The organism is Ruminococcus sp. AF17-12 (assembly GCF_003479245.1).
GTDB lineage: Bacteria > Bacillota > Clostridia > Lachnospirales > Lachnospiraceae > Blautia_A > Blautia_A fusiformis.
This window is the reverse complement of record NZ_QUGY01000013.1, coordinates 1,793-59,463: the sequence shown is the minus strand read 5'-3', so window position 1 is coordinate 59,463 and position 57,671 is coordinate 1,793. Positions and strand designations below refer to the sequence as shown.

General features: G+C 44.4%; 47 protein-coding genes and 1 riboswitch (1 of these 48 cut by a window edge). Of the genes, 7 read left to right on the top strand and 40 right to left on the bottom strand.

What is annotated here, in order from left to right; translation table 11 throughout:
• Positions 1-527 carry the 5' end (the start) of an aminotransferase class I/II-fold pyridoxal phosphate-dependent enzyme gene (locus tag DWW77_RS13750; RefSeq protein WP_015524426.1) on the bottom strand. 691 nt of this gene lie to the left of the window's left edge, so the window shows 527 of its 1,218 coding nt (coding positions 1-527); its start codon is at positions 525-527; its stop codon lies beyond the left edge, outside the window.
• Positions 528-747: 220 nt separating this feature from the next.
• On the opposite strand from DWW77_RS13750, the gene gdhA reads away from it, so the two are divergent.
• Entirely contained in the window at positions 748-2,082 is a 1,335-nt protein-coding gene (gene gdhA / locus DWW77_RS13745; RefSeq protein ID WP_021650707.1) for an NADP-specific glutamate dehydrogenase, read from the top strand.
• Positions 2,083-2,273: 191 nt separating this feature from the next.
• Here the strand turns inward: gdhA and nrdR are convergent, their stop codons facing one another.
• The gene (nrdR, locus tag DWW77_RS13740; protein ID WP_021976805.1) at positions 2,274-2,723 is read right to left on the bottom strand and encodes a transcriptional regulator NrdR; all 450 of its coding nucleotides are present in this window, start codon (positions 2,721-2,723) and stop codon (positions 2,274-2,276) included.
• Positions 2,724-2,861: 138 nt separating this feature from the next.
• Between nrdR and DWW77_RS13735 the strand changes: the two genes are divergently transcribed.
• Complete coding sequence (locus tag DWW77_RS13735) at positions 2,862-3,116, top strand: YlmC/YmxH family sporulation protein (protein ID WP_015524424.1); 255 nt, start codon at positions 2,862-2,864, stop codon at positions 3,114-3,116.
• Between the two features lie 113 nt (positions 3,117-3,229).
• Positions 3,230-4,009, top strand: coding sequence for an RNA polymerase sporulation sigma factor SigG (sigG, locus tag DWW77_RS13730; RefSeq protein ID WP_015524423.1), 780 nt, complete (start codon positions 3,230-3,232; stop codon positions 4,007-4,009).
• 64 nt (positions 4,010-4,073) lie between these two features.
• On the opposite strand, the gene pap is transcribed toward sigG, so the two are convergent.
• Positions 4,074-5,546 (bottom strand): polyphosphate:AMP phosphotransferase, encoded by a 1,473-nt coding sequence (gene pap / locus DWW77_RS13725; protein WP_044960998.1) that lies wholly within the window; start codon positions 5,544-5,546, stop codon positions 4,074-4,076.
• A 318-nt stretch (positions 5,547-5,864) separates the two neighbouring features.
• Between pap and DWW77_RS13720 the strand changes: the two genes are divergently transcribed.
• On the top strand, positions 5,865-6,242 hold the full coding sequence (locus DWW77_RS13720) for a hypothetical protein (protein ID WP_021650710.1): 378 nt from the start codon (positions 5,865-5,867) through the stop codon (positions 6,240-6,242).
• A gap of 128 nt (positions 6,243-6,370) precedes the next feature.
• On the opposite strand, the gene DWW77_RS13715 is transcribed toward DWW77_RS13720, so the two are convergent.
• The 3 genes from DWW77_RS13715 to DWW77_RS13705 form a co-directional block, all read right to left on the bottom strand.
• On the bottom strand, positions 6,371-7,552 hold the full coding sequence (locus tag DWW77_RS13715; RefSeq protein WP_021650711.1) for a PP-loop family protein: 1,182 nt from the start codon (positions 7,550-7,552) through the stop codon (positions 6,371-6,373).
• A gap of 19 nt (positions 7,553-7,571) precedes the next feature.
• Positions 7,572-8,315, bottom strand: a complete 744-nt coding sequence (locus tag DWW77_RS13710) for an ATP-binding protein (RefSeq protein ID WP_114001748.1) — start codon at positions 8,313-8,315, stop codon at positions 7,572-7,574.
• A gap of 100 nt (positions 8,316-8,415) precedes the next feature.
• A complete protein-coding gene (locus DWW77_RS13705; RefSeq protein ID WP_021650714.1) occupies positions 8,416-9,105 on the bottom strand; it encodes a Crp/Fnr family transcriptional regulator in 690 nt (229 codons plus the stop codon).
• 154 nt (positions 9,106-9,259) lie between these two features.
• Here DWW77_RS13705 and DWW77_RS13700 point away from each other — a divergent pair, with 154 nt between their 5' ends.
• Together DWW77_RS13700 and eutJ are read left to right on the top strand one after the other, a co-directional pair.
• Positions 9,260-11,392 carry a glycogen debranching protein gene (locus DWW77_RS13700; RefSeq protein WP_044960986.1) on the top strand — a complete coding sequence of 711 codons (2,133 nt, stop codon included), beginning with the start codon at positions 9,260-9,262 and terminating at the stop codon, positions 11,390-11,392.
• Between the two features lie 59 nt (positions 11,393-11,451).
• A complete protein-coding gene (gene eutJ, locus DWW77_RS13695) occupies positions 11,452-12,276 on the top strand; it encodes an ethanolamine utilization protein EutJ (protein WP_015524418.1) in 825 nt (274 codons plus the stop codon).
• Here the strand turns inward: eutJ and rlmD are convergent.
• The 19 genes from rlmD to eno all read right to left on the bottom strand — a co-directional run bounded on the left by rlmD (position 12,273) and on the right by eno (position 36,318).
• Entirely contained in the window at positions 12,273-13,445 is a 1,173-nt protein-coding gene (gene rlmD, locus DWW77_RS13690; RefSeq protein ID WP_118608907.1) for a 23S rRNA (uracil(1939)-C(5))-methyltransferase RlmD, read from the bottom strand. The two genes, eutJ and rlmD, sit on opposite strands and share 4 nt — an antisense overlap.
• 102 nt (positions 13,446-13,547) lie before the next feature.
• Entirely contained in the window at positions 13,548-14,393 is an 846-nt protein-coding gene (locus DWW77_RS13685) for a class II fructose-bisphosphate aldolase (protein WP_118608906.1), read from the bottom strand.
• 160 nt (positions 14,394-14,553) lie between these two features.
• Positions 14,554-15,453 carry a myo-inosose-2 dehydratase gene (iolE, locus tag DWW77_RS13680; RefSeq protein WP_015524415.1) on the bottom strand — a complete coding sequence of 300 codons (900 nt, stop codon included), beginning with the start codon at positions 15,451-15,453 and terminating at the stop codon, positions 14,554-14,556.
• Between the two features lie 25 nt (positions 15,454-15,478).
• Entirely contained in the window at positions 15,479-16,492 is a 1,014-nt protein-coding gene (iolG, locus tag DWW77_RS13675) for an inositol 2-dehydrogenase (RefSeq protein WP_015524414.1), read from the bottom strand.
• A gap of 675 nt (positions 16,493-17,167) precedes the next feature.
• Positions 17,168-18,211 (bottom strand): LacI family DNA-binding transcriptional regulator, encoded by a 1,044-nt coding sequence (locus DWW77_RS13670; protein WP_118608905.1) that lies wholly within the window; start codon positions 18,209-18,211, stop codon positions 17,168-17,170.
• A 15-nt stretch (positions 18,212-18,226) separates the two neighbouring features.
• Entirely contained in the window at positions 18,227-19,813 is a 1,587-nt protein-coding gene (locus tag DWW77_RS13665; protein ID WP_118608904.1) for a response regulator transcription factor, read from the bottom strand.
• Complete coding sequence (locus DWW77_RS13660; protein ID WP_118608903.1) at positions 19,813-21,552, bottom strand: cache domain-containing sensor histidine kinase; 1,740 nt, start codon at positions 21,550-21,552, stop codon at positions 19,813-19,815. Before DWW77_RS13660 ends, DWW77_RS13665 begins: the two co-directional genes overlap by 1 nt.
• A gap of 134 nt (positions 21,553-21,686) precedes the next feature.
• Positions 21,687-23,054, bottom strand: coding sequence for an MFS transporter (locus DWW77_RS13655; protein ID WP_015524410.1), 1,368 nt, complete (start codon positions 23,052-23,054; stop codon positions 21,687-21,689).
• A gap of 304 nt (positions 23,055-23,358) precedes the next feature.
• Positions 23,359-24,306 carry a substrate-binding domain-containing protein gene (locus DWW77_RS13650; RefSeq protein ID WP_114001740.1) on the bottom strand — a complete coding sequence of 316 codons (948 nt, stop codon included), beginning with the start codon at positions 24,304-24,306 and terminating at the stop codon, positions 23,359-23,361.
• 119 nt (positions 24,307-24,425) lie between these two features.
• Positions 24,426-25,577: an iron-containing alcohol dehydrogenase gene (locus tag DWW77_RS13645; RefSeq protein WP_114001739.1), complete on the bottom strand. Its 1,152-nt coding sequence runs from the start codon at positions 25,575-25,577 to the stop codon at positions 24,426-24,428.
• A gap of 138 nt (positions 25,578-25,715) precedes the next feature.
• A complete protein-coding gene (locus tag DWW77_RS13640) occupies positions 25,716-26,501 on the bottom strand; it encodes a 5-deoxy-glucuronate isomerase (RefSeq protein ID WP_114001738.1) in 786 nt (261 codons plus the stop codon).
• Between the two features lie 16 nt (positions 26,502-26,517).
• A complete protein-coding gene (iolD, locus tag DWW77_RS13635; RefSeq protein WP_118608902.1) occupies positions 26,518-28,449 on the bottom strand; it encodes a 3D-(3,5/4)-trihydroxycyclohexane-1,2-dione acylhydrolase (decyclizing) in 1,932 nt (643 codons plus the stop codon).
• Positions 28,450-28,467: 18 nt separating this feature from the next.
• On the bottom strand, positions 28,468-29,502 hold the full coding sequence (iolC, locus tag DWW77_RS13630; protein WP_015524405.1) for a 5-dehydro-2-deoxygluconokinase: 1,035 nt from the start codon (positions 29,500-29,502) through the stop codon (positions 28,468-28,470).
• 411 nt (positions 29,503-29,913) lie between these two features.
• Positions 29,914-30,942 carry a LacI family DNA-binding transcriptional regulator gene (locus DWW77_RS13625; RefSeq protein ID WP_022426319.1) on the bottom strand — a complete coding sequence of 343 codons (1,029 nt, stop codon included), beginning with the start codon at positions 30,940-30,942 and terminating at the stop codon, positions 29,914-29,916.
• A 138-nt stretch (positions 30,943-31,080) separates the two neighbouring features.
• Positions 31,081-32,463, bottom strand: coding sequence for a nickel pincer cofactor biosynthesis protein LarC (larC, locus tag DWW77_RS13620; protein ID WP_118608901.1), 1,383 nt, complete (start codon positions 32,461-32,463; stop codon positions 31,081-31,083).
• Positions 32,464-33,207 (bottom strand): nickel pincer cofactor biosynthesis protein LarB, encoded by a 744-nt coding sequence (larB, locus tag DWW77_RS13615; protein ID WP_118608900.1) that lies wholly within the window; start codon positions 33,205-33,207, stop codon positions 32,464-32,466.
• A gap of 149 nt (positions 33,208-33,356) precedes the next feature.
• Positions 33,357-34,094, bottom strand: a complete 738-nt coding sequence (locus tag DWW77_RS13610) for an ABC transporter ATP-binding protein (protein ID WP_021651749.1) — start codon at positions 34,092-34,094, stop codon at positions 33,357-33,359.
• A 12-nt stretch (positions 34,095-34,106) separates the two neighbouring features.
• Positions 34,107-34,883, bottom strand: coding sequence for an ABC transporter permease (locus DWW77_RS13605; protein ID WP_059086856.1), 777 nt, complete (start codon positions 34,881-34,883; stop codon positions 34,107-34,109).
• A 139-nt stretch (positions 34,884-35,022) separates the two neighbouring features.
• Entirely contained in the window at positions 35,023-36,318 is a 1,296-nt protein-coding gene (eno, locus tag DWW77_RS13600; RefSeq protein WP_044961624.1) for a phosphopyruvate hydratase, read from the bottom strand.
• 488 nt (positions 36,319-36,806) lie between these two features.
• On the opposite strand from eno, the gene DWW77_RS13595 reads away from it, so the two are divergent.
• Positions 36,807-37,298, top strand: coding sequence for a DUF2798 domain-containing protein (locus DWW77_RS13595; RefSeq protein WP_110103019.1), 492 nt, complete (start codon positions 36,807-36,809; stop codon positions 37,296-37,298).
• 125 nt (positions 37,299-37,423) lie between these two features.
• Here DWW77_RS13595 and DWW77_RS13590 read toward each other — a convergent pair whose 3' ends face one another.
• The 15 genes from DWW77_RS13590 to DWW77_RS18560 form a co-directional block, all read right to left on the bottom strand.
• On the bottom strand, positions 37,424-38,755 hold the full coding sequence (locus DWW77_RS13590; protein ID WP_110103020.1) for an MATE family efflux transporter: 1,332 nt from the start codon (positions 38,753-38,755) through the stop codon (positions 37,424-37,426).
• A gap of 11 nt (positions 38,756-38,766) precedes the next feature.
• The gene (locus tag DWW77_RS13585; protein ID WP_118608899.1) at positions 38,767-39,756 is read right to left on the bottom strand and encodes a RelA/SpoT-related domain-containing protein; all 990 of its coding nucleotides are present in this window, start codon (positions 39,754-39,756) and stop codon (positions 38,767-38,769) included.
• Between the two features lie 83 nt (positions 39,757-39,839).
• Positions 39,840-40,700 (bottom strand): alpha/beta hydrolase, encoded by an 861-nt coding sequence (locus tag DWW77_RS13580; protein WP_015524395.1) that lies wholly within the window; start codon positions 40,698-40,700, stop codon positions 39,840-39,842.
• Positions 40,701-40,857: 157 nt separating this feature from the next.
• Positions 40,858-41,694 (bottom strand): YitT family protein, encoded by an 837-nt coding sequence (locus DWW77_RS13575; RefSeq protein ID WP_118608898.1) that lies wholly within the window; start codon positions 41,692-41,694, stop codon positions 40,858-40,860.
• A 193-nt stretch (positions 41,695-41,887) separates the two neighbouring features.
• Positions 41,888-44,050, bottom strand: a complete 2,163-nt coding sequence (gene gnpA / locus DWW77_RS13570; RefSeq protein WP_118608897.1) for a 1,3-beta-galactosyl-N-acetylhexosamine phosphorylase — start codon at positions 44,048-44,050, stop codon at positions 41,888-41,890.
• Positions 44,051-44,084: 34 nt separating this feature from the next.
• Positions 44,085-45,200, bottom strand: a complete 1,116-nt coding sequence (locus DWW77_RS13565) for a phosphotransferase enzyme family protein (RefSeq protein ID WP_059085457.1) — start codon at positions 45,198-45,200, stop codon at positions 44,085-44,087.
• 90 nt (positions 45,201-45,290) lie between these two features.
• Complete coding sequence (locus tag DWW77_RS13560) at positions 45,291-47,315, bottom strand: beta-galactosidase (protein ID WP_118608896.1); 2,025 nt, start codon at positions 47,313-47,315, stop codon at positions 45,291-45,293.
• Between the two features lie 172 nt (positions 47,316-47,487).
• Positions 47,488-48,318: a carbohydrate ABC transporter permease gene (locus DWW77_RS13555; protein ID WP_173723223.1), complete on the bottom strand. Its 831-nt coding sequence runs from the start codon at positions 48,316-48,318 to the stop codon at positions 47,488-47,490.
• A complete protein-coding gene (locus DWW77_RS13550; protein ID WP_022426329.1) occupies positions 48,311-49,210 on the bottom strand; it encodes a carbohydrate ABC transporter permease in 900 nt (299 codons plus the stop codon). Before DWW77_RS13550 ends, DWW77_RS13555 begins: the two co-directional genes overlap by 8 nt.
• Before the next feature lie 90 nt (positions 49,211-49,300).
• Positions 49,301-50,590 (bottom strand): ABC transporter substrate-binding protein, encoded by a 1,290-nt coding sequence (locus DWW77_RS13545; RefSeq protein ID WP_118608895.1) that lies wholly within the window; start codon positions 50,588-50,590, stop codon positions 49,301-49,303.
• A gap of 319 nt (positions 50,591-50,909) precedes the next feature.
• Positions 50,910-51,422: a DUF6106 family protein gene (locus DWW77_RS13540; protein ID WP_118608894.1), complete on the bottom strand. Its 513-nt coding sequence runs from the start codon at positions 51,420-51,422 to the stop codon at positions 50,910-50,912.
• A gap of 87 nt (positions 51,423-51,509) precedes the next feature.
• Positions 51,510-52,445 carry a helix-turn-helix domain-containing protein gene (locus DWW77_RS18355; RefSeq protein ID WP_270483508.1) on the bottom strand — a complete coding sequence of 312 codons (936 nt, stop codon included), beginning with the start codon at positions 52,443-52,445 and terminating at the stop codon, positions 51,510-51,512.
• A gap of 157 nt (positions 52,446-52,602) precedes the next feature.
• A complete protein-coding gene (locus tag DWW77_RS13530) occupies positions 52,603-53,703 on the bottom strand; it encodes a glycerol dehydrogenase (protein ID WP_044961632.1) in 1,101 nt (366 codons plus the stop codon).
• Positions 53,704-53,884: 181 nt separating this feature from the next.
• Positions 53,885-55,831, bottom strand: coding sequence for a hybrid sensor histidine kinase/response regulator (locus tag DWW77_RS18565; RefSeq protein ID WP_353616940.1), 1,947 nt, complete (start codon positions 55,829-55,831; stop codon positions 53,885-53,887).
• Positions 55,832-55,846: 15 nt separating this feature from the next.
• On the bottom strand, positions 55,847-57,091 hold the full coding sequence (locus tag DWW77_RS18560; RefSeq protein WP_353616938.1) for a PAS domain-containing protein: 1,245 nt from the start codon (positions 57,089-57,091) through the stop codon (positions 55,847-55,849).
• Positions 57,092-57,323: 232 nt separating this feature from the next.
• Positions 57,324-57,414, bottom strand: a riboswitch (cyclic di-GMP riboswitch).
• Positions 57,415-57,671 lie beyond the last annotated feature (257 nt).

The window sequence follows — 57,671 nt, the reverse complement described above, 5'->3', positions numbered from 1 at the left end:
TTGATGATAACGATCGCCTTGGTCCTTGGTGTGATCTTGCTCTTGATATCCTCAATATCCGGATACCAGTCAGACTGTTCGTCACAGATATAATGAACTACATTTCCGCCTGCCAGTGTTGCAGTAGCTGTCCACAACGGATAATCCGGAGCCGGGATCAGGATCTCATCCCCGTTATCAAGCAGCGCCTGCATACAGAGGTTGATCAGTTCACTGACACCATTTCCCGTATAAATATCATTAATGGTAACTCCCGGGATCCCGCGAAGCTGTGCATACTGCATGATCGCTTTTCTTGCAGAAAAAATGCCCTTGGAATCGGAATATCCCTGGGAAGTACGAACATTACTCAGCATATCCAGGATCACTTCCTGAGGTGCTGAAAACCCAAACGGATACGGATTACCAATATTCAGCTTCAGAATCTCCATTCCATCTTCTTCCATTCTGGCAGCCTCATCCACAACCGGTCCGCGCACATCGTACAGCACGTTGTCAAGCTTTGATGATTTCCCGAATGTTCTCATAAAAACCACTCCTCTTCTAATTTTCACTATTATTTAACCATTTTAATTTCATAGTCAAAAAATATTTATTCTATATCATCTCACATTTAGGCTTTCAACGCAAGAAATAAAAATTTAAAAAAATTAAATTTAGCACTTCCCTTTTTTAGCATGTTAATGTATAATAGCACTCGAATTTAGTTTTCAACGCAATTTAATATGTGATGAGGAGGAAACAACAATGTCTTACACAGAAGAAGTTTATGAAAGAGTTGTAGCACAGAATCCTGGCGAGCCAGAATTCCATCAGGCAGTTAAGGAAGTTCTCGATTCCCTTAAAGTCGTAATTGACAAAAATGAGGAAGAGTATCGTAAACTTTCTATCCTTGAGCGTCTTGTAGAGCCAGAGAGGATCATCTCCTTCAAAGTACCGTGGATCGATGATAACGGAACTGTACAGGTTAACAAGGGATATCGTGTTCAGTTCAACAGCGCCATCGGACCATACAAAGGCGGCTTAAGATTCCATCCTTCTGTAAATCAGGGTATCCTGAAATTCCTTGGTTTTGAGCAGACCTTTAAAAACTCTCTTACAGGTCTTCCGATCGGCGGTGGAAAAGGTGGCTCCAACTTCGATCCTAAGGGTAAATCTGACAGAGAGGTTATGGCATTCTGCCAGAGCTTTATGACAGAGCTTTGCAAATATATCGGCGCAGATACAGATGTTCCGGCTGGTGACATCGGTGTCGGCGGACGTGAGATCGGTTATCTCTTCGGACAGTATAAGAGAATCCGTGGCCTTTATGAGGGTGTCCTTACAGGAAAGGGTCTTTCCTTCGGAGGTTCCCTGATCCGTACAGAGGCTACCGGTTACGGTGTTGTATACATGCTCAACGAGATCGCCAAAGCTCACAATGATTCCGTAGAAGGAAAAACAATCGTTGTAACAGGTTCCGGTAATGTAGCTATTTACGCTGTTGAGAAAGCTACTCAGCTTGGTGCCAAGGTTGTTGCAATGAACGACTCCAACGGATATGTCTACGATCCGAACGGAATCAACCTTGACGTCGTAAAGGATATCAAAGAAGTAAAACGTGGACGTATCAAAGAATATGCAGACCGTGTTGAGGGTGCTACCTACACTGAGGGACTTGGCATCTGGAATATCAAATGTGATATCTACCTTCCATGTGCTACTCAGAACGAGCTTGGTCTTGACGGAGCTAAAACACTGGTTGCAAATGGCTGCAAATACGTCGTTGAAGGTGCAAACATGCCTACTACTCTTGATGCAACAACATACCTTCAGGAGAACGGTGTTCTCTTCATGCCTGGTAAAGCCGCAAACGCTGGCGGTGTTGCCACATCTGCACTTGAGATGAGCCAGAACTCCATGAGACTTTCCTGGACAAGAGAAGAGGTTGATGAGAAACTCCACCACATCATGATCGATATCTTCCACAAAGCTGATGACGCTGCTAAACGTTACGGTATGGAAGACAACTATGTTGTAGGTGCAAACATCGCCGGCTTCGAAAAAGTTGTTGACGCTATGAAAGCTCAGGGTATTGTTTAATTAAGTTTCCTGAATCATTAATATATATTTATAGCAGGGACCGCAGAGGATTTTTCCCAGGCGGTTCCTGTTTTTTTGTATCCACTTTTACGATCTCTGAAAAATCGAACATTCATGTTTCAAAAAAGGCCGGTTGTCTTTTGACAATCGGCCTGAAATCTCCTGCATTTGCAGTCTATTCATTTAATCTCTTAATTGATCAGCTTCTTCAGCTCATCCATAAAGGTACTGACATCTTTAAACTCTCTGTATACAGACGCAAATCGTACATACGCCACCGCATCCAGATCCTTCAGATGCTCCATAACGATCTCTCCGATCTTGGTACTGCTGATCTCACGGTCTTCTGACCGGAAAATATCTCCTTCTATGGAATCGATCATCTCTTCCACTCTCTCAATGGGAATGGGGCGCTTATAGCAAGCACGAAGAACACCATCCTGGATCTTGGAACGTTTATAGCTTTCCCGGTTCTGATCCTTCTTGATCACAGTCAGCGGAATCGTTTCCACCTTCTCATAAGTTGTAAAACGCTTTCCGCAGGCATCACAGAGACGGCGGCGGCGGATGGAATTGGTATCCTCTACAGGTCTGGAATCTACAACTCTTGTATTATCCTGGTTACAGAACGGACATCTCACAGAACTCTCCCCCTTTCCGGATCAGTAAATCATTACTAAATTTGTTTTTATTATAAAATAAATGCACATAATGTGTCAATAATCGGACTTGCATAAATTTTACAGATTTTCCATAAAATCATACCAGGTGATGAATTTATGCGCATCTGTGAGCTGAAACAAAAAGAAGTGATCAATATCCATACCTGCCGCAGTCTTGGCTGCCCTCTTGATGTGGAATTCTGCTGTGAAACCGCACGTCTGAAAGCCCTGATCATGCCGGAACCGGGAAAATTTTGCTGGTGTTTTTCCAAAGAAAATGAATATTCCATTCCATGGGACTGCATCCGCCAGATCGGCGAAGATATCATCCTTGTTGATTTCCGTAATGAAAAACTGCTGTCCGGAGAATAAATACCTCCTTATTGTCAAGGCCCTTTATTTTTTATATTTTCCCTGAAAAAGTATATTTCAACCGCCCTCTGAGAATCATCTTAATGTACTGACAAGACAAGGAGGATTCTAAGATGGCACTGAATAAAGTTGAAATCTGCGGAGTAAATACCTCAACCCTTCCCGTTCTCGATCAGGAAGAAAAGGCGGAGCTCTTTAAAAGAATCAAAGCTGGCGATGAAGAAGCCAGGGAATTGTACATCAAAGGCAATCTGCGGCTTGTTTTAAGCGTGATCCGGCGTTTTCAGAACAGCAGTGAAAATCCGGATGACCTTTTTCAGATCGGCTGCATCGGCCTGATCAAAGCGATCGATAATTTCGACACCACTCTTCAGGTAAAATTTTCCACCTATGCAGTTCCCATGATCATCGGAGAGATCCGAAGATATCTCCGTGATAACAACAGCATACGGGTCAGCCGTTCTCTGCGGGATATCGCTTACAAAACCATCTATACCCGGGAAAACTATATGCGGCAGCATCTCAAAGAGCCTACCATTGCAGAAATCGCTGATGAGATCGGTATCGACAAGGAAATGATCGTCTATGCCATGGATGCGATCCAGAGCCCGGTAAGCCTTTTTGAGCCCGTGTATTCCGAAGGCGGAGATACCCTATATGTTATGGATCAGATCAGTGATAAAAAGAACCTGGAAGAAAACTGGGTGGAGGATATTTCTCTTCGAGATGCCATGAACCGGCTTGGAGAGCGTGAACGTCACATTATCGATCTCCGCTTCTACGAGGGAAAAACCCAAATGGAGGTAGCTGATGAGATTGGTATCTCCCAGGCTCAGGTCAGCCGACTGGAAAAACATGCTCTTCGCAGTATGCGAAACTATCTCCGGAATTGATTCATCTCTCTTCAGACAAAAAGCTGCAGCAGAATATCTGTTATCCTGCCGCAGCTTTTATCTCTTATTTCAGCGCTTTCTCAATTTCTTCGATCACGATCCGAAGCGCCTTCAGCCTTGCATATTTCTTATCTACGGATTCCAGAATGTGCCATGGTGCATAAGCAGTGCTGGTTTTCTGAAGCATCTCATCTACTGCTGTTTCATACTGATCCCATTTTTCACGGTTTCTCCAGTCCTCATCCGTGATCTTCCACTGTTTTTCCGGATTGCTCTGGCGGTCGTTGAACCTGGCAAGCTGGGTGTCCTTATCAATGTGGACCCAGAATTTCACGATCACAGCGCCCCAGTCAGAAAGCTCCTTCTCAAATTCATTGATCTCATTGTAGGCACGTCTCCAGTCATTCTCGCTGCAGAAGCCCTCCAGACGTTCTACCATCACTCTTCCGTACCACGTCCGGTCAAAGATGGCAATGTGACCATCCTTGGGAAGCCTTGTCCAGAAACGCCACAGATAATGACGGGCTTTTTCATGAGGCTCCGGACTTGCGATAGGATGTACCTCAAATCCACGGGGATCAAGAGCCTCCGTGATCCTCTTGATATTTCCTCCCTTTCCGGCAGCATCCCAGCCTTCATAGGTGATGATCACAGGCACTCTTTTTCGGTAAAGACGGTTATGCAGGCTTCCAAGCTTTGCCTGCAGTTCCTTAAGCTCAGCCTTGTACTCTTCATCCCCCACTTCTTTTCCATCCAGAGGAATCTCGCTTAATCTGGGCATCTCCATCAGAGGAAAAACATTCTGCAGGATCGGCACTGCATGTTTGCTGTTTTCCATGGCAACCTCTATATTGCTAATCATGGTTTCCAGTACCTGCAGTTCTGCCCACTTCCGGTCACCGGCATCGACAATATACCATGGAGCCGCAGATGTATTGGTATCCTGCATATACTGGTCGAAAATCTTTCTGCACTTCTTATAATGATCATTCTGCCAGAGATCATATTCATTGACTCTCCATCTGGTATCCTTGCTTTCCAGAAGGATGCCCATACGTTTTTCCTGTTCTTTCCGATCGATCTGCATAAAAAATTTCAGGAGTACATATCCATTATCCGTCAGCTGACGTTCAAATCTCCGGATACTGTCAATCCGTTTTGAATAATTGTCACCCTTCAGCTTTTTATCCATACGTTCACGACAGGTCTGATCCATCCATCCTGAATCCAGGAATGTAAACTTGCCCGCTTCCGGGATTTCCCTGAAATATCGGTAAAGAAATGGTTTCCGAAGTTCTTCCTCTGTAGGTGCTGACATAGTCGCAACTTTGAAGAAACGAGGATCGATATTCTTGATCACTTTACTTATAGTACTTCCTTTTCCGGAAGCTCCCCAGCCTTCAAACAGCACGATCACCGGAATCTTATGCTCTTTCAGAGCCATCTGCAATTCATATAATCTGGTTCTTGCAGCACTTAAACGCACTTTGATATCCTCTTTTTCCGGAATCTGTTCCGGGTTCCAGTTTTTCAACATCTGCATCGTCCTTCCTCGAATTTTTTGAATATTCTTATTATACCACAGGAGTCCCTGTTTTACGACGAATTTTACATAGATTTAACGCATCATTCCGAAAAAATATCCATATTGCACAATTGTAACTCTTGTTAAACAGCTAAAAATATTTTTTAACCTATTGACATTTTGATCTTCTCTTCATACAATATAGGCGCTGTTCGTTATTTTTTTAACTCGTAGTCAAACGGATATTCGCAACCCCGCAGGGGACTTCCTTGATTCGGTTAAAACAGCACAAAAAAGCTGCCCCAAGCAGCAAATCTCAAGGAGCCGATCATGAAACTTACAGAAGAACTTCTGAAAGAAATGGAAAAGAAAAAAGAACTCTACGGTGACGGCATCATCATGCCGGATGGGGATTACCGCCTAATCCAGGACGGACATTTGAAGACCCTTATGGCCCTTTTACCATATACGGAAAACGAAATCTGGAAAATGATCCCGGAAGATGATTCCGCTCTTTTCTGGCTGGTAGAAAAAACAGGCTGCGTGCTGACAGATGTCAATTCCGCCATTGGAATGAAAATGACCCCCGCACAGCAGAAAACTTACGAAGCACTTTCCAGCCGTGGGATCGTCTCTGATGAATACTATGACCTTACCAGGCAGCGAGAAAAAGCCCGCGCCCAGCATGCTGCAAAGCAGAACATATAGATCACGTAAATGTTCACAATACACATTTACCCCATAATTTCATATACCCAAAAGCAAAAACTGCCATCGGAACCGCAAGCCTCAAACAGGCCCATAACTCCGGTGGCAGCTTTTATTATTTATATCTCTCAGTCGTCATACCCTTCCAGGAAGGAATGTTTCACACCATCTTTCTTATAGGCAATGACTGTATGAAGATTCACATTTTCCACACTTCGGAAAATATTGCTTTCAATATGAGGATTTACCTTCTTAAGCTCTGCAATAAGATTCTTGATCTCCATTCGTTTGGAAACACTGGTTCCATCTGTACGACAGGTAGTACAGGTATCGGTAAACTTGCAGGCACACTGGATAAAATGCAGGTCATTGTAATCTCTCCAGTGCTTGATATCTGCCTCCCGGATCAGATACATAGGGCGGATCAGCTGCATCCCTTCGAAGTTTGTGCTGTGGAGTTTCGGCATCATGGTCTGTACCTGTGCTCCATAAAGCATTCCCATCAGGATGGTCTCAATCACATCATCATAGTGATGTCCAAGGGCGATCTTGTTGCATCCAAGTTCTTTTGCCTTGCTGTAAAGATATCCTCTCCGCATACGGGCGCAGAGATAACACGGAGATTTTTCCACATTGTAAACTGCATCAAAAATCTCAGTCTCAAATACTGTGATCGGGATTCCGAGAAGCTTGGCGTTGTGTTCGATCACCGCACGGTTGGCCTCATTATATCCCGGATCCATCACAAGAAATACCAATTCAAAAGGAAACTTGTTATGACGTTTCAACTCCTGGAACAGTTTGGCCATCAGCATGGAATCCTTACCACCGGAAATACAGACCGCGATCTTGTCTCCCGGCTTCACCAGTTCATAGTCGTTGATTCCTCTGGCGAATCTGGAAAACAGCTGCTTGTGGAACTTCTTGCGGATACTCAGCTCGATATCTTTCCGGCGCTGTTCCATTGCTTCATTTTCCTCTTCTTCACTGTCCCCTTTATTGGACTCTTTCCGCATCTGCTGGAAAAGCCAGCCTGTATATCCACCCTTCAGGCTCAGTGCGGGAATTCCTTTTTCCCGGAGCATCCCTGCCCCTTCCTGGCTGAAAAGTCCTCTGGTACAGTAAAGAACCGGAATCTTATCCCCTTTCAGTTCTTCTGCCCGTTCTTCCAGTTCCTGCTCCGGAACAGAAATCGCTCCCGGGATCATTCCATATTCCACAGTTACTTTATCACGGGTATCTACCAGAAGATATTTTTCCCGTTCCTTCTCTATTTCATCAAAAGAAATCTCCAGTGTTTCTTCACTCATGCTGTTTTTATTCCTTTCCTTACAGCTCCTCCCTGATCGTGCCGTCACAGGCAATGGTCACTACCTGCCATGGGATCATCTTTCCGCTTCGCTCCATGGCACGGATCACTGCATTCTCGATGCCTCCGCAGCAGGGAACTTCCATGCGGACGATACGGATACTCCGGATGGAATTATTTCCTATGATCTCTGCAAGCTTATCTGCATAATCTCCCTCATCCAGTTTGGGGCATCCGATCAGCGTCACATGATCTTTCATGAATTTCTCATGAAAACCTGCATAAGCGTAGGCAGTACAGTCTGCCGCGATCAGAAGCTGTGCATTTTCAAAATATGGTGCATTGACAGGAACCAGTTTGATCTGTACGGGCCACTGGGCAAGGCGGCTTGTCTGTTCCCCTGCATTTTGGGGAACTTTTTTCTGCTCTGCCTGCACCGGCGGTTCCTGCTTTTTATTAAGGCTTCTTGCCATACTTCCGGGGCACACGTGTGGCTTCCCTGCTGGCATCGAGGCCTCTGTTTTCTTAAGCTTCATTCTTTTTTCCACTGCCTCCGCGTCATAATCTGCGGCTTCCCGCTCTATAATACGGATCGCATCGGCAGGGCAGGCCGGAAGACAGTCTCCCAGTCCGTCACAGTAATCATCCCGGATCAGTTTTGCCTTGCCGTCTATCATGGCAATAGCTCCTTCGTGGCAGGCAGCTGCACAGGCACCACAGCCGTTGCATTTCTCTTCCTCAATGTGTACGATCTTTCTTATCATGATATCATCTCTCCCTGATTTTTATATTTCTGCAAATGTTTTTTTGTTTTCACTGACATCATACAAAAATCCCGGAGATTCTTCGGTAACATATGTTACCTTACAGATATAACTCCATTTTTTCCTGATCTTTCACAAGGATCTGACGCCTGTCAAGTTCCAGGATTCCTTCTTCCTGCATCTTTCCCAGTTCTCTGGAAAGAGACGGCCTGGTAATGTTTAAATAATCCGCCATCTCTTCTCTGGAAAGATTCATGTGGATCTGTCCTTCACTGTCCTGGCATTCTACAAGGAAACGGACGATCCGCTCCCGGAGACTGCCACTTCCAAGGATCCGAAGCTTCCGGTTCATATTGTAAGCCTTCCCGGCAAAAACCTCAAGAAGATTTTCCCGAAGTTTCCGGCTTAAACTATTTTCTTCCCTGTCTGTAAAGATCCGGCTGCTCATGATCAGAACGGAAACCTGCGTCAGCGCTTCCACATACATGTCATAGGAAGCTTTCTCCATAAAGGCATAAACCTCCCCGAACAGAGCCCCTGGATCTTCCAGCTGCGCCAGAAGGATCCTTTTTCCGGAAAACGTCTCTTTTGCGATGATCACACTTCCGTTAAGAAGCATATAAACCGAATCCGGCCGGTCTGTTTCCTGAAAGATCCGCTCCCCTCTGGAATAAGTCCGCACCGTTCCTTCCTGCTCCATGAGGTTTAGGAGTTCTTTTTCTTCCAGGTTTCTGCAGAGCCGGCTTTGTCTTAAAATGGCCATCCATTCTTCTCTTCTTTTTTCTTCCACTTTTTCACCTCATCTCTGTACAGGTTTTTATCACATTTCTGCAATCTCTGTCAACTCCCGTGAACTTCATAGGTTCCCAGCCTGTACTTTTTTCTGAAAATCAGTTATAATATTTTTGTTTGTAAAAAAATTTTCACCAAGGAGGATACCGGAAATGAAAACACAGAATCAGACTATGCTCTCTGAGAATACACTGACATCCCGGCCCACAGATATTATTGCGGGATTTCCTGTACGTCCCGGGTTTTTTGAATTAAATGGCGCTACTCCTCTTTCCAACGGAGTCAACTTTACCGCACATACCCGCCACGGTACATCCTGCGAGCTTCTTCTTTTCCACTCCGGAGAAGAGGAACCCTTCGCAGTCCTTCCTTTTCCCAATGCCTGTCGTATCGGTGATGTCTACTCCATGATCGTCATGGGACTGGACATCGAAGATCTGGAGTACGGCTACCGCATTGACGGTCCTTACGAACCGGAAAAGGGTCACATCTTCGATAAGACAAAGGTTCTTCTTGATCCTTATGCCAAAGCCGTTGCCGGTCAGCGTGAATGGGGCCAGCAAAAGATCGGAAGCTATCATGCCCGTGTGGTACGTGATTCCTTTGACTGGGAAGACATGCCGCAGTCCACCCGTAAGATCAGTGACCTGATCATCTATGAGCTTCACGTCCGCGGCTTTACACAGGATTCTTCTTCCGGTGTTATGCACCCGGGAACCTTTGCCGGTCTTCGTGAAAAGATCCCTTATCTCAAGGAACTGGGGATCAACGCCGTAGAGCTGATGCCGATCTTCGAGTTCGACGAGAATATGAATGCCCGTACTGTAAATGGCAAACGGCTTCTGGAATACTGGGGATACAATTCTGTCAACTTCTTTTCTCCAAACACCAGCTATGCTTCCAAGCCGGAGCATAACTGTGAGGGAACTGAGCTGAAAGAGCTGATCCGTGAGCTCCACGAAAATGGCATCGAAGTAATTCTTGATGTTGTATTCAATCATACCGCCGAAGGAAACGAGCTGGGAAAAACCTTCTGCTTTAAGGGCTTTGACAATAAGGTTTATTATATGCTGACTCCAGAGGGAAATTACTACAATTTCAGCGGATGTGGAAATACTCTGAACTGTAACCATCCCATTGTACGTCAGATGATCCTTGAATGCTTACGTTACTGGACCATCAACTACCGTGTGGACGGCTTCCGCTTCGATCTTGCTAGCATTCTCGGACGCCATGAGGACGGTTCTCCACTTAACAATCCGCCCCTTCTGGAGCTCCTTGCTTACGATCCGGTCCTTAGAAATGTCAAACTGATCGCAGAAGCCTGGGATGCCGGCGGGCTGTATCAGGTTGGTTCTTTCCCTGCCAGCCGCAGATGGGCTGAATGGAATGGCCGTTACCGTGACTGCCTCCGTTCCTTCCTGAAGGGAGATTTCTGGAATGCCTGGGACGCTGCATGGAGTATTTCCGGTTCCGGTGATCTGTACGGAGGCTTTTATTCTGATCATAATGACAATTATGCAGGATACAATTCCTGTGTCAATTTCCTTACCTGCCACGATGGCTTCACCATGTATGATCTTTATTCCTACAATGAAAAACACAACGAAGCAAACGGCTGGAATAACACCGACGGTTCCAACGATAACCGCAGCTGGAACTGTGGAGAAGAGGGCGATTCCACCAACCCTGAAGTGCTCTCCCTCCGCTTCCGCATGATACGGAATGCCTGTGCTGTACTGATGTCCAGCCGCGGAACCCCGATGTTCCTTGCAGGTGATGAATTCGGAAACACAAAACACGGAAATAACAATACCTACTGTCAGGATAACGAAACCTCATGGATCAACTGGAAGCTTCTGGAGAAAAATCACGATCTTTTTGAATTTTTCAAATTTATGATCCGGTTCCGTAAAGACCACCCTATTATCTCCCGGAAGCTTCCCAACGCAGTATGCGGTATGGAAAATATCCACACTCATAACATTGACGCAAGGGATGTGACCATTCCAAGAGATGCCCACACCTTCGCTGTAAGCTTTGCAGGCTATGATAAGAGCAAAGGCACTGATGACCTGATCTACATTGTGATCAACGCATACTGGGAGGACGTAACGGTCACACTTCCGGAGCTTGCCCGTCCCGGTGCATGGTATCTCTGTGTCAACACGTTCGGTGACGGAAATGGCCGTTATTTCTACGAAAAAGGCCAGGAGCCACGCATTGAACACGATTTCTGCATGCGGCCCAGATCCGTTGCCATCTTTACCGGCCGCAATTATTAGAATTTATATCAGGGGCAAAATTCTTTTTGTCCCTGTCTGAAAGAAATGGAGTATTTTGAATGGAATTAAAAAACAGAACTTTGTCCAATTTTGCAGAACTTGTAGAAACAGGTGAATGTAAAAAATTCCGCGGTCGTCTGAAGACAGGCATCGACCTTGGTACTGCCAATACCGTTCTTGCCGTTGTCGACCGGAATAACCGTCCCATAGCCGGAATTTCCGCACCATCCCATGCGATCCAGGATGGAGTGATCGTCAATTACTATGAATCTGTCCAGCTTGTGACAAAGCTTAAAAATGAGCTGGAGGAAAGGCTTGGCACAGAACTTACTTACGGTGCTGCTGCCATCCCTCCGGGAGTTTCTGAGGGCAGTGTCAAAAGCATCGGCTATGTTCTGGAGGGTGCCGGTTTCGAGGTTACAAATATCGTGGACGAGCCTACTGCCGCAGCTGCTGTCCTTAAGATCACAGACGGTGCTGTTGTGGATGTGGGTGGCGGCACAACCGGTATCAGCATCCTGAAAGACGGAAAAGTTATCTACACCGATGATGAAGCTACCGGCGGCAGCCATATGACCATGACAGTCGCCGGTCACTATAAGATCCCTTATGAGGAAGCCGAAGTATTGAAAACCACTCCGGAAAAAGAAGATGAAATCTTCCCTGTGATCAAGGCCACTGTAGAAAAAATGGCTGTGATCACCGAGAAATTTCTAAAGGGCTATCAGGTTCCGGCTGTTTATGTAGTTGGCGGTTCTTCCATGTTTAAGGAATTTACTACCGTTTTTGAAAAGAGGCTGAAGCTTCCGGTATACCGTCCGGTCCATCCGCTTCTTGTTACGCCCCTTGGCATCGCATATCACTGTGAGCTGCCAAAAATCTAAGCTCTTCCCGGTCTGGTCCTACGATTCTCCAGAAGGCAAACAACCTCCACTGAATCGGTGAGCGGGAACATATCAACCGGCTGCATCTTCTTTACCAGGTAATCTCTCTTAGTAAGGCAGGCAAGATCTCTTGCCAGGCTTTCCGGGTTGCAGGATACATAAACAATTTTTTCCGGTGAAAGAGTCAAAAGGGAGTGAAGGAATTTACGGTCACTTCCGGAACGTGGCGGATCCATGAGAACAACCTCCACCTTCTCTCCCTCTGCTGCTATTCCTTCCATAAACCATCCTGCATCTCCCGGAACAAAACGAACATTACGGATCTTGTTTTCCCTGGCATTCATTCTGGCATCACGGATAGCATCACGGTTCAGTTCTACACCAATGACATCCCTGGCATTCCCGGAAGCGATGATCCCGATAGTACCTGTGCCGCAGTAAGCATCGATCACCCTCTCTTTTCCTGTCATTGCCGCAAACTCCATAGCCTTTCCGTAAAGTACTTCTGTCTGCACAGGATTTACCTGATAAAAAGAAGATGGAGAAATACGGAAGGTCAGTCCCATAAGTCGATCTTTGATGAATCCCGGTCCGTAAAGTACGATATTGCGGTCTCCAAGTACCATGCTTGTCTGTCTGTCATTGACATTGAGAACCACCGTAGTGATCTCCGGATGCTCTTTACGGAGAGCTTTTACAAAGTTATTCTTAGATGGAAATATTGGAGAAACCGTAACTAATACCACCATGATCTCTCCTGTGGAAAAGCCTCTCCGCACAAGCACATGGCGGAGAAGTCCATATCCTGTATCCTCATCATAGGTCTTGATCTTAAAGGATTTCAGCATACCACGTATGGTACGGATGATTTCCTGACTTTTTTTATCTTCGATCATACAGTCATCTACGGAAACGATCCTATGACTCTTCTCCTCATAAATCCCGGAAATTACGTTTCCCTTCCGGTCACGGCCAAAAGCTGCATGAACTTTGTTTCTGTAATAATAGGGGTCTTCCATTCCAATGATCGGCTCTACTTTTCCGAATTTTTTCAGAAGGCCTTCTGTAATTCTCTGTTTCCTGCGAAGCTGCTCCTGGTAGGATACACCCTGATAACGGCAACCGCCGCATTTCTTCGCAACTGAACAGACAGTCTCTTTCTGTTCCATTTTTATCTCTCCTCTTTTATGGGCACAAAAAAGATGTTCCCAGTTATTTTCACTGAGAACATCTTATCAGACCTTTTCTTTTTTTACAAGAAAATCCTTGGCCTACTCCTGATATGGCTCATTAAATACAAGAATATGTTTCTTCACATTCTCGTAAGTACCCTGGACCATAGCCTCATTGAGGTCAAAGAAATTATGCTTATCTGTTGATTCCATATATTTCTCCACATGAGCTGTCAGGCTGTTAAAGCTTGCTGTGGCAATATTCACCTTACGGATGCCAAGAGAGATTGCCTTCTGGAAATCTTTATCAGTGATGCCACTGCCGCCATGAAGAACCAGCGGAATATCCACTCTCTCATGGATCTTCTCCAATACATCAAAAGCAAGCGTCGGCGCTACCGGATAATTACCATGGGCATTACCGATGGCAACTGCAAGCGCATCAATACCTGTCTCTCTTGCGTAAACGACCGCATCATCCGGATCTGTGCAGCGGATACCGTGGTCACAGCTTCCATCCTCACTTCCGCCCACAAGTCCCAGCTCAGCCTCAACTGTAGCGCCGTATTTACGTGCTTTCTCCACAACGGCCTTTACTCTGGCGATGTTTTCCTCAAAAGGAAGCGTAGAAGCATCCAGCATAACCGATGTAAAGCCAAGCTCCAGAGCCTTGTCAACCGTCCCAAAAGTAAGACCATGATCCAGATGGACAGCCACATCCACCTTAGCCTCCTTTGCAGCCTGTACCATCATCGGTCCCATCAGGTGAAGCGGAGAATTTTTCAAACGCACCTCCGCGATCTGAAGGATGATCGGAGTATCCAGTTCTTCTGCTGCACGGATCGCACCTCTTACCATTTCCATATTACCAACACTGAAAGCACCGCAGCCAATATTTTTCTCTTCGGCACGTCTCAGCAGATCTTTCATTTTCACAAGTGCCATGATTCGGCCCTCCTGTCCTGTTTATCGTACACTGTTTGCATCTTCTTACAGAAAAAAGCGGTGTCAAAGCACTACTGGCTGATACCGCTTTTTCTATGCAAAGCGGACATCTTTATTCCGCTTAACTGTACATCAGCATGCACCTATTTCCCTGTCGTAATTATAAGCCTGTCTTCTCAGCAATGAATTTTCTTGCACGGATTGCATACTCAAGCGGATTAGCCTTAGCCGGATCCTGCTCAGCCTCAACAACCATATATCCCTCGTAGCCTGCATCCTCGAGAACCTTGAAGATTGGATCATAGTTGATGCATCCATCTCCCGGAATCGTGAAGGCACCGGCTCTTACGCCTGCAAGGAAGCTCATGTTTTCTTTCTTAACCTGCTCAACAACTTCCGGACGGATATCCTTCAGATGAACATGTTTGATCCTGTGAACATATTTCTTTACAACCTCAAGAGGATCCTCTCCACAGTATGTAAAGTGACCGGTATCAAAAAGAAGACTTACATATTCAGGATCTGTATTCTCCATCATACGGTCAACCTCAGCAAGGCTCTGTACAACAGTACCCATATGATGATGGAAAGTAAGAGCAATACCATACTCCTCTTTTGCGATCTTACCAAGCTTGTTCATACCTGTGCAGAAGGTATCCCACTCTTCGTCATTCATCTCATATTTATGTCCGAAAATCGGAGTATCCATCTGGCCCTGAACACTGTGGCTCTGCTCAGATGCGCCGATCACTTTCGCACCCATAGCTTTCAGGAAAGCAAGCTGTGCACGGAACTCCTTCTCAACCTCCTCAAACGGTTTGGTGATCAGGAAGCTTGAGAACCACTGGTTACAGATCTCAACACCACGAAGCTCAAGAGCCTTCTTAAGAACCTCAGGATCCTTCGGATACTTGTTACCCACCTCGGAGCCTGTGAAACCGGCAAGAGCCATCTCACTGACGCACTGCTCAAAAGTATTCTCTTTGCCAAGATCCGGCATATCATCATTTGTCCATGCAATTGGTGCAATACCAAGCTTTACTTTATTCTTATCAAACATTGGTCAATTCTCCTTTTTATTTGAATTATTCCATAATCTCAGAAATCTTAACCGGTCTGTGCTCCTCGCTGGATTTCTTAGCTGCAAGACCCATTAATACCGGCTTCAGACCATCATAAACATTAAGAGGTGTCTCTTTGTCATTAACGATCGCATCAATAAATGCTGCAACCTCTTTACCATAAGCGTCCATGTATCTCTCAAGGAAGAAGAACATCGGCTTCTCGCCTGTAACACCCTCAGCATTGCTGATCACTGTGGAAGACTGGCTGTCATTGGAAATAGCAGCCATACCATCAGAACCGAAAACCTCAGCTCTCTGATCATAGCCATAGGAAGCTCTTCTGCAGTTATCGATAACAGCAATAGCACCATTCTCCATCTGAAGAGTGATAACAGCTGTATCAACATCCCCAGCCTCACCAATAGCCGGATCAACCAGATTTGCGCTCTGAACATAAACCTCTGTAGCATCGCAGCCTGCAAGATAACGAACCATATCGAAATCATGAATTGTCATATCCAGGAACATGCCACCGGAAACCTTAACATAATCAATGCTAGGCGGCTCAGGATCGCGGGAAGTGATCTTGATGATCTCCGGTTTACCAACCTTACCAGCTGCAACAGCCTGCTGAAGAGACTCAAAGTTATGGTCGAATCTTCTGTTAAAACCAACCTGATATTTCAGATTTGTGCCCTCAAGAGCATCGATAACCTCTTTGATCTTGGCAATGTCATGATCGATCGGTTTCTCACAGAAAACATGCTTGCCAGCCTTGATAGCCTCTACAGAAATCGGAGAATGAGTATCTGTAGAAGAACAGATCAGAACTGCGGAAATCTCAGGATCATTGATGATTTCCTTATAATCCTTAGTCGTGTGCTCAACACCCATGCTCTTAGCCCATGCAGCAGTCTCATCATTTAAGAAAGGATCTGCAACCGTCTTGATCACCGCATCCGGCACCCTTGTTGTAATACTAGTAATATGAACTCTACCAATTCTACCTGCTCCGATAATACCAACTTTAATCATAGTTTTGATCTCCTTTTGATTTATTTTCCCAATGTAATCTCTTTGCGTGTCCGAACACGCTCTTTATGCTTAATATAATATCATCGCAACACACAAATCGCAACCCCTAATATTGTACAATATTACCATCTTTTTTCTATTAAAAATGACGAGAACTATTTTTAGCCACAATATGTAATATTTTTAGGTCAACTTCACCGAAAATATCTCCAACACATTCCCATACAATCACCCTAATCATCCCACACACCACCCCCTTCAAGCATCCTGCACAGCATCACAGCTTACATCCCTTCAAGCATCCAGCGCAGCGCCGATGCCCAAACTCTCCCTGCAAACAGGCGCAAACTCAGCCCTTGCAGTCGTCCAGCGCAGCGCTGACGACCCACAACCTATCGTCAAACGACATTTTTTCTCGCTGGAAGCACCAGCCGCGGAAGGGGATGCTGTCTGGCTCTGCTTCTGCAGGAGGGGAGCTGATTCTTGGACGGCGGGAATCTGCGTTGTTTTTCAAAAGTCCGCTGTCTGAGCGGCAGCAGGCCGCGAGTTCGGACTTTTGAAAAACGCTTTTAGCAGATTTCCGGCGTCCTAGAAGCCAGCCCCCGACGAAGCCGCAGACCAGACAGCATCCCCTTCCGCGGCGTCCCTCCGCACAAAAAAAGGAGACACCCCACTTCAGTGTCTCCCCTCCGGAATCGTATACTCATTCCTTATATATATTTCCGTAAAAATCTTCGCCCTCTCCGGCGCTTCCCCATTAAACAGCAGCCGGAACAAAATCATCACCGGCTCATACCCCTGTATCCTGGCATCCTGCCCGATCAGGAAATGAATAAATCCTTCCCTCATCAGCTCATAATTCCGCCCCATAAAATCATTGGCAACCATCTTCACCCGACCAGCTTTCCCCGCTCCGGCAATTGCCTCACACACCCCCTCCTCCCCATGAGAAGTAAGATATATCCCGTCAAGATCCGGAACATCCTTAAATATCCCTTCCGTAATTTCCCTGGCCCTGCCATTCTCCTCAAAGCAATACTCCGGCCCAATGATCTCAATCCCAGGATACTTCCGCGCAATTTCCTCACGGAATCCAATCACCCTGCTGCTCAGAGAAGTATTGGTACTATAGCCGGAAATCACAACAACCTTTCCTTTTCCACCGGTCAGCTCCCCCATAAGCCCCGCAGCCGCACGGCCACACTGCACACCGTTCTGCCCTACAAAGCAAAGCCGTTTCGTATCCTCCACATCCGAAGTAAACGTCACCACCGGGATCCGAAATTCCTCCACAAACCGGTCAATTTCCCTTTTCACACGTTCCTCATCCAAAGGAACCATGGCAATACCACTAACCTCTTCCATCCGCATCTTCTCCATGGCGAGAATAACATCCTCCGCATTCTGATGCTCGATCTTATGGACCAGGACTGTACCACCAAGATTATCCACCTCAGCGCACGCCTCCTGGATTCCCTTCAGAACTTCTTTCATAAAAGGTGTTTCCGCGCCCTGCAGGATCACGCCGATCTTAATATTATTTCTGCTCATGGATAGAGCACGGCCCAGTTGATTCGGCTTATACCCCATCTCATCAGCGATGGCACGGATCCTCTCAGCAACCTCCGGACGGATCCTGCCCCTGTTATTTAACGCTCTGTCAACAGTACCTCTGGAAACACCGGCAGCTTCCGCGATCTGCCTTATAGTAACTCCCATACTAAGCACCTCTTTCTATGATAATCCGGATTCTTTTCTGTATTCCGCAGGACTTAAGCCCGTAAACTTCTTAAATATCTTGGAAAAATAATGATAATCTCCAAACCCGGAACGCAACGCCACATCCTTAACTTTACAGTTCGTCTCTGAAAGAAGCTTCTTTGCACAGTCGATCCGAAGCTCCTGCACATAATTGGAAAAACCGATCTTCATCTCCTGTTTGAAAAGATAACTGAGATAAGCAGGATTCACCTCCGCCGCATCTGCTGCATCCTGAAGGCTGATCGGCGCTTCATAATGTTCCCGGATAAACTCCAGTGCTTTTTTCACAGCAGCAGAGATCCCCTCCGGAACAGCATCCTCTTCCCCCACAAAAAGCTGCGAAATACAGGCACTGCCCTTTTCCCTGAATTTCTCAAAGCTTTCGATATCTCCATACCAGATGGGCTCTTTCTCAATTCCGGCTGTCTGATTCAATTTCTTAAGCCACTGTACCAGAAGTCTTCCGTCGGTATAACAATCCTGACAGTCAGCGAGAACCTGTGTCCAAAGCTCCTCCGCTTTCTTTCGGTCTTTCCCTGCCTTCAGCCTGGAAATCTGCCCTTCCAGCTTCTCAGCACTTTCCGGTAAAACACTGTCCGCTTTCTTCCGTCCTTCAAAATAAAGGATCTCTTTTTTCTCATAAAAATGCAGCTTCATCATTTCTCTGGCCTGCTGATAAGCCTGGCGGATCCCATCCTCTCCCATGCAGACACTGCTGACACTGATACCAAAATCACAAAGATCCTCCTGACAGTGCCGGTAGCAGATCGCTACTGCCTCAGTCAGTCTCTGCTGCATAGCCGATGTCCTGCAGTCTCCGGAAAGATCAAGAAAACAGCAAAAAATCCCTGCGCCAAGATAGACCACTTCCGTAAATTCACTTTCTGTCCCAAGAAGCTCCTCCGTACGTTCCAGCAGTCTGTGGCGGAAATGATGGGAATACTGTTCCACTTCCAACGGCGTCCATTGTCTTTCCCTCTCTGCCCAGTTCTCCATAAACATACAGATCACAGCACTGTTAAAATATTTCCCGGCGATTCCGGCTTCCACACGCTTTTCCTCACGTGCCTGATTTTTCAGCATCCCCGAGATCAGTCCGTTAAAAAAATAATACTTCAGAGCGTGACTTCCCAGATGGATCAGCTTTCTCGTCCGTGCCTGTTCCTGACTTTTTTCTCTGCGCTTCTCGATCAGCCGGGCTGATTTTTCCAGAGTATCATAAAGACTATCCTCGTCCAGACTGTTCTTTAATACATATTCATCCGCCCCAAGACGCATGGCCTCTTTTACATATTCAAAATCATCATGACAGCTGAGCACGATAATATAGATATCCCTGTTTTCCTCACGGATCTTTCTGATCAGCTCAATTCCATCCATCACAGGCATGGTAAGATCCGTCACAAGAACATCGATTTTTTCTTTCTGAAGGAATCCATAAGCTTCCTCCCCGTCTTCTGCATCATCCACGATCTCATATCCTGCTTTTTCCCAGGAATCCAGGGTTTTGAGATAGCTCCTTACAAGAAAATCATCATCTGCCACCAGTGTTCTGTACATTAATTTTTTCTCCCTTCTTCAGGCATATCATAGATCGCAGGCAGAAATACCGTGACCTCTGTACCGTTTCCACTGCTTACGTATTCCATTCCTCCCTGTGTCCCGTAATAAAGCTCCAGGCGTTCTTTTACATTTGGAATCCCCACTGCGGAAAGTCCGTTTGTTTTTTTTGCATGACTGTTAAAAAGATCTCGGATCTGCTCTTTTGTCATTCCTCTGCCGTTATCCTTTACTATGAGGATCAGCTTTCCTTCACTTACGTTTCCGCTGATCCAGATTTTTCCTGTTTGCCGTTTGATGTCGATCCCGTGAAGAAGAGCATTCTCCACAAGCGGCTGAAGGATCAGTCTCGGAATATAGCACCGGTATGCTTCCTCAGAGATCTCATATTTCACCTGAAAGCTTCCCTGATAGCGAAAATCCTGCAGATGGATATAATTTTTCAGTATATGGATCTCATCGGCAACAGAAAGGAAGCTTCCCTTTTTGTTGATACTGGCCTGCAGAAGCTCCACGAAATCTCCAATAAGCCCCGCCAGCTCTTTTTCCCCTTTCAGAAATGCCGCAAATTTGATGGAGTTCAATGTATTATACATAAAATGCGGTGTGATCTGATACTGCAGTGCTTCCAGCTCTGCATCTTTTTTCTGCTGTTCCTCTTCAATCACCTGGGCGATCAGAGCTTCGATATAATCCAGCATGTGGTTGAATTCTTTTCCGAGGGTTCCGATCTCATCAGCAGTAGTCACTTCTGTACGGAGGCTCAGATCTCCCTCACCAACCTTCTCAACCGTGCCAGTCATAGATCTGAGCGGTCCGCAGACTACTCTGGAGAGCCACAGTGCCAGCAGCACAGCTGCCACAAAAACTGCACCAAATATTCCGATCAGAAAGAGCCGCATCCGGGAAAGTCCGCTTAAAACTTCTTTTTTCGGTACCTCCAGATATAAGCCGCAGTCTGAAAAGCTACCTCTGCTGAAAAAAGAGATCACACCGTTTTTTTCTGCATAGCCTTCCATTTCGGGAACATTCTGGTCTGTAATCTCTGGAAATGTTTTTCCAATGTCACTGTAGTCTCCGGATGTCACGATTTCATCATTTCTGTCTACCAGAACTATTCTGGTGATCTTTTCATCATTGACAGCTTCCAGATATTCGTAATAAATTGCCCGTTCCCTGATATCTGCGACAACATACCCCAGAATCTCTCCGTTATCATCCTCTACCTTCTGGATCACAGAAAGAAAGCTGCCGCCTTCATGGATCGGAGATTCCACAAGAACCGGAAAGGAATCCAGTTCCTGTATTTTTTCCAATTCCTCGATATGTTCTCCTGAAATCCCCTGCTTGTTTACCGGAAATTCCTCAGAAGTCACAGCCATTTTTTTGTCTGGAAAGACAAAGTAAAGGGAGTTGATATCTTTATATTCCCGACTGTGTTCCCGGAGAAGCCCAGCCATATTTTCCAGGCTGTTTTCATTTCCTGTACAGCTGTATTCCTTCGCATTATTCCGTATATCTGTATCCCAGGCAGTTCTCGTATTCACATAATAAATCTCTTTCAGGGATTCGTCCAGATCTTTTATAGTTTGCTGCATCCGTCCATACAGGATACCTGAATAATTTTCTTCGATCATCCCTGCTGCCCGAAAATAAAATACCCCCGTAAGAGAACAGGCAGTAAACATGGTTACTGTCAGGATCGCCAGTAATATCTTTGCCCGGATACTTTTTAACATAGAACTCCTCCCTTCTGTAAAGCGGATATATGCCTCTCTATGCTATATGCCCATAAACGCAGGAAACAGCAGGAGTATCCTACCCCTGCCTGATTTCCTGTTTGCGGTTGAATATATGTTTTACAATAAAATATTTATAACTGTCCGTGTGCCTCGCGCTCGGTAAGCTCCTGCATGATCGCCGGATACATTTTGTCAAGCTTATATCCGAAAAGCGTTACAATGATCACTGCTGCAATGAGGATCGGTCCAAATTTATAAAGAGAAACGATCATCTCCAATGCTGTTTCCGGCTGTGCAGTTATTCCTGCAGATGAGCTTACATATCCGGAACTGCTTAAAAGACCTGTGATCACTGCGGAGGCAAGACCTGCGCCAACTTTTGTTCCGATGGAACCACCTGCAAAGATCAGACTTTCCTGACGGATATGGTTTTTCCACTGTCCGAACTCTACTACATCACCAACCATACTGAATACAACTGCGTTCAGTGGAGCAAGTCCGATGGCACGTGTGACACAGCTCATAACCATGAAGCCGAAGCTGTATGGATTCAGGAAAAACAGAATCTGGCCGCCAAGTGCAACAAATCCGCCGACAAATGCGATATTTCTTTTTCCGAATTTCTTGATCAACGGTGAGCAGATGAAGATTCCCACTACCAGAACCAGGGTTTCTGTAAGGAACAGTGCGCTGTACATCCATGTATCATTGTTGAAAATATATTTACAGTAGTACGGAAGAATGGTTCCTGTGATCGTAAAGGATACACTCTGTACTGTCCACAGAAGCATTACTGCCCAGAAATACTGATTTGCAAAAAGTGCCTTCAGCATTGTCGGAATCGGAAGCTTCTCATCTTTCTTTCTTGCTTCGATCTGAACCTTTTCCTCACATCTGAAGAAGCAGAGAAGCAGAAGTGCAAGTGCAAGCACTGCCCATACACTCATAACCTTGATCCATGCAGCCTGATCATTTCCAAGAAGCTTTACAAGCGGCAGTGTACAGGTTGCTGCAACGATCTTTCCGATAGGTGACAGTCCCATTCTCAATACACTGAGTTTATCTCTCTCTGATGATTCGCGGATCATCATTGAAGAAAGGCTTCCATATGGAAGATTGATCGCTGTATAGCATATGGTCGTACAGAAGTTATAGGTTACAAAGAGATACAGAAACTGAAGCATCCCTGTTGTACGCGGCACTGTGAAAAGCAGTACTGCTGACAGCGCAAACGGAATGCTCATCCACAGAAGCCAGGGTCTTGATTTTCCCCATTTGGAATTGGTCCTCTCTACAATGACACCCATGACCAGATCGGAAAATCCATCAAAGCATCTGGAAAGTAACATTACCAGTCCTACTGTTGCTGCGCTTATCCCTACATAATCTGTGTAAAACAGCGTCAGCAGTGTTCCGATCATTCCGAACACGATATTACATCCTACATCTCCTCCAGCATAACACAGCCCTGTTGATACCGAAAGTTTTTTCTTCTCCATCTTATTATCCCGCCCTTTCATTTCTTTTCGTTTTTTATTTTCGCTTTCCTTTTGATGATTCTATTTTATCGAAAATACGGGATTATCATAGTATGAGAAATTTTAGTTTTTTCGGTATTATTTTTACCTGACTGTTAAATCTGTACCAAAGTTTTTCTGATTCTGATATCTCTACATCCTTCTTTTGTCCTATTTTTATGTTTCGTGTTTTATTTTTGGATACCAGCCTGACTTTTTACCGAATCAGTCAATGCCTCTGCCGGATTGTAAAAAATAATAAGCAGCGGATGGAAACCTGCTTGTATCAGGGATGAGAATGTCCGTCATCCTTCATATATGTATCAATATTTTCTTCGGTAAGCACCTGGGAATCCAGAATCTCATCTTCTCCTGTTCCATCTCCCTCCAGATCCTTCACAATATACCGGATGGTTTCATAACCAATCTGATAACCGGACTGCGCGCCAAGCGCCACGATACGCCCATCCTGAACCGCTTTCAAGGCATCTTCCTGAGCATCTACGGAAACAATAGAAATCTCCCGTCCTTCAGTTGCCTCTGAAAGTCCCAGGGCCGTCACTGCACTTGTGGCCATGATTCCGTTAAGATCCGGATACTTCACCAGGATCTCATCCACATCCTTCTGGGAAACCCGCATATTGCTGTATCCGTTCCGAACCATTTCAATGGTGATCCCAGGCTCTTTTTCCATATATTTTTCAAATCCGGCAACACGCATCCGGTGTCCAGCCTGCTTAAAATCACCGGCGATCACGCCAATCTTTCCTTTATGATCCAGAGCCTTTGCAAGCTGCTCGCCCAGCTCATAGCCTAGTTTTTCATTGTCAATTCCAATATAAGGGATTTCTGAATCCTCTATGGGAGTATCACAGGCATATACAGAAATCCCCTTTTCTCTTGCGAAATTTAAATAATCTTCGCATTCATAGGAATCTATAGGAGAAACTGCCATCGCCTGGATATCGGTTTTCAGAAGATCCCTGATCATATTTTTCTGAACCTCTTCTTCTGTTTCGGAATCCGGGGACAGAATCACCACATCTGCATGATATTTTTCTGCCGCATCTTTCATTCCGTCGCAGACAGACAACCAATATTCACTGCTTTTAGATTTTGTAACAACACCGATCGTTACCTGCTCTTCTTCTGTTTTCTTTGCAGAAGACCCGCATCCGGAAAGGCTGCAAACTCCTATGACTGCCACCAGAATACAGATATACTTTTTTCTCATGAAGGATATGCCTCCTTTTCTTTTGCAGCTATATTTGCCACGGGAAAAAAGACTCCGGAGCCTTTTTCTCCGGTCCGGAGTCTTTTCCTATCTGGCAATGCAGGGTTTACATTTACATTTTACCAGAGTTTTCTGTAGATTTCTTTTACTTCCTCTTCTGTTACATCACGCATGGTATTCTGAGGACTTCCACTGTCCATGGCATCATGTGCCATTTTGTCGATGACGTTGAAGAACTCTTCTTTATTGATACCGAACTGCTCCAGAGTCGGAGTATCCAGTTCATTTACAAGTGACTCTACTGCTTTCAGGAATTTCTCAGCCGCTTCCTGATCAGAATCAGTTGCATCCGCCACACCAATATCACGTCCCAACGCTCCGAATCTGCCGTATGCTCCGGGAAGCGCAAAGGTAAGGCACTCCTTCAGAAGCATGGCATTGGAAAGTCCGTGTGCTACATGGAACAGTGCTCCGATCGGACGGCTCATTCCATGGATAATGGTAACAGATGCATTGTTAAATGCGATTCCTGCCTCAAGAGCAGCGACAGACATCTGTACACGAGCTTCTTCATTCTTTCCGTCTTTATATGCAACCGGAAGATATTTAAAGATCCTCTTTACTGCAGATACTGCAAAAGTATCGGAAAGTGTCTGTGCTTTTCTGGATGTATAAGCTTCCACACAGTGGCAAAGTGCATCAAGACCTGTTGCTGCTGTGATCTTTGGAGGTGCAGTCATAGTAAACTGCGGGTCGATAATGGCAAGATCCGGCATGAGAACTTTGCCTTTAAGAAGCATCTTGATGTCTTTTTTGGTATCCGTGATAATCGTGAACTGTGTTGCCTCAGATCCCGTTCCTGCTGTGGTAGGGATCGCCGCCATTGGCGGCATCTTTACATCGATCACTTTTCCCATGTAGTCGGAAATGCTTCCACCGTTTACTACCAGTGAGCCGATGGCTTTCATAGAGTCAATGGGACTTCCGCCTCCCAGAGCTACCAGGAAGTCACAGTTCTCATCTTTATAAATCTGTAAGCCTTTTTCGATCATGGTATCTGTTGGCTCACCACAGATGTCAGAATAAATGCTGTATTCAATGCCCTGATTTGTCAGCGCCTTCTCAACTTTTGCACAGTTTCCCAGGTCGATCATTACTTTATCGGTTACGATCAGAGCTTTTTTACCAAGGAGTTTCAGTGCTCCTTCTGCCATATCCAGTGCTCCGGAACCAGAAATAATTTCTCCAGGTACAATAAATTCTCTTGCCATTGTCAAAATCTCCCTTCAGTCAGTACAATTTTTTTCATAATAGCAGCAGGTCTACTGCTGTCCGCTCCTCACAAACAACAGCATTTTCCTCTTCCTGCTGCCTGTTATTTACGATCCAGTATCAGTATCTCCGAATCCTTAAAACTCGGCGTCATGAAGCCAGGTATATCTCTCATCCTCGCAGCGGTCTGTCTGCAGCCACGGATTTCCGTCAATGTGGCGGATCATCCAGCATGTATACATCTGATATCCAGGTGCAACTGCCTGCGGATGAAGCTCTCCTCCTGGAATTGCGGAAAAGCTCTCGTCTGTACTCTTAAATACCTGATCACCGACAAAGCTTGCTCCAAACCCTTCCGGATGATCAAATTTGAAAAAGTATGTCTCAGGCTGCGGATGTCTGTGCGGCAGGTATCCGGACCAGTTTCCTCTGTCATTGAGAACCTCACCAAGAACCATATTGGACTCCGGTGAAATGTCATGATCGAAGATGGTGTTTACTCTTCTCTTCGCAACATTTCCGAACTTGCCTACGCAGGAATATCCCCACGGAGCATCTTCTGGTTTGTAGAGTTTTGCACCGAAATCTTTCTCGTTCTTTGTGCACTGAACAAGGATCTGTGACTCTGCATTTGCTACAACTGTAATCTCAGTTCCTGTGCATCCGTGAACACACCATGGTCCCTCTGTGAACACGTCTTTTCTGGTTGCTGCAGCTTCGTTTCCGTTCCATTTATAGGTAATGTTTCCGGAGAGGAGGAGAACTGCTGTCTCCTCACCCTCTCTTAAAAATGTTCTTGTCTCTCCTGATTTCATACGGTAAACACGGATGTCCATCATCATGGCCTTGTACTCATTATCGTATGTTGTAAGAATCTTTTCGCCTTTTTCGTCATATTCCGGATAACCAAATACTTTACTCATTTTCTTACCTCCCAGATTAGTACAGTCTTGCCTCTTCACGGCCTTTCATAACTCCCTCGCAGGCCTTTCTTACACTTTCTTTCTCAGATGTTGTTGCGATTCCTACATCCCACCAGGACTCATATCCGTCTGTCATGGTCTTCGGGATAACTTTGAGATCAAAGAGGCATGCGATCTCCTGCTTTTTGGCATCTTCCAGAGCGTCTACCAATTCCTGGATGGTGCGGCAGGTATAGGTCTTCAGACCATAGCCTTCGCCGATCTTTGCATAATCTACAGGGATCAGATCTCCGGTCGGTTTCTTGCCGTCTGTATAACGGAACTCTGTTGCAAGGCTTCCGATTCCGTGGTTCATCTCAAGGTTGTTGATGCAGCCAAATCCGCAGTTATCGAATACCATGATATTGACTTTCTGTCTCTCCTGCATGATAGTCATGATCTCACTGTGGAGCATCTGGAAGCTGGAATCTCCAACTACGCAGTATACTTCATTATCCGGCTCAGCAAATTTCACACCGAGGGTAGCGGCAACCTCATATCCCATACAGGAATATCCGTACTCTGCATGATATCCGCCACGTTTGTCTGTTCTCCACATACGCTGCATACAGCTTGGAAGGGAACCGCCTGCTGTGATGATGGTTGCATCTTTGTCGATAGTTCTGTTGATTGCTGCAAGTGCTGCTGTCTGTGTGATCTTTCCGTTTGTAAGCTTTACATATTCCGGAATCGTACGAGGATCTCTTGCCTTGATCAGCGGCTCAAAATCATCTCCTGTGTACTCAATGCTTCCAAGGCGCTCCATCTCTTTATCCCATGCAGCTTTTGCTTTCTCGATCTCATCTGTGTATGCAGATTTATATCCTCTTGCACGAAGCTTTTCTGCTAGTGCTTCTACGGTAGCTTTTGCATCACCCACTGCTTTTACTGCATCCATCTTGTATGCGTGGAATCTGCAGTTGTTGATACTTACAAACTGAACATCCTCATTCTGGAACAGATGCTTGGAGCTTGTTGTAAAGTCAGACATTCTGGAACCGATAGAAATTACCACGTCTGCGTCTTTACCGATGATGTTGGAAGCGTAGGTTCCTGTTACACCGATACCGCCAAGACAGTACGGATTGCCAGACTGGCAGGCACTCTTTCCGGCCTGTGTCTCGCCGAATGGGATCTTGAACTCTTCACAGAATTTCTCAACAGCTTCTCCAGCTTCTGAGTAACGGACACCACCACCAACAACGATAAGCGGTTTCTTCGCTCCTGCGATGACCTCTGCCACATCCTCAAGCTCTTCCTCTACTGCAACCGGTCTTGTGATCCTGTGCACTCTCTTCTTGAAGAAGTACTCCGGGAAGTCAAAGGACTCACCCTCAACATCCTGGCAAAGCGCGATGCAGCATGCACCTGTTTCAGCCGGATCTGTAAGAACTCTCATTGCATTGATCAGAGCGGTCATGACCATCTCCGGTCTTGTGATCCTATCCCAGTATTTGCAGACTGGCTTGAATGCATCGTTCGTACTGACGGCAAGGCTGCTGCTCTGCTCCAGCTGCTGGAGAACCGGGTCAGGCTGGCGAGATGCAAAAGTATCTGCCGGGAATACAAGAAGCGGAATATTATTTACAGTTGCTGTTGCACATGCTGTTACCATGTTTGCAGCTCCAGGTCCGATGGAGGAAGCGCATGCAATGATTTTTTTGCGGTTGCTCTGTTTTGCAAAAGCGGTAGCAACGTGACACATACCCTGCTCATTTCTTCCCTGAAGAACCTTCAGCTGTCCCGGATTTGTATCCAGTGCCTCACCAAGTCCTACAGCAATACCGTGTCCGAAGATCGTGAAAAATCCTTCTACGAATTTTGTCTCCACTCCGTCCATGGAAACATACTGATTATCCAGAAATTTTACAATTGCCTGTGCAGTTGTCATTCTTACTGTCTTTGCCATTTTTCCCACTCCTTTTCTTTATACTCTTGCGATCATTTCGCCGAATTTTTCTTTTTCATCTTTAATGAATGCGTGAACTTCATCCGGTCCCGGAAGGGAATCGGAGCAGTTGTTGCTTTTAACCATCATGGATGCCTCAGCAGAACCAAACTCCAGGCAGTCAATGATCTCCCAGCCCTGATACAGTCCATACAGGAATCCGGAGCCGTATCCGTCGCCGCCGCCGAAGCCTTTTCTTGCCTCAACCGGGAATGGCTTGATGCTGAACTTCTGTCCGTCAACTGTGTAGGCTGTGGAACCCTTCATACCGTGTTTGATGACAACGATCTTTGCATTTTTTGCCTGCCAGTAAGCTGCACTCTCCTCATCAGTCATGCCTTCTTTGATCAGTTTCTCTGTAAGGTCAAACTCTTCTCTGGAGCCCATGATGATGTCAGCTTCCTTAGCTACGATGGAATAGTAGATGGAAATCTCATCTGCATTCTTCCAGTTGTACTCTCTGTAATCAATATCAAAAATGATCTTTGTGTTTACTTTCTTAGCAAGCATAACCGCTTTGATCGCTGCTTCTCTGGAAGGGCTCTCTGCGAGAGCAGTTCCGGAAATGAGGATCGCTTTTGCATTTTTGATATAATCCTCGTGGATGTCGTCTACATGAAGCTGCAGATCTGCGATACGGTTACGATACATGAGGATGCTGCTTTCCTTTGGAGAAAGCATCTCGGTAAAGGTAAGTCCCAGCTTCTCTCCGTTTGTACATTTTGTGATCTGTGAGGTATCGATTCCTCTCTCATCAAAATAATCTACAACATACTCACCGAACTGATCATCCGAAACCTTTCCGATAAATCCTGCTTTCAGGCCATGCTTGGTAACACCTACAGCAATGTTTGCAGGAGATCCTCCTACAAATTTCTCAAACATATGTACCTTCTTCAGGGGTTTGAACTCCTCCTTTACCTGATCGTTGTAAGCAGGATTAAAATCAATGGCAACTCTTCCAAGGAGCACCAGGTCCATTGGTCTGGATTCATCAAATTCGATATACTTCATGATCTTACCTCCGTTTGTTTGATGGTTTATTTTTTACTTCTTTTTTATGTGCTTTTTTTACTTTGCGTGCTTTTTTCTTTTGTTTAGCGTGCTTTCTTGCGTGTTTCTTATGATGTTAATATAGCACCGTTTTACAATTTGGGCAAGTACTTCTTTTCATTTTTCTTTTTTTCAGTTATTCTATACAATTTTTGTAGTTTTGTTTTGTTCAAAGTAGCTATTATCTACATGTGCATTTGCGTGTTGATTTTTTTTAGCACGCTATTGGCACGCAATCAAATGTATCCAGACAGTCGTTTTCTTGGAATCTATATTTCATATCGTAGTATCTTACAGATTTCCTGTAATATAAAAAAGCCTGCAGTTTTCATCCTGCAGACTATTTTATATGATACTTTGCACAATACATGTTCAAAGGTTATATTTTGTTTTGATCTTGATATCTGTAAAGAGATATTCTCTCTCCGGCTCCTGTCCTTTTGTCAGGATATCCGCCAGGATCCTTGGCGGTTCATACCCCTGGACATATCCATTCTGGTCGATCAGAAAATCCACATGATCATTCTTCAGTGCCCGTTCATTCTTCGGAGTCTGATCGTAGATCACAACGTAGGGCCTGCGGTCAAGTCTCAGCTTTTCAAATGCCTTCCCCACTCCTGCCTGGCCTCCGGATACAACCAGGATCCCGCTGATCCCTGAAGTACTCATCATGGCATTTTCTATAATGTGCTCCACCTCAGCTGCTTCATCAAAGCTTCCGTGAACACCGGCGATCTCCAGATGTGGAAAAGCCCGCTTGGCTTCCTCTACAAAGCCATCCACTCGCTGATTGTCAACATGATTGCTAAAATATCCGGTGATGATCAGGATCTTTCCATTTCCTCTTGTCAGCATTCCAAGAAGTCCGGCTGCGGTACGTCCACTTTTACGGTTATCCATTCCCACAAAACAGGTTCTTCTCGTTCCTACAATATCAGAGTTAAAGGTTACTACTGGGATATTCTTCTCTTCGATCAAAGCATTCAGTTTCTCCCGGACAGTCTCACTGTCTACCGGCATGATCGCAAGTCCCCGGATTCCTTCCTGTTCCAGTTCCTCAATGGCCTGCAGCTGTTCCTCTTCATCAACGGAAAGACCCTCTTTCAGAATCAGCTGGATTCCTTTTTCTTTCAGTTCCACGGCTGCCTTCTCAATACCACGGTTTACTTCCTGCATAAAAGAAGATCTGGCAAGCTGTGTCACCACTCCGATCTTCAGTCTTTCATCTTTAGCTGTTCTGGAATGCTTCCGTTCTTTCTGTACATATCCCATCTCGTCCGCCAGACGGCAGATCCTCTCTGCCACCTCCGGATTGATCCGTCCTCTGTGGTTCAACGCTCTGTCCACGGTTCCCCTGGAAACCCCTGCCTGTTCTGCAATCTGCTGTATTGTTACCGCCATAAATCCTTCTCCTGCCTCTGCCTTACTGTATCATTGCCAGCTGTTCTGTTCGGCAATAATCTTTCTATATACATTTATATAGTTTTTTCGAAAAGGTGTCAATATGTAAGTGCATTATACAAGGCAACCAACCCGATCTTATCCCCGCACAGCCATATGATATACTTCTTTATAAGAAATCCCTGTTTTTTCACAAAGTTTTTTTACGCTTTCGTATTCCGGATAATAATATTCCTGTCCGTCAAAAATGCAGACCTTCACTTCTACATTTCCCAGCGGGGTTGTAACCGTTCTTTTCTCTCTTTTCAGAATGGTTCTCTCCATCTCCTGGCGACGGATCCCAATGGTTGTCGTTTCTCTGAAAATGATCTGCTCCATCGCTGAAACCTGTTCTTTTTTACATAGAACGGTAAGCAGCCATGCCGGACGGTTTTTCTTCATAAATACAGGCATGTAATTGGCCTCTCTGGCTCCTGCCTCATACAGAAGCTCCATAACATAGCCAAGCGTTTCTCCTGTACAGTCATCAATGTTGGATTCCAGCTTTATAATGGTGTCTATTTCCGTACAAGCATCATTGCCTGAAGCCTCCTCCTCGGATTCCCGGATCAGCATGGCACGGAGAATTCCCGGGCACTCATACTGGCGCTTGCCTGCTCCGATACCGATCTTCTCCACCGTAAAATCTTCAGGCAGTTTTTCTGATGTAAGGAATGCCGCCACAATGGCTGCTCCTGTAGGCGTTATCAGTTCACCCTGCACCGATGTGATATGCAGCTTCAGCTGATGAGCACTTACAATATTACTTACCGCCGGTACCGGCACCGGAAGGATTCCGTGCTGACAGCGAATCGTTCCGCTACCCTCACAAAGTCTTGGAACGATCACTTCCTCCACATCCAGATCATCCATACAGATTGCAACAGAAAGAATATCCACAATGGAATCCACTGCACCCACTTCATGGAAATGGACCTGATCCACCGGTACATTATGGGCTTTTGCTTCTGCCTCGGCAAGAATCTTAAAAATCCTTTTTCCATAGGATTTTGCACGATCTGTCATATCTGCATGGTCGATAATCTCCATGATCTCGTTAAGGCCACGGTGTTCATGGTGATGGTGTCCGTGGTGGGAATGCATCGTTTCTGTATATGTATGACTGTTTCCATGGGTTTCCTGTACATGATGTTCATGAGAATGGGGATGCTCATGGGCTTCATGACTATGTTGATAATGATGTTCCCCATGATCCTGGCTGTAAGAATCTCCATCATGCCCATACAGATATTTCATATCATGATCATGATTCTCATGATCATGATCCAGTAGTACATCAAAATCACAGGCATCGATCCCTGATTTCATCACACGGCTGATCTTTATGTCGAAACCTTTTACCGGCAGACTTTTAAGAGTTCTCACCAGTTTTTTCTGATCTGCACCCAGATCCAGAAGAGCCGCAACTGTCATATCCCCGCTGATCCCGGAGGTACACTCCAGATATAATTTGTTTCTCATTTATTTTCCCTCCGCAAGCCGATTGATCTGGGTTGCCAGATATCCTGCCCCAAATCCGTTGTCAATATTTACTACTGCAATTCCGTTGGCACAGGAATTGATCATTGTCAGAAGCGCTGACAATCCATGAAAGCTGGCGCCATATCCCACAGAAGTAGGTACCGCGATCACCGGACGTTTCACAAGACCACCCATAACACTTGCCAGCGCACCCTCCATTCCTGCTACCGCAACCACACAGTTAGCCTCCTGGATGGTATCCAGCCTGGAAAAGAGTCTGTGCATACCACTGACTCCCACATCATAGATCCTCTCCACATGTGTGCCGAAATACTCTGCTGTCTGGGCAGCTTCCTCCGCAACAGAAATATCTGCTGTTCCGGCTGTACATACTGCCACCTTTCCGATATGCTCCTTCTCTTTTTCAATCTTCAAAATTCCGGAAACAGGATCATAAACCACATCAGGAAGAACCTTTTTTACCAGTTCATACTGATGTTCTGACGCCCTTGTTCCAAAGACTTCTCCATCTTCCTCATAAAGCTTCTGATAGATATTCAAAAGATGTTCGTCTGCTTTTCTCGCACAGTAAACTACCTCTGCAAAACCGGTCCTCGCTTTTCGGGTAATATCCAGCTTCGCATAATCCATTTCTTCATATCCCTCTTTTTTCAGAAGGTCCTCTGCATGCTCCACAGAGAGCTGGCCTTTTTTTACCTTTTCAAGGATCTGCTGTAAAGTCATCTTTTTGCCTCCCTGTTTTCTTCGTAATATAATAACACAATAGCCAGACATTTGCATCATTTCCGCAAATCGTCTGGCTATCTGCTATTCAAACCGTTCACTGTCCGGTTCTTTTTATTTATGCGACTGCCTAGGCCGCCTTCTGTTCTTTATCTGATCATCTCCGTATATTTGGCCGAGATCTCATCAATATCTCCATATGCGATCAGTTTTCCTTTTTCAAGTATCATTGCTTTATTGCACAAGCGCTGTACCTGTTCCAGAGAATGGGATACAAACAGTACCGTAACGCCCTTATCAAACATACTTAAGACTTTCTTTTCACTCTTTTTCCGGAATTTGGCATCTCCTACAGAAAGGACTTCATCCAGGATCAGGATATCCGGTGATACCAGTGTGGCAATGGAGAATCCAAGCCTTGCCTTCATACCGGAAGAATAATTCTTAATAGGGACATCGATAAATTCCTTCAGTTCAGAAAACTCAACGATCTCATCAAATTTCGATTCCAGAAACTTCTTGGAATATCCGAGCATCGCACCATACAGAAAAATATTCTCACGTCCTGTATACTGCGAATCAAAACCGGCTCCCAGTTCCAGAAGAGGAACCAGACGTCCGTTTCGGACCACCTTGCCTTCGGTAGGCTTGAATACACCGGCAATTACTTTGAGCAGAGTACTTTTTCCCGCTCCATTAAGTCCCAGGATTCCTACACGGTCACCTTTTTTCACCTCAAAATCAACATTCTGAAGAGCCCAGAATTCATTATATTTAATTTCTTTTTTTAAGAATTTAATCACGTAATCCTTCAGGCTGTCTACCTTTTCTTTACTGAGATTAAACTTCATACTTACGTTATCTACAACTACTGCAGGTTTTTCCATATTTTTCTCCTGTTAAATATAAAGGATAAATTCATCCTGTTTCTTCTTGAAACAGAACATTCCGATGGCAATCGTCACAAGGCTGAATACCAGTGCGTATGCCGCATAATGCAGATTCATCGGCTCTCCGAACATTCCTGAACGAAAAACATCGATGGTACAGTACAGCGGATTATATTTCAGGATCCATGAAAAGCCACTTTTCAGCAGTCTGGACGGATAATAAAAGATCGCACAGGTATACATGATCAGCATCAGCGCTACTGACCACAGATATTCCATATCTCTGAAAAAAACGCCAATCGTAGCAAGGATCATTCCACAACCATAAGACAACAGAAATACCAGGATCAGCGCGATCGGGATCTGGAACATATAAAGTGTCGGCTCCACACCAAGTACTGCTCCTACCGGAACCAGCACGATCAGTGAGATCAGGAAGATCACATAGTTAAAAAGTACACTTGACAGCGGATAGAGATATTTTGGCACATAAACTTTCTTGATCATTGCCGAATTCGCTCTTACTGATTTCAATGCCGCTTTTGTGGCACTGGAATAGAATGTGTACAAAAGACGTCCTGTCAGGATATATACAGGAAATGTCCGATCCTTGTTTCCAAACAGGGTACCGAATACGATCGTCAGTACGATCATGGTAAGCAACGGCTCAAGAAGAGACCAGATGATACCAAGATAGGAACGTCTGTACTTCAGTTTGATTCCTTTTTTTACAAGCTCTCCCAGAAGAAACCTGTAACGTATAAAAGTATTTACGTATTCTTTCATAGCATCTCCAATATTCAATTTTATTTTTTCACACGGCTGTAAATCATAATATACTATTTTGAGAAATCTGGCAACCTTATTTTCGCCAAAAAAAGGCACGCCAAAGCGTACCTTTTTGAGAAATGTGTTAGTTATGATCTTATCTCTTGATATTGAATGCCCGGAATCCCGGATATACTGCTGCATCTCCAAGCTCTTCCTCAATACGGAGAAGCTGATTATATTTTGCCACACGTTCGCTTCTGGAAGGAGCTCCTGTCTTGATCTGGCAGGTATTCAGTGCCACTGCAAGATCTGCAATGGTTGTATCCTCTGTCTCTCCGGAACGATGGGAAGAAATCGCTGTATAGCCAGCTTTATGTGCCATTTTGATGGCTTCCAGAGTCTCGGATACAGAACCGATCTGATTCAGTTTGATCAGAATAGAATTTCCGCAGCCAAGGCTGATACCTTTCTCAAGACGCTCTGTATTTGTAACAAACAGGTCATCACCTACAAGCTGTACTTTTCCTCCAAGTTCTTTTGTCATGATCTGCCAGCCTTCCCAGTCTTCCTCATCAAGGCCATCCTCAATAGAGTAGATCGGATATTTTTCGATCAGATTTTTCCAGTGATCAACAAGCTCCGCAGATGTAAATTTCTTTCCGCATTTCGGAAGAACATACTCCCCCTTTTTGTTTCCTTTCCACTCACTGGATGCAGCATCCATGGCAAGTACAAAATCCTTTCCAGGCTCATATCCTGCTTTTTTCACTGCTTCAAGGATGTACTCAATGGCTTCCTCATCGCTTCCAAGGTCTGGTGCAAAACCACCTTCATCTCCAACGCTTGTTGCAAGGCCTTTTTCTTTCAGAAGTGCAGCAAGAGCGTGGAATACCTCCGTACACCAGCGAAGTCCCTCTTTAAAGCTTGGTGCTCCTGCCGGCATGATCATGAATTCCTGAACATCAACGGTATTCGCAGCATGTGCACCACCGTTTAGGATATTCATCATCGGAACCGGAAGTCTGTTTCCGTTCACCCCACCAAGAAATCTGTAAAGGGGGATGTCAAGAGAAATCGCAGCCGCACGTGCGCACGCAATAGAAACCGCAAGAATGGCATTTGCGCCCAGTTTTGATTTGTCCTTTGTTCCATCTGCTTTGAGCATGGCAGCATCCACTGCATAAATATCAGATGCATCCATTCCTGCCAGCGCATCATTAATTACTGTATTGATATTTTCAATGGCCTTCGAAACACCTTTTCCTCCAAAACGGCTTTTATCCTGATCTCTCAGCTCAAGTGCTTCGAATTCTCCTGTGGACGCTCCGCTTGGTGCTGCTCCTCTTCCGACCGTTCCATCTGCCAGATAAACCTCTGCCTCTACGGTCGGATTTCCTCTTGAATCAATGATCTCTCTTCCAATGACCTTCTCAATCTCTAAATAATCCATTTGATATTTATCCTCCTGTCTGGTCTTTTCGCCCTGTCCGTAACTCCTGTTCAGGCCGCATTTTGTCAGGGGATACGGCCCGCCACAAATTTTACGCATTAGTTAGAATCCGCTAACTGTTTACAAGTTTACTATATCTAACTTTAACGGTCAAGAGGAGTTATTGCCATTTTTTTCTCAATTACTCTTCTGATATTTCCATGTTTTTTCAGAACATTCCGCAGGATGTTGCGAATTTTACTTATTGACAAGGCTTTACTACTTATGATATCATAACCGCCGGTATCAAGCGGATATTCGTAAACCGCTCTGCTGCCTGCTTACAGCCAAATAACTGCTTCGCAGTTTGATTTGGTCAAAAAACCGAATATGGTTTATGACAAAATCCTGTCATATATTGGAAACGCACATTCTCCTGAATGATTAACGAACAACACATGCTCTGAGGTTTTACATTATCACTTAATCATTTTAAAGGAGGATTTTTTATGCCAAAAAACAAATTTCAGGAAGTTATCTTTACCCTTATCATGGTATTTTTCATGGTTTACGCCATGATTTGCTACAACATTTCCCTGAACACAGGGAGTATGACAAACCGTGTGTTCCTTGACGCTTTTCATGAACTGGTGATCATGGGACCGATCGCATTTATCCTTGACTTCTTCCTTGTATCCAAGCTTGCTTTTGGTTGTGCAATGCGCATGGTAGATTTCAAAAGCTGCCATCCGTTCAGCAGGATCCTTGCGATCTCCGTTCCTTCCGTTGCTTTCATGTGCCCGTTAATGAGCCTCGCGGCAACCATTCTCTTTAAGGATGCAGGAAATCAGTTTGTAGCTGTATGGCTTCAGACAACCGCATTCAACTTCCCGATGGCATTCTTCTGGCAGCTAATCTATGCAGGTCCGATCGTACGTTTTATTTTCAGACATATCTTTCCTGAAAAGGAAAACGTAAAAGAAGCGACAGAAACTATGTAAAATTAAAGAAAGCACATTGCTATGGTTGAACCACCCCAAAAGTCATACTTTCCGGTGGCGGCTCATTCCATACAATGTGCTTTTTATTTTTCACGCGAATCTTTCTCATCGGATCTTCGAATCTCTCAGACTGTTTTCTTTAATTCCGGCATCTTAAGTATCTTCACGATCAGCGGGATCACCATAATGACCCAGACTATCGGTTCTGCTACGATCACGCCGGTATATCCGAGAAGTGGCACCAGAGTCACCGCGATCACTACTTTTCCGATCATCTCCAGCGCACTGGAAACCAGAGGGATCACCGTTTCTCCAAGGCCCTGCATAGCATTTCTGAGGACACTGATCACAGCCGTTACGAAATAAAAGATCGTATCAAATTTAAGATAATTGGCGGCATTGCGGATCACCGTTTCATTATGGCTTCCTGTGACCAGATAGATCAGCTGTTTTCCAATGGTAAAACTGAAGATCACAGTCATCACGGACCAGATACAGGTATACAGAACTGCAAGACCAATTCCATAGCGTACCCGGTCCATTCTCCCTGCACCTGCGTTCTGGCCACAGAAGATCGCCATGGTCTGGCCGAACACGCCAAACATGATCATAAACATCTCTGTGATCTTACGAGCTGCTGTATGTGCCACAATGATATCTCTTCCCAGCCGATTGATGGAGGTCTGAAGTGCCAGTGTACCAAGATTTACAAGAGAGCTTACAAGTCCCATAGAAAGTCCGGCACTCAGCATATTTTTCATCATATTTCTTTCGAGACCGAAAAAATCCTCTTTTTTCAGCCGTAGGATCTCATACCTGCGGATCATGTAAAACCAGCATATAAGAAATGCCAGCGTCTGTGAAAGTACCGTGGCAACGGCAGCTCCCTGAACTCCTGCTTTTACTACCAGAATAAAAAACAGATCTCCTGCGATATTTAAAGTTACAGACACTGCCAGGATCACAAGAGGCGTCACCGTATCCCCAAGTGCGCGCAGAGATGCCGCGCAGGTATCATAAAGAAACGTTGCCAGCATACCTGCGATAATAATAAAGATATACTGCCTGGCAGTTCCCGTCAAATGATCCGGAACATTCAGGAACCTCAGGATCGGATGCAGAAACAAAAGTCCCAAAACAGTCAGGATCAGAGAAATCACGCTGCCCATTACAAGAGACAGCGCAAAAGATTTTCGTACTTCTTCCCGGTTTCCGGCACCGAATTTCTGTGCGGTGACAATGGCAAATCCATTTGCAAGGCCCATCAGAAAACCGATGATCAGACCGCTTAAAGGACTGGTGGCCCCTACTGCCGCCAGCGCATCTTCTTTAAGAAAGCTTCCCACGATCCGGGTATCTGCCAGGCTGTACGTCAGCTGCAAGAGATTTCCCAGAAATACAGGAAGCGCAAAGGACAGGATCAATGTGGAAGGCTTCCCTTTTGTCAAGTCTTTCATGTCATCCTCCCTCAGTCAACGATATCATTCTGAAAACGGGAAAGATGCTCATAAGGAAGGATCATCCTTCCGCGGAACAGTCCGCAGCCATCATTGATCAGGCTGTTGTTTACCGCACCAAACATATTAACGTCCAGCGCAGCAAGATCCAGTCCAAGAAGCCGCATACCCCGCTCATAGGCCTCGTCAAAATAGATACATTCCCCCTGGGGAACCGCGTCCCTTCTCCTGCGTTCACTTTCCTGTTTTTTCTCATAGCTTAAATGGTTGGCGGAACCAATCTCCGCAACATCATCCATTTCTTTGGTCCGCAGCTGTACTTCCATATAGCTTCGGGAACTGTTATCATAAAACGTGATATGCAGAGACTGATAATCATCCTCACTGTTATTACAGATGTAATCCCTATAGTAAGGCTTTGCTTCTCTGCTGAGCAGTGGCGATGTACTTTCCTGCACTCCTCTGGCCGGCTCTGCGGTAAATCCTCTTTCTTCCAGAAATCCCGGAAGTATATTGGCGATCTCATAAAGATAACGAAGCTCTTCTTCTCTGACATTCTCACCATTTTTCAGATGACATCTGGGCATGGCGATAACGATCCTGTAGGCAATAAAATCGCGGAAACAGCTTAACCGTTCCTTGATCTGGGATACAGAAGGATATTCCCCATATTCTTTATAGTAGTCATAAATAAATTCTACTACATATCCGTTAAATTTTTCCTCCGCACGGATCAGGGATTTGATTCTTCCCTTGAAGGTAAACGCCAGAAACGGATATTCCCCTGCCATATATTTATAAAATTCCCGGATCTTCTGAGACTGGGCAGTGAGGAAATCATTATGCTCCAGAAGCTCCTGGATCTGGATCAAAAAATTACAGTGTACCAGATCGATCTCATTATGTTTTTTCTTCGCCTCTGTCCTAAGATCCCGAATGTATTTCTTCAGTATCCGGAGAAGAGTATCTCCGGAATACAGATAATCGTTTAATGTTATCATTTGTGTTTCTCTTTTCTATTTTGGTCTTTTCAGGATCACATATTTACAACAACTGCTGGATGATCTGTGCTCCTGTCTTTTATTTATTTCAGTTTTTCATGGAAAAACTCTGCAATCCGGTTCCACACCTCATCCTGGAAAAACTGGATATCTGCATGGTCTGCACCATCCAGTGTCAGCAAAGTGACATCACAGTCTTTTTTCTCCAGAAGTCCGTATAAAGTTTCCGACTGAACATAAGGAACGACCTGATCGCAGTTGCCATGGATGATCAGAAATGGCGGTGCATCCTTCGTAACCTTGGAAACCGGACTGCTCTGGTATGCCTTTTCTTTATTTAACATGGAATTAAATCCAAGCAGAAGGGATTCTGCGGAAGAAGCACATTTTTCTGCAGATTCACATGGAAATGCGGAAAGATCCGTAGGCGGATACCATGGGCAGGCAGCCTGTACCTTACTGGATTCTTCCAGATACTCTCCCACATCCAGAGCCGGATCATTGTCCAGCGCAGCCATACAGGTAAGATATCCTCCGGCAGACTCTCCCATAACTCCTATCTGCTCTTTGTTGATGCGGAACCGGTCTGCATGGGCTTTCAGGTAACGGATAGCTGCCTTTACATCCTGCAGCGGCATGGGATACGGGCCCTGATTGGAAGTACGATACTCCACACTTGCCACTACAAAGCCACTGGATGCCAGTCTGCTCAGATAAAGATTATGTGCGGATTTATCCATCATCAGCCATGCGCCTCCACAGATCCAGAGGATGCAGGGATAGATTTTTCCATCTTTTGTTTCCGGGTAGATTATATCCAGTTTCAGATCCCGCCTGCAATGTCCGAACCAGGAATCCACCTGTGCGTAAGTAATATCATTTACTGTAATATACTGAGGCTTCTCTACCGAAAGCTTCAGTGTCTTTTTTTCTGCTTTTATCATAATCTATCTACCTCTTTTCTTCTGATCATTTTAGTTTGTCTTTGAAATATTTTTCTTCTATTTTATCACAATACTGCTTTTTCTGCTTTTATTTTTCGAAGAAAAAGCACTCTTTTTCTGCAAAAGAAATATCTGCATTCTCATTTACAGACATGCCTTACCGCAGGATCTCGTCAATGGTGGAAACGGTACTGAAAGATCCTTTATTCCTTGAAATGATCTCTTTTACTTTCTGCAGTTCAAAATAATTTACATAGCAGATCAGAGTCTTGTTCTCTCCTGCGATCACGCCGGAAGAGTTGATGATGGTACAGGTTTTATTCAGTTCCTCCTTAATATCACAGATGATCGCATCAGGATCCTTTGTGATGATCGTCACCTGTTTCAGTGCCTCAAAATGATCTGTGAAATGATCGATGATGGAAGTCGCCACAATGTATACCAGAAGACTTAAAAGTGCGGAATCTCTGTCAAGAAGTACAAACACAGCTCCATATACACAGGCATTAAATGCGATCAATATGTAGGAAATACTGTAGTCCTTTCCGGAATGATTGTAAATCTTTTTTACAATGATATTGGCAAAGATCTCAGAACCGTCAATACAGCCACCGTTTCGAAGGATCAGAGACAGTCCCACACCAAGGATCGCACCTCCAAAGGCTACTGCAATAAAATGCTCTGTATTCAGCTCAAAAGGGATTTTTTCAAAGTAGGAAAGACCTATTGTGTAGACAACAAAGCCCACGAACGTTTTTGCAAAGAAATACTTACCGATAAGAATGACCCCAGCTATGAGAAACGGCAGAAACACAAGCAGCACACATAACGACAGATTATACCCTGTCAGCTTGCTTATGATAATGGCGATTCCGGCAGTTCCGTAATCGATGGCATCATTGGGAAGCAAAATACAGGCAACAGAAAAACTGGCCAGGATCGCTCCCACAATGATCATCAGATATGAAAACACTGTCTTAATCTTTTTGTTCATAAAGGCCTCCTCTTTGTAAGCAAAATTGTTTGTCAACAATAACAAAAAGCTGTTATAATAGATTTTCTCTATTACAACAGCTTTGTTTTCCTACTTTTAGAATGGATTTATTATATTATAAGTTTTTTTCTCTGTCAACGCCCTCAGACAATTTCACAGCTTTTCTTTATCAGTAAACCTGTATCCTGCTTTCTCAGATCTGATACCAGCGGATCTCATTAGCTTCCAGATGAAGGTCAAAGCTCTTTCCATCCCCTGTGTAAACCGTAGTGTCCTGTGGCTCATAGGTGTTGTTTACCACACAATACTTTTTATTTTTCACATAAGCATGTACTTCCACATTATAATTGGAAGAAAACCAGCAGAAAAGCTCATTTTCTGCCGCTGCTGACCAGAGCACAGCACGATAAAGGATACGGCTGTTGCAGAAGCTGTACGGAAGTCCGCTGATGTAAACACCTCTGCCTTTTCCGAAGGTTTTTACTGCCATCTGGACTTCCTGATCTTTCTGGATAAGGATCTTCGTATCTGGAAGTGCGAAGATATTCTTTTTCCCCTCACCGAAATCTACGGTTCCGTCTGTATCCTTCAGGATAAAATGATCTTTATGCTCTTCCCAGTTGTATTTATCGGTATTAAGATTAAATCCTCTTTCTTCCTCTACACCAAGGATGTCATCCAGCTGGAAGAATTTTCCCTGCCACTGATGAGCTGCCGGTTCACCGACGCCAATAAATCCGCCGCCATTATAGACAAATTTCCGCACTGCTGTAAGGATTTCCGGATCTGCCCAGTTCTCACCACCGGACTGTGCAGTGTCCGCATCACCTACATTGATGATCACATCAAAATCATTCAGTAGATCTTTATCCTCACGGATATCGTCAAAGCTGATAAAGGAAACATCAAAAGGCGCACCACTTAATGCCTCGATAATTCCGAAATAGGAATAGTTCTGCTTGTAATAGATGGCATGATGTACCATATGGTTGCCCCAGGAGCGCATTTTTCCCCAGCAGTTTAAAACAGCCACACGTTTTACGCAGTACGGTGTGGTTCCCTGGATATTGTCGTAGAGCACACGGAATTCCTGGCAGACTTCCTTGATATACTGTACAAAATCCGGAAATTCCAGAGCCAGTTTCAGATAACCGCCGTATCCAATTCTCTGGATCGGACTTCGAAGGATAGCTCTTCTTGCAGTCACCCAGTTTACTTTTGCCTCTTTTACAGGATCCCCGCCCTCATGGAAGGTGTCCGGGAAAAAGTACGGCAGAAATCTTCCCTCTGTATATTTTACATGTTTAATATCACTGAACAAACGTAGGGTCGCTCCGTTTCCGACGCTTCCCACTACCGCATCCAGCCCGATGGAAGCAAACTCATCCATAAAGGGCTCCATACCGATCCAGTGATCGCCCATGAACATCATGGCCTCTTTTCCGTATTCATGGACAATGTCTACCATTTCCTTTGCAAGCTTCGCCACTTCCCGTCTCTGGAAGGCCTGGAAATCTTTAAACTCTTTTGATGGGATCCGATAAGTGTTGTTCATATATCCCTGATCAATGATAAACTCCGGACGGAACTTATATCCCACTTCCTGCTCAAACTGTTCCAGGATATAGGGGCTCACCGAAGCGGAATACCCGAACCAGTCTACATATTTTTCCCGTGCCATCTCATCAAAGATCAGTGTGAACTGGTGAAAAAAGGTAGTAAATCGTACTACATTCACATAATCATGGGAATCCAGAAATCTGCGGAGGCGATCCATGGAATGTGCACGTGTTGCGGGCTGACGCACATCAAAAGTGATCTGAGGCTCTACATCCTTCCAGTCATTGACAACTGCATTGTACATATGTACCGGATCCCACATGATATATGCAAGAAAACTTACCGTATACTCATGAAACTCTTTCGCCGGCCTGATCACAACATTTCCGTTTTTTTCATCGTATGACCATTCCTCTGTACTGACAGCTTCCCCTGTAGTCCGGTCAATGACTTCCCACCATCTTCTGATATCATCTCTTGTATTCACAGCCAGCATATCCGGATACAGATGATCCATCAGATGGATTTCCAGAGTATCCGACACTGCCGTGTGAAAGGATGTCATGATATACATCTGCTGGATTTCTTCCGGATGGGCCTTTGCCCAGGCATTATCCTTTCTGGTGGTATAATAAGTTGCATAAATCTTTGCGCCGGTTTTCTTCAACTCTGCCGGAAATTCCGTTCCGTCACAGTCACGGATGGCATCTGCACCCCACTCGTCCAGCATTTTCAGTGTCTCCGGAATCACATCCAGATCTGTCGGAATAGTCACTCTTCCTTTTGTTTCGCTCATCGCTTTACCTCCATTGTAAAAACCCCTGTTTTTTTTATTTCTGATATTTTTTCACGATCGTCTGCATAGTATCCCATTTCTGTTCCATATCAGCCACCAGCTTAAACTGTGTGCGGCAGCGGTCTAGATTGTGTTCTTCCCGGTCGATCTTAAAATAATGATCTCCTTCCAGATAATCGGTAAGAAAGCGAATGCCGCATTCATAAGTCATCACCTTAGCTCCCATGGGAAGCATCTCGATCTCTTTTGCACTGAGCTTATCTCCACAGCTTTCCAGAAAGCCTTTTACATAGATTTCATAGAGCTCCATATCACAGGAAACTTTGCTTAAATCTTTCTCATCCTCCAATGCAGTGCTGGCCCCGAAACGAATGGAATCTCCAAAATCATTCATGGCAAGTCCCGGCATAACCGTGTCCAGGTCCACTACACAGATTCCCCTTCCTGTTTCCAGGTCGATCATAACGTTATTCAGCTTCGTATCGTTGTGTGTTACCCGAAGGGGCACCTCACCTTTTGCCAGAAGCTCACCGAATACATTTGCCAGATACTCATGCTGAAACGCAAATGCGATCTCTTCTTTTACGGATGCGGCACGATGGCAGCTGTCCTTCTCTATGGCATTTTTCAAAGTCTGAAAACGTTTCTTTGTATCATGGAAATCCTTTATCGTTTCATGCAGAGTCTCTGCCGGGTAATCCGCCAGCATTTCCTGGAATTTTCCAAATGCAACTGCACTTTCATAAAAATCCTCCGGTTTTTCCGCCAGATCATAGCTTACTGCGTCGGTAATAAAAATATAAGCTCTCCAGCATTCTCCGTTTTCATCTGTCAGGAATGCCTTCCCGTCCTTTGTCGGAATCAGGTTCAGAACCTCCCGTTCCGGATCTCCTCCCTTCTGAAGAACTTTCTTTTTCAGATGCCTGGTGACTCCGGCAATGTTCTCCATCAGTTCTTCCGGTTTCTGAAAGATCTCCCGATTGATCTTCTGAAGGATCACCTTAATGGACCCCATCTCTCCGATCCGATATCTAAGCATATAGGTTTCGTTGATATGCCCGCTTCCGCAGGGGCCGCAGGAAACCAGTTCTCCGGTAAATGCAAACTGATCCGCTATTCTTTTTATCTTTTCTTTTGGTGTACCTGCCATTTTACCTTCTCTTTCCCAGACAGCAGTAAAAAGCATACCGTCCGAAACCAAATATGCTTTATACTTTTTGCTGTGATTTTTTTACTATGATTATTTTTTCCGCTTTAAGATCCTGGTGGCAAGCGGAGCCATATTTTCATCCGTTGATCCGTAGAGAACTTCGTAATCCCCCGGGACAGAAACCGTTTCTGTCTTTTCTCCGAAATTCTGGATAAACAGATATTCCGTATCCTCATTTTCTCTGGTTGTCACAGAAATACCTTCCGGTATAAATGTAAGCGGCATCTTCACGCCTGCTTCCTCTGCTGCCCTTCCCAGAAAATCCTCATAAAAGGCTGCTTCCATATCTGCCGCCACATAATAAACATGGCCCTTTCCGTATTTCTTGTGAGTCAGTACCGGATACCCCTGATAGAAATCCCTTCCATAACGCAGCAGTACTTCCGCATCGGAAACCTTTGCAAGCTCACAGAGATTTTTGCAGGTATAGCTTTCTGTAATTCTGAGATGATTTCCTGTTTCCGGGATACCTACGTTTTCTTCCCAGTCATAAAGTGCATCGATTTCTTCCGTACGGATACCAGCTGCTTCCATCAGTCCGTGAGGGGTTCCCTCCAGATAGCATTTATCTGTTTCATCTACAAGTCCGGACCAGTAGGAAATTACCAAAGTACCACCGTTTTTTGCAAAAGTGCGAAGCTTTTCGGCATATCCATGATAAAACATGTCGGCCATCGGTGCCGTTACCAAACGGTACCGGGACAGCTCATGTTCCATATTGATGATATCTGTATTATAGCCTTTTCTTCGGAGAGCACGATACTGTTTCAGTACAGTTTCCTGATAATGCATATCCTCGTTTCGAGGTCCCTGCGCATCCTTCAGCGCCCAGTCATTTTCCCGGTCATAGAGAACAGCCACCGGAGACTTCGTCACGCTTCCAGCAGTTTCCCGGATCTGCTCCAACGCTTCTCCTACCTCTGTCACTTCGCGGAAAATACGAGTATCATCCCCACCGTAGTGATCGATCACCGCACCATGGAATTTCTCAGAGGCTCCCTGGCTCTGACGAAGCTGGAAATACAGAACACTGTCTGAACCATGAGCAACTGCCTGCAGAGAGGCAGCCAGATGTATTCCTGGTTTTTTCAGCTTGTTGATAGGCTTCCAGTTGGTCGCAGAGGGACAGGATTCCATCAGAAGAAACGGTGCTTTCTTGATGCTTCGCATAAGATCATGCTGCATGGCTCCGTCCAACGCTGTGGTATAATTGTCTTTTTTATGCCAGCTTGGATAATTATCCCAGGATGCAATATCCATAACATCCTTAAATTTTTTATAGTCCAGTCCGTTGTAGTCATACATCAGATTGGCGGTTGCCGGAAGCTCGGAACCACCTGCACGGATCGCAGAAATCTCATGCTTCATAAAATCCACAGTCCTGTCTGTAACAAAACGTTTCCAGTCCAAGGTAAGTGCATGAAGAGCATTTTCCCCCTTTGGCGAAGGACTTTCGATCTGATCAAAGCTGTTATAGGTATGGCTCCAGAACGTTGTGCACCAGCTGGAATTTAAATTTTCGATGGTCCCGTATTTTTCTTTCAGCCATTCCCGGAATTTTTCCCGGCACAGAGGACAGTGGCATTCTCCGCCATATTCATTGGAAATATGCCACAAAAGCACTGCGGGATGTTTTCCGAAACGTTCAGAAAGCTTCTTATTAATATTGTAGACTTTTTCCCTGTATACTGGAGAAGTATAACAGTGATTATGTCTTCCACCGAAAAATCTTCTTGTGCGATCCGGATCCATGCGAAGAACTTCTTCATATTTATCTGCCATCCATTTCGGTCTTGCTCCGGAAGGTGTGGACAGGATCGTATAAATCCCTTCTTTATACAGATTATCGATCACCTCTTCCAGCCAGTCAAAGTTATATTTCCCCTCTTCCGGTTCCAGCACCGCCCAGGAAAACATTCCCATGGAAACGGTATTGATATGGGCTTTTTTGAAATATTCGATATCTTTTTTCAGAATATCCGGTCTGTCCAGCCACTGCTCAGGGTTGTAATCGCCGCCGTGCAGATAATGGTCATATCTGATCTGCTCTGCCATTTTTTTATCTCCTTATGATTTGATTCGCATCAAGCGGACAAAAGCACCCGCTTCGCTACGAAGCTTTATACCAGACACCTGCTCTGGTCAAGAAAAGGATACTGCATAATTCAGTTAAAGCATATTATACAATATACCTAAAGATTTCAGCAGCATCCTTTTTGTTTTAAAATTATTTTACAGCTCCAGTAATACCCTCTGCGAACTGTTTCTGTAATACGAAGAATACGATCATAGTCGGAATGGAACAGAATAATACGCCGCACATCAGCATGCCGTAATCCGTTACATATCCTGTGATCAGATTGGCGATCAACATCGGCATGGTCATCGCCTTATTATCTGTCATGATTACCTTCGGCCACAGATAGGAATTCCATGCATTCATAAATGTGATAACTGCTGCCGCCGCATAAGTAGATTTCATAGTCGGGATAAACATCTGGAAAAAGATCCTTACCTCACTTAATCCGTCAATCCGTGCTGCCTCAATGATATCGATAGGAAATGCTCTGGCATTCTGACGGAACATCATGATCATAAATGGTGTGGAAATGATCGGAAGGATAAAACCTACCGCTGTATTTAAGAGTCCGGCTTTTGAAAACATCTTAAATAAAGGAACCATCGTTGCAACCTGCGGAACCATCATTGCAAGAAGCAGGATGGAAAACAGTCTGTCTTTCCATCTGTCATGATATACCTCAAAGCCATAACCTGCGATAGAACAGATCAGAAGGCAGATCACTGTAGTAAGAACTGCATAAAACAGAGAGTTTCCAAGAGCTCTCCACAGCGGCTGCTGTGCAGTCAGGTTTTTAAAGTTCTGCATAAAATATGTACCCGGAAGGATACGGCCTCTGGATACATCTGTGGATGTATTGGTTGCCGCAGAGATCATCCAGTACAGTGGAAATACAGAGATAAATGATACGATGATCAGAAAAATATATGTAGGGATCAATCTTCTCTGAATTGCGGATTTATTCTTTTTCTCAGTCACGTGTATCACCTACTTTCAAATTGATAAAGGCCAGGATCGCTACCATGATAAATATGATAAATGACATTGCTGCCGCATATCCGAAGTTTGGCACGTTGATGAAACATGTATTATAAACATAATGGGACATTGTGATGGTTGAGTTCGCCGGGCCACCTTTTGTCAGGTTGACAGACTCATCAAACAACTGCAGTGTACCATTGATCGACATAATAAATGTCATGATAATTGTCGGTTTCAGAAGTGGTACGGTAATTTTCCAGAAGGTCTTCCAGCCATTGGCACCATCGATCTTTGCTGCCTCGTATACAGAATATTCAATATTCTGAAGACCTGCCAGATAGAACACCATGTTATATCCTGTCCATCTCCAGATCAGTGCGATGATGATCACGATCTTTGCACTTGTGGAGTTACCCAGGAAGTTATAGCCAGTTGTTAAAATTCCAAGTTTGATCAGGATGCTGTTGATCAGACCGTCTGTTGCAAACATAGAACGGAAGATCAGAGAATAAGATACAAGAGATGTTGCACATGGAAGAAATACACATGTACGGAAAAAGCCTTTAAATTTCAGATCCTTGTTATTCAGAAGCTGTGCAAGCAGGATCGCAAGGACCAGCATGATCGGTACCTGAATAATAAGATACAGGAAAGTATTGACGATGGACTGCTGGAATACCTTATCCATCATGATACGTTTATAGTTACTGAAGATCGGATCCGCAAACCTCATGTTTGCTCCGGCACCTGTCTGTAAAGAAATGATAAATGCACGGATCATCGGATAAAAACTCATGACAGCGATCATGATCGTTGCCGGTGCCAGAAAGATCCAGCCTGCCGCTCTCTGTTTCGCTACCAGAGACATGCCACTTTTTTTGGAATTCACAGGAACTCCTCCTTTCAAACATCTAAACCTTTACATAAGACAAGGGACTGCATGCAGTCCCCTGCTTTGTATTTCTTTAATATTTCAGCTTTACTCTGTCATCTTGAATGCCAGTGTATCCTGTGCTTCCTGAAGTGCAGATTCTTTGTCTGTGCCATTTACGATATTAACAACAGCTGTGTTGATGCACTCTCTTGCCTCATAGTGGTACGGAGTTTTTGTAAATTCCGGAATGTGTGAAGAGTACTCTACAATTGTTGAGAAGATCGGCTGGTTATTGAAGAACTCGCTTGGCTCATTGTAAACCTCAGACTCACCAGCCGGCAGGTAGCAGGAAATTGCACCTGTTTCCGGAAGGATTGCATCATAGAAGTCTGTGCTGGAACCAAATGTGCTTGCAAGGAAGTCCTCAGCAAGCTCTACATTCTTGCAGTTGGATGTAATGTACCAGGAAGATCCGCCATTGTTTGCATAGTTTGTAGCTGTATCAACGCCGTCAACCTTCGGCATTGTTGTGATCTGCCACAGACCCTTCTGATCCTCTGTTCCCATCAGTGTAGCTGTGATCCAGTTACCGTTAACGATACCGGCAGCCTCTCCGCCTGTGATTGTGGAGATGTACTCATCCCAGTTATTTACTAATTTAACAACATTGTTCTTTACAAGATCCACATAAAGATCTACGCATTTCTCTGCTACATCGTTGCCAACGATATAAGCCTCTCCGTCATCATTTACGAAGTTTGCTCCACAGGACTGGATCATCATCATCAGAGTATCGCCACCTGTTGCTTCACTTGTAAGGAGATATTTACCTGTTTTTTCGTGAACGTCTTTTCCGATCTCCATGAATTTGCTCCATGTGATATCTGTAAGATCATCAATGGTATATCCTGCTTCTTCCAGGATATCTGTACGATAGCAGGCAATTGTTGCACCGTTATCAAACGGAACTCCGTAATGTGTGTCATCTACCATGGAGTAGGACTGTTTCAGTTTTCCGAAATCATCCCAGTTGATATCCATATCCTTCAGATCTGTAAAAGCATCCGGATAACTCTTCAGATATTTCTGATAGCTGTTGTCCTGCATCAGAACGATGTCCGGAAGTGTGCTGTAATCTCCGGCGTTTGCTGCTGTTGTAAGTTTGGTCTGGCAGTCATCAGAAGATGTCTCAACTACATCAACCTTGAATCCTTCGTGATCCTTTGCATACTGCTCACCTGCAATATTCATAGCCTTGATGTTGAAGTTCTGATCCCATGCCCATACAGTCAGGGTGTTATCGTCATCACCTTTTGCATATACTGCTGTAGTAGTTGCAGCAAAAGACATTGCCATGATACCTGTCATTAATACTGCGAGTAATTTTTTCTTCATTTACTTTTCCTCCTTTATTAAGCATTTCCCGTTTGCTTATGAATAGATTATAGCATCCGTATTTCCTCTATAGTTTGCAGAATTGTTCATATAATGTGCAATTTCAACCATTTTATTGATTGTGCACTATTATCCAGCTATATTTTTACAAAAAATATGCACTTTGAGGATTTTCTCTTTTTACGTTCGTCAAAATTTCAAAAAAAGCCTCCTTTTTCGACATTATGCAAACATTTTTCGTCAAAAAAGAAGACTTTTGTTTCTATTTCATAAAATTTCATATTGTTTTTTATATATATTTCACAAACATTTCTGTATATTATGCAAAATAAACCCTTTCAGGGAACTGTGTTTTCATCGTATGCAGCATTTCCTCTGTCAGATCCAGAAGAAGTTTTATTTTACGTCCATCTTCCTGAATGATCATGGTATAGTAAGGCACATCATCTTCATAAGAGGTATAATCGTATTTTTTCAGTTTCTCCGTTCCGGTATTCTTTTTATATTTTGCCACTTTTTCATGATAGTGAGGTGCTGTCACTTCCATCTCCTCAAGATTCAGCACGTGAGCTGTTTTACGATATTTTTTTCCATAGATCACATCTATGGTCAGTTGTCCGTTTTCCATGGTATATTCATAGTCTCTCTGGCTGAATATGTCATAAACAAAATATAGCAGCGCCAGAAGAAATCCCGGAAGCATAAATGCCTGAGAGATCGTGATACCCATCAGTACAAAAATCACCGCAAAGATCACCATTACTTTTCTGAGAGTTCCTGACATATGTTTCTTTTTTCTGGAGACCTGCTCCACAATCCTGTAATCGTACATTTCTTACCTCTTTCTATCCGCCTGATCCACATACAGTCTGATATTTCTATTCTGTCGTGACAGATCCACAGATCTGGTTTTGTTGTTTTACCAGCCTTCCTCTGAATGGATGTCAAACTTAAGAAGCTGCTGTTCATAGTTCTCCGGACGTTTTCTCCACTCCAGAGGTGTCATTCCCGTAACCTGACGAAAATTCCGGTTAAATGTGGAATTGGTGGTAAAACCACACTTATGTGCTATATCTGCAATTGGCTGATCTGTTTTTTTCAGATAATCACAGGCCGCCTGGATACGGATCGTATTGATATATTCCAGCGGACTCATCTTCATGTAAGTCGTAAATATCCGGCGCAAATGAGTTTCACTGATATGACAGTATTCTGCCAGTTCGTCAATACGAAGATCCTCCATGTAATGATCAGAAATATAATCCTGGAACCTGGATATCATATCCATGACTTTTCCTCTGCCTTCGCTGTAACGTTCTTCGCCTGAATCCCGGTTTATCCTTGCGATTTCCACAAGAAGCGATGCCAAAACTCCCTTAGCTTCTTCCAGATAAAATTCCTCTCCATCCCGCATGATATCCAGGATCTTAAGGATCTTACCTGCCATGGATCGGTTTTCTTTTTCATTCAGAAAAAGTGATCTGGAGTTGATCCGCTGAACGATTTTTTCTTTTTTTACTGAATTATTAATAAATTTATCCAGGAATCCTTCTACATCAATAAAAAGATACTCCCAGCGGCTGATAGTTCCAATATCACTGTTTGTGGTATGTGGATAATTGAATGGGATCACCGTAAAATCCCGGTCATGAAACTGTACCTTATCCTCTCCAAGTATCATAAATCCCTGTCCTTCATAGCAGAATCCGATTTCCAGATAATTATGAAAATGGAGATAATCGATATCGTTCCCATAATTCTGAACCCACTTCTGTCCAAGCAATGCAAGGATGGGGCTCCCCTCCGGCATCTTATAATATCGAAGCTCCATTTTGGGTTTTCGTTTTTTTGCCACAGATATTCCTCCGTATGTTTTCTGTTCCAATATTTACTGATCTTTCTGTTATATTACAGCCATACATAAAAAAAAGCAACCTGCAGGATAACAATACTTGATAACTCTTGTTTCTGCAGATTGCAATTTTTATATCAGCTATTTACTTTTTATCTGTTTATTCCTCATCCAGGTAATATCTTCCATATGCATCTGCCGCTTTGATTGCTGCAAATACAGTTTCCGGTGTAACTTCAAATGGCATGTTGTGAAGTGTATCATTCTCCGCACATGCAGTTGTGGCAACTTCCATAAGCTGCTCATCCGTTACCTTCCCAGCTCCAAGCTCTGCCAGAGTAACAGGAAGTCCTACTTCAATGCACCATAAGATGATCTCTTCCAGATCTTCCTGGGGAATATTCTCCAGTACCAGCTGTGTGATGGTTCCGAATGCAACTTTTTCTCCATGATACATATGATGGCATTCTTCCAGTACAGTAAATCCGTTATGGATCGCATGTGCACCTGCAAGTCCTGCACTTTCAAAACCAATTCCAGAAAGAAGTGTATTAGCCTCAATCACTTTCTCAACTGCCGGTGTGCATACGCCTGCTTCCAGAGCTATCTTAGCTTTTACGCCCTCATCCATCAAGGTATTAAAGCAAAGTTCAGCCAGTGCCATGGCAGCCTCTGTTGTCTTACCTCCTGCACAGGAAGTTGCTCCGCTTCTCTTGCATGCCCTTGCCTCAAAATATGTTGCCAGTGCATCTCCCATACCAGCCACAGTAAGACGAACCGGCGATTTGGTGATGATATCTGTATCCATCAGAACAAGATTCGGATTCGCCGGAAGAAACAGATATTTTTCAAAAACTCCTTCTTCTGTATAAATAACAGACAAAGCACTGCAAGGGGCATCTGTAGATGCGATCGTCGGACAGATAAATACCGGTGTTCCCGCATAGTATGCAACTGCCTTCGCTGTATCAAAGATCTTTCCTCCACCAATACCAATGGTAAGATCACACTGCTCATCTTTTACGATCTTTACCAGACGATCAATCTCACTGTTACAGCATTCTCCGTTAAAATAATCAAAAACCACCTCACAGGTACTCTCAGCAAAGCTCTCTTCGATCGTTTTACCGATTCTTTTATATCCGCCTTTACTGATCAGAACCAACGCTTTTTTTCCGCTCTTTGCAGCATAAGTTCCAAGATTCTTCATTTCTCCCGCACCCTGTAAATATTTGGACGGACTGATTAAAATTTTCGCCATTTTTATACTTCCTTTCTTTGTTTTCAGAAGTCAGCCTCCGCATCCAGCTTTTATATTTATATTATAATTGCTGTATTTTTTTATTGCAAGGAGTATTTGAGGATTTATGCAGCATCACCTGAGTTACTGTTACTGTTCACTCTGTTCCTAGTAATATACTTTGTGATCACATGAAAATCAGTTACAGCCAGCTTTCCAGAACATCATTCAGCTTATTCATATCCAGCGGTTTCGCGATATGTCCATTCATGCCTGTATTTTTGGCCAGCTGTACATCTTCTGCAAAAGCATTGGCAGTCATGGCAACAATAGGCAGTTTTCCCTTTTCACCCGGAAGGCTCCTGATTGCTGCAGTTGCCTCATAACCATTCATGACAGGCATTTGGATATCCATAAAAACAAGATCATACAATCCTTCCGGAGAAGCTTCCACTTTTTCAACTGCAATTTTCCCATTTTCTGCCGTTTCCACTTTTGCACCTGTCATCTGCAAAATTTCACCAGCAATTTCTCTGTTCAACTCATTATCCTCAACCAGCAGAATTCTTTTTCCCGTGTAGTCTGATTCTGACAGCTTCTCCAGATAATTTCTTGCCGTTTTTTCTTTTCTTCCTGAAGTAAACTGCCGCAGTGTTGCCGTCAGCCGGGAACGGAACAGCGGTTTTGCAATAAAAGCATCTACACCTGCAGTCTTTGCTTCTTCTTCAATTTCGCTGAATTCATAGGATGTCAGTACAATGATGGGGATCTCTTTTCCTATCCGTTTCCGGATCTGTCTGGCAGTTTCTATACCATCCATCTCCGGCATCTTCCAGTCTAAAATAACAGCAAAGTAATCATCTTTCAACTCATGCCGTGCATAACAGCGCTCAACCGCTTCCCTGCCAGAGAGAACCCATTCACCCATAATACCGATTTCCTTTAATGTTGCAACTGTACTTTCACAGCATGTCCTATCATCATCCACAACCAGGACCGGCAGATTCATCAGATTTCTGTCCTGTTCTTTTTCTTTTTCCTGAAGCTCCAGATAAATTGTTACTGTGATTTTAGTTCCCTTGTGCAAGGTACTGTCCACTTTAATAGTGCCATTCATCAGGTTCACAATATTTCTGCTGATTGCCATTCCCAGACCAGTTCCCTGGACTCTGGTTGTCCGGTGGTCATCCGCGCGGCTGAACGGCTCAAACATGATTTTCTGGAATTCCGGTGACATACCGATTCCATTATCCTCAATCGTAAATTCATAGCATCCAAGTTCTGAAAATCCATTTGGCTTTTCCTCTATGGAAAAAATAATATTCCCGCCATCCGGTGTATACTTGATCGCATTACTCATCAGATTCACAAATACCTGCTGAATCCTCAAGCTGTCACCACAGACAGCCTCATGTTCAATATGATTGATGTGTATATCAAAATTATGTTTATGTTCATCAAGCACCGGTTTCGTAAGTGTAATAAGATTATCTACCAGCTCTGACAGATTGAAATCTTCCTGTGCCAGTGTCATTTTTCCACTTTCAATACGTGCCATATCCAATACTTCATTGATCAGCCCCAGCAGATGGCGGCTTGATTCTGTGATCTTGCCGAGGCATTCAATGACTCTGTCCTGGCTCTCAACATTTGCTCCTGCGATTGCTGTCAGACCCACAATCGCATTCATTGGTGTCCGGATATCATGGGACATATTGGAAAGGAATTCTGTTTTCGCACGATTTGCATTTTCTGCGGACCGGTAAGCCTCTTTCAGTGCCTGACGGGATTCAATCTCTGCTTTCTTCTCCTGTGTCACATCCATGGATGCCAGCAATACCTTTTCCAGCTTTCCATTCTTCCATTCCAAGGGAATATAAGAAGCGATTTTATAAGTCTTTTCATCCAGGCTGCAATACTCAAACTTATAAATATCATTTTCACTTTTCAGTTTTTTCCGAATATTATCCGGGGCTATCAGGATATCGATAGCTTCCAATGGTTCCAGTGTCTTATATTTTTCAAGAACCTGCATCTGAAAATCATGATAAAATCCCAGAGGTTTATATATCATCTGTCCATTCAGATTGTAGAATTCATATCTGTCATTTTCCAGATCACAGACAACAAAGCGGTCAACCAGACGCACTATGCTCTGGATCAGCTACTCCATGGAAGCATTATCTGCTGCCATCTGCAGATGCCGTGCGCTCTCTACCTTTGTCTCTGTGATATCACGCAGAAAGATCATGGCATATTCTGAATCCTCTATTTCGCCACGTATGACCACATTGCGGACCCATCGTTCTTCTCCATTCAGAGTGATACGGCACTCTAAAGCCAATTCGGTTTCCAGCCCCTTCAGCCTTTCTGCAATATAACCACGGTCGTAAAAAGAGGATACCGCCTTCTTATCTGTCTCCACAACATAGGAATCCACAAAATGCCGGATCAATTCATCCCACGTATGACTCTGTTCAAAGACGGTCATCAGGGACGGTTCAACCTTAAAGGTATCAAAAGTATTCGCTTCCAGATTCACATAATACTCGCACAAATCTGCTTTCGTAAAAGCCCGGTGGAAAGCAGCAGATTTTTGTGCCTGCATGATTTCTTTTTTCTCCCCATCAATGTTAATAAAAATCCCGGCAATCCTGCTGGCAGAACCATCCAGACGGCGTATTACTTCTGCCGATGCCCGAAACCACTGGTATTGATTATCCTTCATTCTCATACGATACTCTACCTGGTATTTTATCTGGTTCGTCTTATCCTTAATTGCTGCCTGAAGCTGCACCATTACTCTTTCTTTATCCTGTGGATGCAGAAGATCTGACCAGGATTCCAGTTTATTCGGAAAGTCCAGGGTGTCATGATAGCCAAGCATTTTTCGAAATTCATGACTCCAGTTTGCATTCACAATCTCACTGTTTTCGTCACAGTCAAAATACCAGAAGCCGGAACAGATAGCCTCATTGAGCAGTGCCAGATTTACATGATCCCAGTTGACCTGTACGGACATAACCCAGATCTGTCTGCCCGCCTCGTCCGTCGCATCCTCTTTACAAAGCCGTACATTATTCACTGTACCGTCTGCTGCAAGGATCTGTGCTTCCCCTGTTCCGTGAAGCTGCAAAAAACGGTCTCGATCCAGTATATCTTCCTCGTCATAAAAGAAGTTTCTCAATGAGCCTTTTGTCTGTTCCATGAAAGTATCGAATGTATATCCTGTACTATGCAACAGCAGATTATCCACAGACAAAATAGACAGGTTTTGGTCATAAGATCCTGTCATTATACCTACCCCGCCATTATTTTCCAGTGTTTTCTGTACGGCCTGTGACATGGCCTGTGTCTGCCCCGTTACAGTCTCACCTAAGGAATATATTTTGTCTTCATAATTTTTCATTTTATAAAAGTCCTCTCTCCGTCTTATGCCTTCTTCATCCTGCTTTTATCTGTATACAGAAAACCTGTCCCTGCTAGTTTTGTTACCCATTTTTGCATACAAAAAGGACATCTGCCAAAATCTGCCAGTGTCCCTACTATATTCTTTAAAATCACACATCTATATAGTATAAAAGGTATCGGAATCTCTCCTGTTCAAACATCTTTTCCATATATTATGATGATATGGAAACAGTGGCAACCGGCTGACATGGTCAAACTTTCTGACTTTAGTCCCTTCTGGCTTTGCGACCCTGCCTTTCAACAGGTTTGCCTTTAAAATAATTTTCATTTTTTCCAAAAATAAAATACCATGTGGTTTTTCTTACGTCAATAATATTTTGGTGGAAAATTTACATATATTTTAACCGAATCAAGTAACTCCCCTGTGGAGGTTGCGAAAAGCAATAAGCAGTGGGCGAGGACCTCTCGTAACTAACCTCTCATGTCTACCAGGATCACCATCCTCTGACGAGTCCTAAATTGTCGGGTAGAAACACCTATTACTAGGTATATCCCCCACAGATCCGTACGTGCCCAAT

Coding starts and splice junctions, on each gene's coding strand:
- gdhA (WP_021650707.1), top strand. CDS start 748: ATGTCTTACACAGAAGAAGTTTATGAAAGAGTTGTAGCACAGAATCCT.
- DWW77_RS13735 (WP_015524424.1), top strand. CDS start 2,862: ATGCGCATCTGTGAGCTGAAACAAAAAGAAGTGATCAATATCCATACC.
- sigG (WP_015524423.1), top strand. CDS start 3,230: ATGGCACTGAATAAAGTTGAAATCTGCGGAGTAAATACCTCAACCCTT.
- pap (WP_044960998.1), bottom strand. CDS start 5,546: ATGTTGAAAAACTGGAACCCGGAACAGATTCCGGAAAAAGAGGATATC.
- DWW77_RS13720 (WP_021650710.1), top strand. CDS start 5,865: ATGAAACTTACAGAAGAACTTCTGAAAGAAATGGAAAAGAAAAAAGAA.
- DWW77_RS13715 (WP_021650711.1), bottom strand. CDS start 7,552: ATGAGTGAAGAAACACTGGAGATTTCTTTTGATGAAATAGAGAAGGAA.
- DWW77_RS13710 (WP_114001748.1), bottom strand. CDS start 8,315: ATGATAAGAAAGATCGTACACATTGAGGAAGAGAAATGCAACGGCTGT.
- DWW77_RS13700 (WP_044960986.1), top strand. CDS start 9,260: ATGAAAACACAGAATCAGACTATGCTCTCTGAGAATACACTGACATCC.
- eutJ (WP_015524418.1), top strand. CDS start 11,452: ATGGAATTAAAAAACAGAACTTTGTCCAATTTTGCAGAACTTGTAGAA.
- rlmD (WP_118608907.1), bottom strand. CDS start 13,445: ATGGAACAGAAAGAGACTGTCTGTTCAGTTGCGAAGAAATGCGGCGGT.
- DWW77_RS13685 (WP_118608906.1), bottom strand. CDS start 14,393: ATGGCACTTGTGAAAATGAAAGATCTGCTGAGACGTGCCGAAGAGAAA.
- iolE (WP_015524415.1), bottom strand. CDS start 15,453: ATGTTTGATAAGAATAAAGTAAAGCTTGGTATTGCACCAATTGCATGG.
- iolG (WP_015524414.1), bottom strand. CDS start 16,492: ATGATTAAAGTTGGTATTATCGGAGCAGGTAGAATTGGTAGAGTTCAT.
- DWW77_RS13670 (WP_118608905.1), bottom strand. CDS start 18,211: ATGGGAGTTACTATAAGGCAGATCGCGGAAGCTGCCGGTGTTTCCAGA.
- DWW77_RS13665 (WP_118608904.1), bottom strand. CDS start 19,813: ATGTACAGAACACTGGTGGCAGATGATGATTTTCTTGTAAGGAGCTAT.
- DWW77_RS13660 (WP_118608903.1), bottom strand. CDS start 21,552: ATGTTAAAAAGTATCCGGGCAAAGATATTACTGGCGATCCTGACAGTA.
- DWW77_RS13655 (WP_015524410.1), bottom strand. CDS start 23,054: ATGGAGAAGAAAAAACTTTCGGTATCAACAGGGCTGTGTTATGCTGGA.
- DWW77_RS13650 (WP_114001740.1), bottom strand. CDS start 24,306: ATGAGAAAAAAGTATATCTGTATTCTGGTGGCAGTCATAGGAGTTTGC.
- DWW77_RS13645 (WP_114001739.1), bottom strand. CDS start 25,577: ATGGCAAGAGAATTTATTGTACCTGGAGAAATTATTTCTGGTTCCGGA.
- DWW77_RS13640 (WP_114001738.1), bottom strand. CDS start 26,501: ATGAGTAAAGTATTTGGTTATCCGGAATATGACGAAAAAGGCGAAAAG.
- iolD (WP_118608902.1), bottom strand. CDS start 28,449: ATGGCAAAGACAGTAAGAATGACAACTGCACAGGCAATTGTAAAATTT.
- iolC (WP_015524405.1), bottom strand. CDS start 29,502: ATGAAGTATATCGAATTTGATGAATCCAGACCAATGGACCTGGTGCTC.
- DWW77_RS13625 (WP_022426319.1), bottom strand. CDS start 30,942: ATGGCGGTAACAATACAGCAGATTGCAGAACAGGCAGGGGTTTCCAGG.
- larC (WP_118608901.1), bottom strand. CDS start 32,463: ATGAGAAACAAATTATATCTGGAGTGTACCTCCGGGATCAGCGGGGAT.
- larB (WP_118608900.1), bottom strand. CDS start 33,207: ATGACTTTACAGCAGATCCTTGAAAAGGTAAAAAAAGGCCAGCTCTCT.
- DWW77_RS13610 (WP_021651749.1), bottom strand. CDS start 34,094: ATGGAAAAACCTGCAGTAGTTGTAGATAACGTAAGTATGAAGTTTAAT.
- DWW77_RS13605 (WP_059086856.1), bottom strand. CDS start 34,883: ATGAAAGAATACGTAAATACTTTTATACGTTACAGGTTTCTTCTGGGA.
- eno (WP_044961624.1), bottom strand. CDS start 36,318: ATGGATTATTTAGAGATTGAGAAGGTCATTGGAAGAGAGATCATTGAT.
- DWW77_RS13595 (WP_110103019.1), top strand. CDS start 36,807: ATGCCAAAAAACAAATTTCAGGAAGTTATCTTTACCCTTATCATGGTA.
- DWW77_RS13590 (WP_110103020.1), bottom strand. CDS start 38,755: ATGAAAGACTTGACAAAAGGGAAGCCTTCCACATTGATCCTGTCCTTT.
- DWW77_RS13585 (WP_118608899.1), bottom strand. CDS start 39,756: ATGATAACATTAAACGATTATCTGTATTCCGGAGATACTCTTCTCCGG.
- DWW77_RS13580 (WP_015524395.1), bottom strand. CDS start 40,700: ATGATAAAAGCAGAAAAAAAGACACTGAAGCTTTCGGTAGAGAAGCCT.
- DWW77_RS13575 (WP_118608898.1), bottom strand. CDS start 41,694: ATGAACAAAAAGATTAAGACAGTGTTTTCATATCTGATGATCATTGTG.
- gnpA (WP_118608897.1), bottom strand. CDS start 44,050: ATGAGCGAAACAAAAGGAAGAGTGACTATTCCGACAGATCTGGATGTG.
- DWW77_RS13565 (WP_059085457.1), bottom strand. CDS start 45,200: ATGGCAGGTACACCAAAAGAAAAGATAAAAAGAATAGCGGATCAGTTT.
- DWW77_RS13560 (WP_118608896.1), bottom strand. CDS start 47,315: ATGGCAGAGCAGATCAGATATGACCATTATCTGCACGGCGGCGATTAC.
- DWW77_RS13545 (WP_118608895.1), bottom strand. CDS start 50,590: ATGAAGAAAAAATTACTCGCAGTATTAATGACAGGTATCATGGCAATG.
- DWW77_RS13540 (WP_118608894.1), bottom strand. CDS start 51,422: ATGTACGATTACAGGATTGTGGAGCAGGTCTCCAGAAAAAAGAAACAT.
- DWW77_RS13530 (WP_044961632.1), bottom strand. CDS start 53,703: ATGGCGAAAATTTTAATCAGTCCGTCCAAATATTTACAGGGTGCGGGA.
- DWW77_RS18560 (WP_353616938.1), bottom strand. CDS start 57,091: ATGAAAAATTATGAAGACAAAATATATTCCTTAGGTGAGACTGTAACG.